Source organism: Roseomonas elaeocarpi (assembly GCF_042433915.1).
Taxonomy (GTDB): Bacteria; Pseudomonadota; Alphaproteobacteria; order Acetobacterales; family Acetobacteraceae; genus Roseomonas; species Roseomonas elaeocarpi.
Window position 1 is genome coordinate 181,518 of the sequence record NZ_JBHLUN010000008.1, and the last position, 55,582, is coordinate 237,099.

The 55,582-nt window shown below is 72.0% G+C and carries 51 protein-coding genes and 1 tRNA gene (1 of these 52 running past the window's edge); 27 read left to right on the forward strand and 25 right to left on the reverse strand.

Translation table 11 applies throughout. The features are described 5' to 3' along the window. On the forward strand, nucleotides 1–514 hold a 514-nt coding region (locus tag ACFFGY_RS12280), incomplete at its 5' end, for a response regulator transcription factor (RefSeq protein ID WP_377044786.1). A gap of 63 nt (nucleotides 515–577) precedes the next feature. On the opposite strand, the gene ACFFGY_RS12285 is transcribed toward ACFFGY_RS12280, so the two are convergent. The 6 genes from ACFFGY_RS12285 to ACFFGY_RS12310 form a co-directional block, all read right to left on the reverse strand. Next, nucleotides 578–1,405 carry a CheR family methyltransferase gene (locus tag ACFFGY_RS12285; RefSeq protein ID WP_377044787.1) on the reverse strand — a complete coding sequence of 276 codons (828 nt, stop codon included), beginning with the start codon at nucleotides 1,403–1,405 and terminating at the stop codon, nucleotides 578–580. Beyond that, nucleotides 1,402–2,535 carry a chemotaxis-specific protein-glutamate methyltransferase CheB gene (gene cheB, locus ACFFGY_RS12290; protein WP_377044788.1) on the reverse strand — a complete coding sequence of 378 codons (1,134 nt, stop codon included), beginning with the start codon at nucleotides 2,533–2,535 and terminating at the stop codon, nucleotides 1,402–1,404. Before cheB ends, ACFFGY_RS12285 begins: the two co-directional genes overlap by 4 nt. Next, complete coding sequence (locus tag ACFFGY_RS12295) at nucleotides 2,532–2,906, reverse strand: response regulator (RefSeq protein WP_456316162.1); 375 nt, start codon at nucleotides 2,904–2,906, stop codon at nucleotides 2,532–2,534. Before ACFFGY_RS12295 ends, cheB begins: the two co-directional genes overlap by 4 nt. A 13-nt stretch (nucleotides 2,907–2,919) precedes the next feature. Beyond that, nucleotides 2,920–3,405, reverse strand: a complete 486-nt coding sequence (locus tag ACFFGY_RS12300; protein WP_377044790.1) for a chemotaxis protein CheW — start codon at nucleotides 3,403–3,405, stop codon at nucleotides 2,920–2,922. A gap of 10 nt (nucleotides 3,406–3,415) precedes the next feature. Continuing rightward, entirely contained in the window at nucleotides 3,416–6,061 is a 2,646-nt protein-coding gene (locus tag ACFFGY_RS12305; protein WP_377044791.1) for a hybrid sensor histidine kinase/response regulator, read from the reverse strand. A 111-nt stretch (nucleotides 6,062–6,172) separates the two neighbouring features. Continuing rightward, on the reverse strand, nucleotides 6,173–6,766 hold the full coding sequence (locus ACFFGY_RS12310; RefSeq protein ID WP_377044792.1) for a histidine phosphotransferase family protein: 594 nt from the start codon (nucleotides 6,764–6,766) through the stop codon (nucleotides 6,173–6,175). A 248-nt stretch (nucleotides 6,767–7,014) separates the two neighbouring features. Between ACFFGY_RS12310 and ACFFGY_RS12315 the strand changes: the two genes are divergently transcribed. The 6 genes from ACFFGY_RS12315 to ACFFGY_RS12340 all read left to right on the forward strand — a co-directional run bounded on the left by ACFFGY_RS12315 (nucleotide 7,015) and on the right by ACFFGY_RS12340 (nucleotide 12,004). Continuing rightward, nucleotides 7,015–7,245: a DUF3553 domain-containing protein gene (locus tag ACFFGY_RS12315; RefSeq protein WP_377044793.1), complete on the forward strand. Its 231-nt coding sequence runs from the start codon at nucleotides 7,015–7,017 to the stop codon at nucleotides 7,243–7,245. A 192-nt stretch (nucleotides 7,246–7,437) separates the two neighbouring features. Continuing rightward, nucleotides 7,438–8,430, forward strand: coding sequence for a GTP 3',8-cyclase MoaA (gene moaA / locus ACFFGY_RS12320; RefSeq protein ID WP_377045044.1), 993 nt, complete (start codon nucleotides 7,438–7,440; stop codon nucleotides 8,428–8,430). 17 nt (nucleotides 8,431–8,447) lie between these two features. Next, nucleotides 8,448–8,822, forward strand: coding sequence for a hypothetical protein (locus tag ACFFGY_RS12325; protein ID WP_377044794.1), 375 nt, complete (start codon nucleotides 8,448–8,450; stop codon nucleotides 8,820–8,822). 143 nt (nucleotides 8,823–8,965) lie between these two features. Further along, nucleotides 8,966–10,018, forward strand: a complete 1,053-nt coding sequence (locus ACFFGY_RS12330; RefSeq protein ID WP_377044795.1) for a phytanoyl-CoA dioxygenase family protein — start codon at nucleotides 8,966–8,968, stop codon at nucleotides 10,016–10,018. 160 nt (nucleotides 10,019–10,178) lie between these two features. Continuing rightward, nucleotides 10,179–11,612 (forward strand): replication-associated recombination protein A, encoded by a 1,434-nt coding sequence (locus ACFFGY_RS12335; RefSeq protein ID WP_377044796.1) that lies wholly within the window; start codon nucleotides 10,179–10,181, stop codon nucleotides 11,610–11,612. Continuing rightward, entirely contained in the window at nucleotides 11,609–12,004 is a 396-nt protein-coding gene (locus ACFFGY_RS12340; protein WP_377044797.1) for a fluoride efflux transporter FluC, read from the forward strand. Before ACFFGY_RS12335 ends, ACFFGY_RS12340 begins: the two co-directional genes overlap by 4 nt. On the opposite strand, the gene ACFFGY_RS12345 is transcribed toward ACFFGY_RS12340, so the two are convergent. From ACFFGY_RS12345 to ACFFGY_RS12365, 5 genes are all read right to left on the reverse strand, one after another. Continuing rightward, the gene (locus tag ACFFGY_RS12345) at nucleotides 11,992–12,381 is read right to left on the reverse strand and encodes a c-type cytochrome (protein ID WP_377044798.1); all 390 of its coding nucleotides are present in this window, start codon (nucleotides 12,379–12,381) and stop codon (nucleotides 11,992–11,994) included. The two genes, ACFFGY_RS12340 and ACFFGY_RS12345, sit on opposite strands and share 13 nt — an antisense overlap. A 125-nt stretch (nucleotides 12,382–12,506) precedes the next feature. Then, the gene (locus ACFFGY_RS12350) at nucleotides 12,507–12,977 is read right to left on the reverse strand and encodes a GlcG/HbpS family heme-binding protein (RefSeq protein ID WP_377044799.1); all 471 of its coding nucleotides are present in this window, start codon (nucleotides 12,975–12,977) and stop codon (nucleotides 12,507–12,509) included. A 70-nt stretch (nucleotides 12,978–13,047) separates the two neighbouring features. Beyond that, nucleotides 13,048–14,043 (reverse strand): amidohydrolase family protein, encoded by a 996-nt coding sequence (locus ACFFGY_RS12355; RefSeq protein WP_377044800.1) that lies wholly within the window; start codon nucleotides 14,041–14,043, stop codon nucleotides 13,048–13,050. A 460-nt stretch (nucleotides 14,044–14,503) separates the two neighbouring features. Beyond that, complete coding sequence (locus ACFFGY_RS12360; protein WP_377044801.1) at nucleotides 14,504–15,295, reverse strand: MBL fold metallo-hydrolase; 792 nt, start codon at nucleotides 15,293–15,295, stop codon at nucleotides 14,504–14,506. Between the two features lie 346 nt (nucleotides 15,296–15,641). Next, nucleotides 15,642–15,923 carry a hypothetical protein gene (locus ACFFGY_RS12365; RefSeq protein ID WP_377044802.1) on the reverse strand — a complete coding sequence of 94 codons (282 nt, stop codon included), beginning with the start codon at nucleotides 15,921–15,923 and terminating at the stop codon, nucleotides 15,642–15,644. 206 nt (nucleotides 15,924–16,129) lie between these two features. On the opposite strand from ACFFGY_RS12365, the gene ACFFGY_RS12370 reads away from it, so the two are divergent. From ACFFGY_RS12370 to ACFFGY_RS12385, 4 genes are all read left to right on the forward strand, one after another. Then, nucleotides 16,130–17,098 carry an RluA family pseudouridine synthase gene (locus ACFFGY_RS12370; protein WP_377044803.1) on the forward strand — a complete coding sequence of 323 codons (969 nt, stop codon included), beginning with the start codon at nucleotides 16,130–16,132 and terminating at the stop codon, nucleotides 17,096–17,098. After that, a complete protein-coding gene (locus ACFFGY_RS12375; protein WP_377044804.1) occupies nucleotides 17,098–19,707 on the forward strand; it encodes an AsmA family protein in 2,610 nt (869 codons plus the stop codon). Before ACFFGY_RS12370 ends, ACFFGY_RS12375 begins: the two co-directional genes overlap by 1 nt. 171 nt (nucleotides 19,708–19,878) lie before the next feature. Beyond that, a complete protein-coding gene (locus ACFFGY_RS12380) occupies nucleotides 19,879–20,586 on the forward strand; it encodes an ATP12 family chaperone protein (RefSeq protein WP_377044805.1) in 708 nt (235 codons plus the stop codon). Next, nucleotides 20,583–20,858: an acylphosphatase gene (locus ACFFGY_RS12385; protein ID WP_377044806.1), complete on the forward strand. Its 276-nt coding sequence runs from the start codon at nucleotides 20,583–20,585 to the stop codon at nucleotides 20,856–20,858. Before ACFFGY_RS12380 ends, ACFFGY_RS12385 begins: the two co-directional genes overlap by 4 nt. Before the next feature lie 178 nt (nucleotides 20,859–21,036). Here ACFFGY_RS12385 and ACFFGY_RS12390 read toward each other — a convergent pair whose 3' ends face one another. Further along, a complete protein-coding gene (locus ACFFGY_RS12390) occupies nucleotides 21,037–21,948 on the reverse strand; it encodes a DUF817 domain-containing protein (RefSeq protein WP_377044807.1) in 912 nt (303 codons plus the stop codon). Nucleotides 21,949–22,222: 274 nt separating this feature from the next. Here ACFFGY_RS12390 and ACFFGY_RS12395 point away from each other — a divergent pair, with 274 nt between their 5' ends. The 3 genes from ACFFGY_RS12395 (at nucleotide 22,223) to ACFFGY_RS12405 (ending at nucleotide 25,926) form a co-directional block, all read left to right on the forward strand. Continuing rightward, nucleotides 22,223–23,644 (forward strand): DEAD/DEAH box helicase, encoded by a 1,422-nt coding sequence (locus ACFFGY_RS12395; protein WP_377044808.1) that lies wholly within the window; start codon nucleotides 22,223–22,225, stop codon nucleotides 23,642–23,644. 236 nt (nucleotides 23,645–23,880) lie between these two features. Continuing rightward, nucleotides 23,881–24,990, forward strand: coding sequence for an alpha-hydroxy acid oxidase (locus ACFFGY_RS12400; protein ID WP_377044809.1), 1,110 nt, complete (start codon nucleotides 23,881–23,883; stop codon nucleotides 24,988–24,990). Nucleotides 24,991–25,074: 84 nt separating this feature from the next. After that, the gene (locus ACFFGY_RS12405) at nucleotides 25,075–25,926 is read left to right on the forward strand and encodes a nitroreductase family protein (protein ID WP_377044810.1); all 852 of its coding nucleotides are present in this window, start codon (nucleotides 25,075–25,077) and stop codon (nucleotides 25,924–25,926) included. 24 nt (nucleotides 25,927–25,950) lie between these two features. Here the strand turns inward: ACFFGY_RS12405 and ACFFGY_RS12410 are convergent, their stop codons facing one another. Both ACFFGY_RS12410 and lipB read right to left on the reverse strand, forming a co-directional pair. After that, the gene (locus ACFFGY_RS12410) at nucleotides 25,951–26,739 is read right to left on the reverse strand and encodes a DUF2189 domain-containing protein (protein ID WP_377044811.1); all 789 of its coding nucleotides are present in this window, start codon (nucleotides 26,737–26,739) and stop codon (nucleotides 25,951–25,953) included. A 344-nt stretch (nucleotides 26,740–27,083) separates the two neighbouring features. Continuing rightward, a complete protein-coding gene (lipB, locus tag ACFFGY_RS12415) occupies nucleotides 27,084–27,830 on the reverse strand; it encodes a lipoyl(octanoyl) transferase LipB (protein WP_377044812.1) in 747 nt (248 codons plus the stop codon). 24 nt (nucleotides 27,831–27,854) lie between these two features. On the opposite strand from lipB, the gene ACFFGY_RS12420 reads away from it, so the two are divergent. From ACFFGY_RS12420 to ACFFGY_RS12450, 7 genes are all read left to right on the forward strand, one after another. Then, nucleotides 27,855–27,940: transfer RNA gene (locus ACFFGY_RS12420), tRNA-Leu, on the forward strand. Between the two features lie 91 nt (nucleotides 27,941–28,031). Continuing rightward, nucleotides 28,032–30,320 (forward strand): NADP-dependent malic enzyme, encoded by a 2,289-nt coding sequence (locus ACFFGY_RS12425; protein WP_377045045.1) that lies wholly within the window; start codon nucleotides 28,032–28,034, stop codon nucleotides 30,318–30,320. A 275-nt stretch (nucleotides 30,321–30,595) separates the two neighbouring features. Further along, a complete protein-coding gene (galU, locus tag ACFFGY_RS12430; RefSeq protein WP_377044813.1) occupies nucleotides 30,596–31,465 on the forward strand; it encodes a UTP--glucose-1-phosphate uridylyltransferase GalU in 870 nt (289 codons plus the stop codon). A 23-nt stretch (nucleotides 31,466–31,488) separates the two neighbouring features. Next, complete coding sequence (locus ACFFGY_RS12435) at nucleotides 31,489–32,796, forward strand: UDP-glucose dehydrogenase family protein (RefSeq protein WP_377044814.1); 1,308 nt, start codon at nucleotides 31,489–31,491, stop codon at nucleotides 32,794–32,796. An 11-nt stretch (nucleotides 32,797–32,807) separates the two neighbouring features. After that, on the forward strand, nucleotides 32,808–34,217 hold the full coding sequence (gene pgmG, locus ACFFGY_RS12440) for a phosphoglucomutase/phosphomannomutase PgmG (protein WP_377044815.1): 1,410 nt from the start codon (nucleotides 32,808–32,810) through the stop codon (nucleotides 34,215–34,217). A gap of 213 nt (nucleotides 34,218–34,430) precedes the next feature. Beyond that, nucleotides 34,431–35,726, forward strand: a complete 1,296-nt coding sequence (locus ACFFGY_RS12445; protein ID WP_377044816.1) for a family 1 glycosylhydrolase — start codon at nucleotides 34,431–34,433, stop codon at nucleotides 35,724–35,726. 248 nt (nucleotides 35,727–35,974) lie between these two features. After that, on the forward strand, nucleotides 35,975–37,084 hold the full coding sequence (locus tag ACFFGY_RS12450) for a DSD1 family PLP-dependent enzyme (protein WP_377044817.1): 1,110 nt from the start codon (nucleotides 35,975–35,977) through the stop codon (nucleotides 37,082–37,084). A gap of 129 nt (nucleotides 37,085–37,213) precedes the next feature. Here the strand turns inward: ACFFGY_RS12450 and ACFFGY_RS12455 are convergent, their stop codons facing one another. Continuing rightward, complete coding sequence (locus tag ACFFGY_RS12455) at nucleotides 37,214–38,467, reverse strand: D-alanyl-D-alanine carboxypeptidase family protein (protein WP_377044818.1); 1,254 nt, start codon at nucleotides 38,465–38,467, stop codon at nucleotides 37,214–37,216. Nucleotides 38,468–38,763: 296 nt separating this feature from the next. Here ACFFGY_RS12455 and ACFFGY_RS12460 point away from each other — a divergent pair, with 296 nt between their 5' ends. From ACFFGY_RS12460 to clpA, 3 genes are all read left to right on the forward strand, one after another. Further along, entirely contained in the window at nucleotides 38,764–39,255 is a 492-nt protein-coding gene (locus ACFFGY_RS12460; RefSeq protein WP_377044819.1) for a phasin family protein, read from the forward strand. 232 nt (nucleotides 39,256–39,487) lie between these two features. After that, entirely contained in the window at nucleotides 39,488–39,856 is a 369-nt protein-coding gene (clpS, locus tag ACFFGY_RS12465) for an ATP-dependent Clp protease adapter ClpS (RefSeq protein WP_377044820.1), read from the forward strand. Between the two features lie 127 nt (nucleotides 39,857–39,983). After that, the gene (clpA, locus tag ACFFGY_RS12470) at nucleotides 39,984–42,368 is read left to right on the forward strand and encodes an ATP-dependent Clp protease ATP-binding subunit ClpA (RefSeq protein WP_377044821.1); all 2,385 of its coding nucleotides are present in this window, start codon (nucleotides 39,984–39,986) and stop codon (nucleotides 42,366–42,368) included. 79 nt (nucleotides 42,369–42,447) lie between these two features. Here clpA and ACFFGY_RS12475 read toward each other — a convergent pair whose 3' ends face one another. The 10 genes from ACFFGY_RS12475 to ACFFGY_RS12520 all read right to left on the reverse strand — a co-directional run bounded on the left by ACFFGY_RS12475 (nucleotide 42,448) and on the right by ACFFGY_RS12520 (nucleotide 54,326). After that, nucleotides 42,448–43,299, reverse strand: coding sequence for an alpha/beta hydrolase (locus tag ACFFGY_RS12475; RefSeq protein ID WP_377044822.1), 852 nt, complete (start codon nucleotides 43,297–43,299; stop codon nucleotides 42,448–42,450). A gap of 84 nt (nucleotides 43,300–43,383) precedes the next feature. Continuing rightward, on the reverse strand, nucleotides 43,384–44,652 hold the full coding sequence (locus ACFFGY_RS12480) for a c-type cytochrome (protein WP_377044823.1): 1,269 nt from the start codon (nucleotides 44,650–44,652) through the stop codon (nucleotides 43,384–43,386). After that, nucleotides 44,649–46,415, reverse strand: a complete 1,767-nt coding sequence (locus ACFFGY_RS12485) for a GMC family oxidoreductase (RefSeq protein WP_377044824.1) — start codon at nucleotides 46,413–46,415, stop codon at nucleotides 44,649–44,651. Before ACFFGY_RS12485 ends, ACFFGY_RS12480 begins: the two co-directional genes overlap by 4 nt. Continuing rightward, complete coding sequence (locus tag ACFFGY_RS12490; RefSeq protein WP_377044825.1) at nucleotides 46,415–47,191, reverse strand: gluconate 2-dehydrogenase subunit 3 family protein; 777 nt, start codon at nucleotides 47,189–47,191, stop codon at nucleotides 46,415–46,417. Before ACFFGY_RS12490 ends, ACFFGY_RS12485 begins: the two co-directional genes overlap by 1 nt. Before the next feature lie 136 nt (nucleotides 47,192–47,327). Continuing rightward, entirely contained in the window at nucleotides 47,328–48,215 is an 888-nt protein-coding gene (locus tag ACFFGY_RS12495; protein ID WP_377044826.1) for a PPK2 family polyphosphate kinase, read from the reverse strand. Nucleotides 48,216–48,269: 54 nt separating this feature from the next. Then, nucleotides 48,270–49,133: an endonuclease/exonuclease/phosphatase family protein gene (locus ACFFGY_RS12500; RefSeq protein WP_377044827.1), complete on the reverse strand. Its 864-nt coding sequence runs from the start codon at nucleotides 49,131–49,133 to the stop codon at nucleotides 48,270–48,272. 9 nt (nucleotides 49,134–49,142) lie between these two features. Further along, nucleotides 49,143–50,792, reverse strand: coding sequence for a DUF2075 domain-containing protein (locus ACFFGY_RS12505; protein WP_377044828.1), 1,650 nt, complete (start codon nucleotides 50,790–50,792; stop codon nucleotides 49,143–49,145). 348 nt (nucleotides 50,793–51,140) lie between these two features. Continuing rightward, nucleotides 51,141–52,301, reverse strand: coding sequence for a GNAT family N-acetyltransferase (locus tag ACFFGY_RS12510; protein WP_377044829.1), 1,161 nt, complete (start codon nucleotides 52,299–52,301; stop codon nucleotides 51,141–51,143). Between the two features lie 53 nt (nucleotides 52,302–52,354). After that, on the reverse strand, nucleotides 52,355–52,822 hold the full coding sequence (locus ACFFGY_RS12515; protein ID WP_377044830.1) for a RidA family protein: 468 nt from the start codon (nucleotides 52,820–52,822) through the stop codon (nucleotides 52,355–52,357). A 22-nt stretch (nucleotides 52,823–52,844) separates the two neighbouring features. Then, the gene (locus ACFFGY_RS12520; protein ID WP_377044831.1) at nucleotides 52,845–54,326 is read right to left on the reverse strand and encodes a TSCPD domain-containing protein; all 1,482 of its coding nucleotides are present in this window, start codon (nucleotides 54,324–54,326) and stop codon (nucleotides 52,845–52,847) included. Between the two features lie 160 nt (nucleotides 54,327–54,486). Between ACFFGY_RS12520 and ACFFGY_RS12525 the strand changes: the two genes are divergently transcribed. From ACFFGY_RS12525 to ACFFGY_RS12535, 3 genes are all read left to right on the forward strand, one after another. Then, nucleotides 54,487–54,843, forward strand: a complete 357-nt coding sequence (locus ACFFGY_RS12525) for an NADH:ubiquinone oxidoreductase subunit NDUFA12 (protein ID WP_377044832.1) — start codon at nucleotides 54,487–54,489, stop codon at nucleotides 54,841–54,843. A 75-nt stretch (nucleotides 54,844–54,918) separates the two neighbouring features. Then, the gene (gene mlaD, locus ACFFGY_RS12530; protein ID WP_377044833.1) at nucleotides 54,919–55,437 is read left to right on the forward strand and encodes an outer membrane lipid asymmetry maintenance protein MlaD; all 519 of its coding nucleotides are present in this window, start codon (nucleotides 54,919–54,921) and stop codon (nucleotides 55,435–55,437) included. Next, a protein-coding gene (locus tag ACFFGY_RS12535; RefSeq protein ID WP_377044834.1) for a hypothetical protein crosses the window boundary here: on the forward strand, nucleotides 55,434–55,582 show its 5' portion. It continues 94 nt past the right edge of the window; the window shows 149 of its 243 coding nt (coding positions 1–149); it begins with the start codon at nucleotides 55,434–55,436; its stop codon lies beyond the right edge, outside the window. Before mlaD ends, ACFFGY_RS12535 begins: the two co-directional genes overlap by 4 nt.

A 55,582-nucleotide genomic window follows, 5' to 3' on the forward strand; every position in this document is an offset into this window, starting at 1 on the left:
GCGGATCGACACCCCGGTGCTGATCCTGTCGGGCCTGTCGCGGCCGCAGGCCAAGGTGAAGGGCTTCGGCATGGGCGCCGACGACTTCATCGTGAAGCCCTTTGACCAGAGCGAGCTGATCGCCCGCATCCACGCCATCGTGCGGCGCGCCAAGGGCTTCTCGCAGCCCACGCTGCAGATCGGCGACCTCACCCTCGACCTCAACGCCCGCGAGGTCAGCGTCAACGGCCGCCTGGTGCACCTGACCGGCAAGGAATACGCGACGCTGGAGCTGCTGACCCTGCGCCGGGGGGCGGTGCTGACCAAGGAAGCCTTCCTGAACCACCTGTACGGCGGCATGGACGAGCCCGAGGTGAAGATCATCGACGTGTTCATCTGCAAGCTGCGCAAGAAGCTGTCCCAGGCCGGCGCCGCCGACCTGATCGGCACCGTCTGGGGCCGCGGCTACGTCATGCGCGACCCGGCCCAGGCCGCACCCCGCGCGATGCCCGCGGCCGGTCGCGTCGCCGCCTGATCCAACCGCTGCCGCGCAGGCCCCGGGCGCAAATCCGGGGCGAGCGCCCGGCGGGCAGGCCATTCAGCCCGCCGCACCCTGCCGGCCGCGCAGCACGTGCGGCCCACGCTCACCGGTCACCGGCACCAGCCGCTCGGTGATGCCCAGCACGGTTTCGGCACCGCCCAGGTAGAGCACGCCGTCGGGCAGCAGCCGGTCGGCCAGCGCTTCCAGCACGCGCCGCTTGGTGGGCGCGTCGAAGTAGATCAGCACGTTGCGGCAGAAGATCACGTCGAAGCTGCCGCGCCCGGCATGGTTGTCCAGCAGGTTGCCCTGCTCGAAGCGCACCATCGCCCGCAGCGCCGGCGATATCTGCCAGCGCGTGCCGTCCTGGCGGAAGTGCTTCACCAGCATCTGAATCGGCAAGCCGCGCTGCACCTCGAACTGGGTGAAGACGCCTTCCTGCGCCCGCGCCACCACCTCGCGGCTCAGGTCGGTGCCCAGGATCTCCGCCGGGCGCCCGCCCAGCTGCGCCGCGAGGTCGCTCAGGATCATCGCCACCGAGTAGGCCTCCTGCCCGGTGGAACAGGCGGCCGACCAGATGCGCAGCCGCTGCCCGGGCGACCGCGCGGCGGCCAGCTTCGGCAACACGCCGCGCAGATGGTCGAAAGGCTTGCCGTCGCGGAAGAAGGAGGACTCGTTGGTGGTCAGCGCCTCGGTCACGGCGCGCGCCAGCGGCTCCGCCCCCACGCCCTGCAGCTTCGCCGCCAGCGCGTCGAGCCCGCTCAGCCGGTTCTCCCGCAGGATGCCCGACAGGCGGGTGTCGAGCATGTAGCCCTTGTCCTCGCCCAGCACGATGCCGGAGCGCGCGCGCACCAGCGTGGCAATGGTGTTGAAGGCAGCGGGGCTCATGCCCGTGCTCCGGCCAAGGTGGCCTCGCGGCTCCACGCCTGCTGGCCGATCCGCTCCGCCAGGGCCTCAGGCGGCAGCAAGGCTTCCGCCAGCCCCGCGCGCGCGACCGCCCCCGGCATCCCCCAGACCACGGAGGACGCCTCGTCCTGCGCCAGCACGGTGCCGCCCGCCGCCGCCACGGCCCGGCATCCCGCCAGCCCGTCCGAGCCCATGCCCGTCAGGATCGCGGCCAGCACGCCGCCGCCGCAGCAGCGCACCAGGCTTTCCAGCATCGGATCCACGGCGGGGCGGCAGAAGTTCACCGGCGGGTCCTCGGTCAGCCGGGCCACCAGCCCTTCCGCGCCACGCTCGACGACGAGGTGCCGGTCGCCCGGCGCCAGGTAAAGACGGCCGGGCAGCAGGCGCTCGCGATCCACCGCCTCCGCCACCGGCAAGACGCCCAGCCGGCCGAGATGGTCCGCCAGCATCGCCGTGAAGCCCGCCGGCATGTGCTGCACCACCACCACCGGCACCGGCGGCACCGGGCGCAGCGCCCGCACCAGCGCAGCCAGCGCCTGCGGCCCGCCAGTGGAACAGCCGATCGCCAGCACCTGCGCCGCACCGCGTCCCGCCGCCCGGACCGGCCGCGGCGCGGCAACCGCTGGCATCGCCGGGGCGCCCGTCGTCCGGCCGCGACGCATCCGCCCCCAGCCCTTCACCTTGGCCAAGAGCTCGGCCCGGAACACCGGGTCGTTGATCCCGCCCGCCGCCGCGCTGGGCTTGGGCACGTAGTCGGAGGCGCCGGCGCGCAGCGCCGCCATGGTCACCGCCGCGCCGCGCTGCGTCAGCGCCGAGGCCACGATCACCTGCGGCCGCGGCTCGGTGCGCAGCAGCAGCGGCAGCACCGTCATGCCATCCATCACCGGCATCTCGAGGTCGAGTAGAACCACCTCCGGCCGTTCCTCTGGCGCCATCGCCGCCACCGCGCTCAGCGCCGCGCGGCCGTCGCCGGCGCGCGCCACGACGCGCACGGCCGGGTCGGCCTCCAGCACACGGGTAAAGGCGGCGCGCGCGGCCAGGCTGTCGTCGCACAGCATCACCCGGACGGGCGCCGCGGCACCGGCGGGGTCGTTTCCTGCGATGCTGCTCATGCGCCGGCGCCGAGGCCCAGCGCCGCCAGCTTGTCCGCCAGGATCGCCTCGTCGAAAGGCTTCATGATGTATTCCTGCGCCCCCGCTTCCAGCGCCACCACGATGCGCTCCATCGCGGCCTCGGTAGTGCAGAGCATCACCAGCGGTTCGGCCGCGCCCCATTCCGCCCGCAGCGCGCGCAGGCAGCTGAGCCCGTCCATCACCGGCATGTTCCAGTCGAGCAGCACGAGGTCCGGCAGCGCGGCGCGGCAGGCCGCCACCGCCTCGGCGCCGTCCTCCGCCTCGCGCACGGCGAAGCCCTGCGCTTCCAGCATCCGCCGCGCGGCCTTGCGCACGACGCGGCTGTCATCCACCACCAGGCACTCGGGCACCGCGCGAACTCCCTCAGCCGATCGCGAGGACGCGCTCGACATCGAGCAGGATCAGCAGACTGCCCTCGCTGCCCGGCACGTCGCGGCACACGCCGCGCGACACGTCGCGCCAGGCGGCATCCAGCGTCGCGGGATTGGCGACCACGGTGTTGAGCGACAGCGCCACGACGTCGCCCACCACGTCCACCAGCAGCGCGTAGAGCTCGTTCTGATGCTCCACCACCACCGACATCGCGGGGGCCGCGCCGGCCTCCCGGTCCGGCAGGCCCAGGCGGCGGCGCAGTTCCACCGCGGTGACGATGCGCCCGCGCAGGTTCAGGCTGCCCGCCACCTCGGGCGGTGCCAGCGGGATGCGGGTGATCGCCTGCGGCCCCAGCACGTCGCGCACGCTGTGCACCGGCACGCCGCAGAGCTGGCCCGACACGGTCAGCGTCAGGAACCCCTCGGTCGCGTCGGTTGCCGCCAGTGCCGCGGGGCGCACCCGTTCGATCACGCTCATGATGCCCTCCTCAACCCGCCGTCGCGGCGCGCGTCGGGCGCACGGCGAGGCACTGTTCCAGCGAAAGCAGCAGCGCCTCGCGGTTGAACTTGCCGACGTAGTCGCTGAAGCCGGCATCGCGTCCGCGCCGCACCGCCTCGGGCTCGATGCGGGAGCTCAGCGCGATCATCGGCAGCTCCGCCCAGAGGCCGCCCTCGCGCACCGCGCGCGCCAGCCCCAGCCCGTCGAGCTCCGGCATCTCGATGTCGGACACGATCACGTCGAAGATCTCGCCCGCGTCGCGCAGCCGCAGCGCCTGCGCGCCGGTGTCCACCGCCGTCACCTCGTAGCCCGCGGCCGAAAGGGCCGGCACCACGAGGCCGCGGAAGAAGCCGCTGTCCTCGACCACCAGCAGGCGAGGACCGGCGGCCTTGCCGGCGCTCTTGCCGAACCAGTTCCCCCCCGCCTGCGCGAGCCACCAGGAACAGTCGAGGATCTCGGTCGCCTTGCCGGCGATCACCGCGGTGCCGAGAAAGCCCGGCCGGCTGGCGCCGTGCTCGATGATCATGCGCTCCTCCATGACGTCGAGGATGCTGTCCACCATCAGGCCCATGGCGTGGTCGTTGTCGATGAACACCAGCACCGCCTGGCGCGTGCCGGCGGCGCCGGGCGTCCAGCCGGGCGAGAGCGGCACCAGCGGCATCAGCTGCCCGCGATACTGCACCAGCCAGCGCTCGCCGGAGCGCTCGATGCGCTCGCTCTCGATATCCTCCAGACGCGCCACCAGGCCCAGCGGCACCGCCTTGGGCGTGGCATCGCCGGCGGAAAACAGCAGCAGCGCCTGCGCCGCGTCGGCGCGACGCGCGGTTTCCACCACGCGCTTGGGTCCCTCGCTGCCCCGGTCGAGGCCGACGCCCGCGGTGCGCGCGATGCCGTTGGTGTCCAGGATCATGATGACCGAGCCGTCGCCCAGGATAGTGTTGCCGCTGAACACCGTCAGGTGCCGCAGGATCGGCGCCACAGGCTTCACCACGATTTCTTCGGCGTCGAAGACGCGGTCCACGATCAGGCCGAACAGGTCGGCGCCGACCTGCGTCACCACGACGAAGCCCTCTTCCTCCACCGCGTTCTCGTCGAGGCGCAGCAACCGGCTCAGCGACACCAGCGGCAGGAGGCGGTCGCGCAGCCGCATCACCGCGGCGTCCTTGATGCGCTCGATCCGCGCGCCGGTGCCGCCGACGCGCACCAGTTCCAGCACGCCGATCTGCGGGATCGCGAAGCGCTCGCCGCCCGCCTGCACCACCAGCGCCGAGACGATCGCCAGCGTCAGCGGGATCTTCACGGTAAAGGTGGAGCCGAAGCCTTCGCGCGAGCGCACCTCCACCGTGCCGCCGATGCGCTCGACATTGGTTTTCACCACGTCCATGCCGACGCCGCGCCCCGAAACTGACGTGATCGCGGCCGCCGTCGAGAAGCCAGGGTGGAAGATCAGCCGCTGCACCTCGCGCTCGCCCATCGCGGCGAGCTCGGCCTCGCTGGCGAGACCCTGGCTCAGCGCCTTGGCGCGGATGCGCTCGATCGCGAGGCCGCGGCCGTCGTCGCCGACCTCCAGGATGATGTGCCCACCCTCGTGATAGGCGTTGAGGATGATGCGCCCGACCTCGGGCTTGCCCGCGGCGCGCCGCCCCTCGGTGGTTTCCAGCCCATGGTCGGCGCTGTTGCGCACCATGTGCGTCAGCGGATCGCGGATCAGTTCCAGCACCTGCCGGTCCAGCTCCGTGTCGGCGCCGTGCATGTCGAGCTCGATGCGCTTGCCGAGTTCGTGCGACAGGTCGCGCACGAGGCGCGGCAGCTTCTGCCAGGCATTGCCGATCGGCTGCATGCGCGTCTTCATGACGCCTTCCTGCAGGTCCGAGGTGATGTGGCTCAGGCGTTGGAGCGGCACCGACAACTCGCTGTCGCCGCGCGCACGGGCCACCTGCAGCAGCTGGTTGCGGGTCAGCACCATCTCGCTGACCAGCATCATCAGGTCTTCCAGCACCTCCACCGAAACGCGGATGGTCTGCGGCGCGGCGATGGCGCCGCCCGCGACGGGTTCCTCCAGCGCGGCGGGCGCGTGCTCGGCGGGTTCGGCCGCCGCGGCGGGCGGTGCTGCGGTGTCCGGCGGGGTGGCCGCCAGCGACGGAACGGCCGGCGATGGGTTGACCGGTGACGGGGCGCCCGAAGCCGGGGCAACCGGCGCCGGGGCCGCTGCGGCAGCGGCAGGTCTCGGCGCCGGGGTGGGCGAGGCTTCCGGCAGGCGCCCCTCGAAGGCGGCGTCGAGCTGCGCGATCAGCGCGTCGTCGTCGCCGGCGGGCTCGGCACCCGTCGCCTCGATCCCGGCCACGATCAGCCTGATGCGGTCCAGCGCCGAGAGCACCAGCGTCACACCGCCCGTGGTCACCGGCAGCGTGCCGTCGCGGTAGCGGCCGAGCACGTTCTCGGCCGCGTGCGCCACGCGCTCCAGCCGCGGCAGGCCCAGGAAGCCGCAGGTGCCCTTGATGGTGTGCACCAGCCGGAAGATCTCGCCCAGCGTCGGCCGATCGTCGGGTGACCGTTCCAGCCGCAGCAGCGCGTCGTCGAGCGCCACCAGCCCTTCGTTGGTTTCCGTCAGGAAATCGGCGATCAGTTCGTCCACGCCTGCCCCGTCCATCGTGTGTCGGACGGTAGGATGCGGCCGCGACCCCGAAGATTCGGTGAAGATCGCCGCCCCCGGGACAATTCGGGGGCAGCGTAACGGCCCTCTGCCTCAGGCGGCGCGCAGCACCAGCGCGTCCAGCCCCTCGGGAACGGGCGCGGGCCGCAGCACCCGCCAGCCGGCCGCCTCGGCCAGGCACAGCAGCAGCGGCAGCAGCACGCCGCGCGGGCCGGAGGAACGCCCGGCCACCGCGTCCTCCTGCGCCAGCGCCTCGGTCCAGGCGGCGTTGCGCCCTTCCGGCCGGACCCGCACGCCGTCCGGGCCACCGGACAGGTGAACGGTGCCGCCGCGCGGCAGCGCCTCGGCGCCCAGCATGGCAGCCGCCAGCACCGCGCGCGCCGCGTCGGCCGGCAGCTCCGCTTCGGCCAGCGCCGTGCCGTCGATCCGGGTGCGGCCGCCGGCATGGGCGCCGTCGAGCAGCTGCAGGATCTCGGCCCGGCCCATCGGCCCGGCCCCGGCGCCGGCCACCGCGCGCCAAAGGCGCAGCCGCCAGTTCAGCGCCTCCATCCCTTCGCGCGCGACCTCCACCGCCTCGGGCGTCTGGTCGATCAGGTCCAGCGCGCCGGTCACGCCGCCGAGCGGGCCGCCGAGGTCGTGGCAGAGCCGGGCGCAAAGATCCTGCGTCAGCGCCAGGTCGCAATTCATCGTGGAACCATCCTTCGGTATTCGCTCGTACGCCCCGTTTGAACCATCGGGCTGAAATCGCCGTTAAGGCCGCCGTGGCGCGAATCGGCGAACCCCGTCCGGGCTGGCCAGCGGCCCCGGCGCGGTGCAACCTCGCCCAAGGCGCGGCGGGCCGCCAGCGTCGCGAAACGGCGCCGCCCCGTGGCGGAACCCGCTTCGCGACCGCGGACGGCCACGGGGCGCCTGAACCACCCGAAGGAGGGCACGGGATGAGCGACCTGATCGAGCCCGGCATGCGGGTGCGCCATCCGGGCCAGCCCGACTGGGGCCTGGGCCAGGTGCAGTCCGTGTCCGGGGAGCGCGTGACGGTGAACTTCGAGCATGCCGGCAAGCTGCTGATCAACACCGCGGCGGCCCCGCTGGAGGTGGTGCACGAAACGCATCCCCATGGGCATCCCCACGACCATGCGCACGGCGCCGGCAAACCCGGGCGCGGTTGAAGCGTTGCACGCCCTACATGCCTCGCGTTTCCCCTGCCCCGCCGGCTGCGCGGCGACGGGGCTTGCGGCGCCCCCGGCTGCCCGCCACATGCCTTTCGTGACCAGGACCCGCTTGCCCCAACCATGTCCGCTCTTCCGCTGACCCTCGCCTCCCGTACGGCGGACAGCATCAGCCTTCCGCGCCCGGCGCCGCTGGTGGACCCGTTCGGCCGGCAGGTGAGCTATCTCCGCGTGTCGGTGACGGATCGCTGCGACCTGCGCTGCGTCTACTGCATGGCCGAGGACATGAGCTTCCTGCCCAAGGCCGAGGTGCTGACGCTGGAGGAACTCGACCGGCTGTGCGGCGCCTTTATCGACCTGGGCGTGGAGCGGATCCGCCTCACGGGCGGTGAGCCGCTGGTGCGCAAGAACGTGATCTCACTGTTCCGCTCGCTCGGCGCCCGCATCGGCGACGGAGGTCTGCGGGAACTGACGGTCACCACCAACGGCACGCAGCTCCGGCGCATGGCGGACGATCTGTTCGCGGCCGGCGTTCGGCGCATCAACGTGTCGCTCGACACGCTCGACCCGGCCGCCTTCGCCGCGGTGACGCGCTGGGGCAAGCTCGATCAGACGCTGGAGGGCATCTTCGCCGCCCGCGCCGCGGGGCTGAAGGTCAAGATCAACGCCGTGGCGCTGAAGGGTGTCAACGAGCACCAGTTCGACCAGATGATCCGCTGGTGCGGCGAGAACGGCTTCGACCTGACCCTGATCGAGACCATGCCGCTGGGCGAGATTTCCGGCGACCGCACCGACCAGTACCTGCCCCTTTCCGAAGTTCGGCGCGACCTGCGCCAACGCTGGACCCTGGACGAGAGCGCGCACCGCACCGGCGGCCCCGCGCGCTACTACACGGTGCGCGAGACCGGCGGGCGGCTCGGCTTCATCACGCCGCTGACCCACAATTTCTGCGAGGGCTGCAACCGCGTCCGCCTCACCTGCACCGGCACGCTCTACATGTGCCTGGGCCAGGACGACGCGGCCGACCTGCGCAAGGTTCTGCGCGATCCCGCCGTGGACGAGGCCGGCCTCCACGCCGCCATCCGCGAGGCGATCACCCGCAAGCCCAAGGGCCATGACTTCGTGATCGACCGCCGCGACGCGCGCCCCGCGCTTGGCCGACACATGTCCGTCACGGGCGGCTGAGGGAGCCCCGCGCGCCGATGCTGCCGTCCGATCTCGTGAGCCACCTCGCCATTCCCGGCCTGCCGGAATGGAGCGGCCTCGTCGTGCTGCTGGTGATCCTGCTGGCCGCGGTCTGCTTCCTGCTGATGCCCTTCAGCGTGTTCGGCGTGAAGGGCAGGCTCGAAAGCATCGAGGCGCAGCTCGACGAGATCCAGGACGAGCTCCGCGCCCTGGCCAACCGCCTGCCCGACTCGGCGCCGCGCCGCCTCGCCCCGCAGGAAGGCTGGGAGGACCCGCCCTCGATGCAGCCCGTGGCCGCGCGCGACCCGCGCCCGCTGCGCCACGTCCCGCCCGTTCCCCCGCCGCCGGAGGTTCCCGGGCGCGGCGTGCGTCAGGAACCGCGCTTCCGCTAGGCGCCGGCCCGCGGCCATCGCGCGGGGCCGGGCCCCGCTGCGCCCCCGGCGCCTTCCCGGCCATCGACCGGCGAAGCCTTTCCTCTTTCCACGGTGCGCCGGATGCCTATTCTCCAGAAGCTCAGTTCAAGTTCCGAGGCCACGTGACCGCTGCCCTCAGCCCCGCCCGCTGGCTGCTGCTGCCCTGGCATGCCGCGCAGATCCTGACCGGCCGCAAGAGCTTCGCCGGCAACCAGATCCTGGGCAGCGAGACGCTGAATCGCCGTGGCCTGCATGTCTGGCGGACGCGCCTCGCCCATGCCCTGGCCGACCGCCGCCGCGCCCGCCTCGCCCACCTGGTGAGCGAGGGGGATCGCGAGGATTTCCGCCGCGACGGCTTCGTGTGTCGCCCCGACTTCCTGCCGCCCGACCGCTTCCAGGCGCTCACCGAACAGCTCGCCGCCCTGGCGGTGCCCGCGCGCGAGATGCGCGAAGGCGACGCCGTCACCCGCCGCATCGCCGTCACCCCGGCCCTGCTGCGTCAGGCGCCGGCGCTGCGCGACCTGCTGGAATCCCCCACCTGGCGCGGGCTGACCCGCTACGTCGGCAGCTTCGACACGGAGCCGATGGTCTACATCCAGACCATCTTCGCCAAGGCCGACCCGGGCAGCGCCGAGGACCCGCAGACCAGCCTGCACATCGACACCTTCCACCCCACCATGAAGGCCTGGTTCTTTCTCCACGACGTGGCGGATGACGAAGGGCCGCTGACCTACGTCGCGGGGTCCCACCGCCTCACCCCGCGCCGTCTCGCCTGGCAGAAGCGCCGCTCCGTCGAGGCCACGCGGGCCGGCGCCGGCAGCAAGGGCGGTGCCTTCCGCCTCGATGCGCGGGAACTGCCGCGGCTGCGCTGGCCCGCGGCCCGGCGCTTCGCGGTGCGCGGCAACACGCTGGTGGTGGGCGACACCGGCGGCCTCCATGCCCGGGCCTACTCCCCCAAGGCCACGGTGCGAGTGGAGATCTACGCCTACAGCCGCCCGGCGCCCTTCAACCCGCTGACCCGCTCCGGCCCCTACAGCATCCCAGCGATCGGGCGGCGGCAGGTCGGCGTGTACTACGCGCTGCACGACCTGCTGGTGCCGCTGCGGCTGATGCGCCGCACCTGGCGCCGCACGCCGCCGGTCTCGCCCACCGCACCGCGCCCGGAGTGGGACTAGCACCACGGGAACGGCAGGAGTCGATCGGGCGGGACAGGGCGGGCAGCGACTTTCGGCCGGAGGGCCGAGTCGGGACGGCTCCATCTGCCGGACGGATGCCGATCAAGATGCGAAGCCGCTGCCCTAGGGTCCGCCGCCGCCCCGCGCTATCTTGCCACCCATGCCGCCCAAGCGCGTTCCCGAAGCCCCGCCCGACCTGTTCGGCACGCCACCCTCGTCCGACGCTTCCGGCGGCGCCACCAGCGACGCCCCTGGCGACACTCCCTGGGGCACCCAGCCCGCTGCCACCACCAGCCCCCTCGCCGACCGCCTCCGCCCCCGCACGCTGGCCGAGGTCGTCGGCCAGGACCACCTCCTCGGCCCCCCCGGGAAAAAAGCCGGCTCGCTGCGCCGGATGCTGGACCGCGGCGCGCTGGCTTCGCTGATCCTCTGGGGCCCGCCCGGCGTCGGCAAGACCACGATCGCCCGCCTGCTCGCCGCCGAGGCAGGCTTACGCTTCGCCGCCATCTCGGCGGTGTTCAGCGGCGTGGCCGATCTCAAGCGGGCCTTCGACGAGGCTCGCACCCGCGCCAGCAACGGCACCCGCACCCTGCTCTTCGTGGACGAGATCCACCGCTTCAACCGCGCCCAGCAGGACGGCTTCCTGCCCTTCGTGGAGAACGGCACCGTCACCCTGGTCGGCGCCACCACGGAAAACCCGTCCTTCGCGTTGAACGGCGCGCTGCTGTCGCGCTGCCAGGTGCTGGTGCTGCGCCGCCTCGACGACGCGGCGCTGGAACTGCTGCTCGCCCGCGCCGAGGCGGAGGCGGGCCAACCCCTGCCCCTGGACGAGGCCGCCCGGGCCGCCCTGCGCGCCATGGCGGACGGCGACGGCCGCTACCTGCTCAACATGGCCGAACAACTCCAGGCCTTGCCCGAGAACACCGCCCCCCTCGACCCGCGCGCGCTGTCGGAGCTGCTGGCGAAGCGCGCCGCGCTCTACGACAAGGACCGGGAGGAGCACTACAACCTCATCTCCGCGCTGCATAAGTCGCTGCGCGGCTCCGATCCCGACGCCGCGCTCTACTGGTTCGCGCGCATGATCAAGGGTGGCGAGGACCCGCGCTTCATCGCCCGCCGCCTCCTGCGCTTCGCCTCCGAGGACGTGGGCGCCGCCGACCCGGCCTCGATCCACCTGGCCCTGGCCGCCTGGCAATCCTATGAGCGCCTGGGCTCCCCGGAAGGCGAGCTCGCCCTGGCGCAGCTCGTGCTCCACCTGGGCTCGGCGCCCAAGAGCAACGCCGCCTACACCGCCTGGAAGGAAGCGCAGGTCGCGGCCGCCGATACCGGCTCGCTGATGCCGCCCGCCCATATCCTCAACGCGCCCACCAGGATGATGAAGGAGCTCGGCTACGGCTCCGGCTACCGCTACGACCACGAGGAGGAGGACGCCTTCTCCGGCCAGAACTACTTCCCCGACGGCATGGAGCGCCGGCGCTTCTACCGCCCCACCGATTGTGGCGCCGAGGCCCGCGTCGCCGCCCGCCTCGAACACTGGGAAGAACTGCGCGCCGAGCGCCAGACCAACGCGCCACGACGCGAGGACACGCCATGACCCCCTTCGCCCCGCAGCTCCTGGCCCTGGTGGCACTGGGCGGCGCCATCGGCTCCATCGCGCGCTACGCCGTGGGCATCCTGGCGATCCGTTGGCTCGGCGCCGGGTTCCCCTGGGGGACGATGGCGGTGAACGTCGCGGGCAGCGCCATCATCGGCCTGCTGGGCGGCGCCATCGCGTCGGGGCTGCCGATGAGCAACGAGATGCGGCTGCTGGCGATCACCGGCTTTCTCGGCGGCTTCACCACCTTCTCCTCCTTCTCGCTCGACACCGGGACGCTGTTCCTGCGCTCGCCGGTGCTGGCGGCGGGCTACGTGGCGCTGACGCTGGCGGGCGGGCTGCTGGCCTTCGCGCTGACCTTCGAGGCGATGCGGCGCTCCTACTCCCCCTGAGTCCCAGGCCCGGAACCCGGCAGCGGCAGCCTCGATCCCTTGGTGCCGAGATAGGCGATCAGGTCCGCGCGCTCCCAGGCATCGTGCACGCCCGGGAAGATCATGTGGGTGCCCGGGGCGAAGCGCTGCGGGTTTTCCAGCCAGGCGTTCATCCGCTCCACGTCCCAGCGGCCACCCACGGAGCGCAGCGCGTAGGTGTAGCTGAACCGCGGACGGTTGCTCGCGATCGGGGCGCCGAGGACGCCGTACAGGTTCGGCCCGTTGCCGTCCGGCGCCCCCTGGCTGACCGTGTGACAGGCGGAGCAAGGGCCGAACAGGCGCGCCCCGTTGCGGGCATCGGCCCTGGCCAGCAGCGCCGCCACGGGGGCGCCCGGCATGGGCGGCCGCTCGGGCCTCCCCGCCCCGGAGCGGAGGTAGAACACGCCCGCTCCCACGGCCAGGAGGCAGCCCAGGATAACCGCCGGGTACGCCCGCCCCATCACCGCCCTGCCCTGCCCAAGCTTCACTCGGGCAACGCGGCACGCCCCTTCTCGGCCAGGGCGACGTCGTGCTGCGGCGTGTCGACGGACACGCCGATGGCACCCACCACCTGCCCGTCCACCACCAGCGGCAGCCCACCGGCCATCATGTTGAAGCCCGAGGTAATCGCCGCGGCGCGCGGACCGTTGATGGCATCCTCGAACGCCGCGGTGGGCCGCCGGAACAGGGCGGCGGTGCGCGCCTTGCCCGGGGCGATCTCGGCCGAGGCCGGGGCGCCGCCGTCGAGCCGCACCATGGCCAGCAGCGCGCCCCCGGCATCCGCCACGGCGATGGACCCCGCCCAGTTGTTGGCGCGCGCCTCCTTTTCCGCGGCGGCCAGGACCGTGCGGGCGGCCTCCAGCGTCAGCACCGGCTGGCGCGGCAGCTCGGCGGCGCGCAGCGCGGTGCCGGGCAGGAGGAAAAGGGCGGCGGCAAGGGCGGCGGGGCGGTGCATGGCGTTCTCCACTCGGATGACGCGGGGTGTCTGCCCCAGCTTCGCTGCCCGATCCATTGGTCGGAATGCCTCAGGACATTCTGAGCACCTGCTGGAAGTTGCCCCCCAGGATGGCGCGCTTTTCCTCGTCGCCGATGCCCTGGGCGCGCAGCACGTTGTCCACCGTGTCGGGCCAGACATAAGGCATGTCGGAGCCGTAGAGGATCTGGCCGGGCCCCATCTCCGCCACCAGGTGACGGATGCCCTGTTCGGAGAACACCATGCTGTCGGCCATGATCTGGTCGCGCAGGTACTCGGATGGCCGGCGCCGGTTGAGGCAGCCGGCAGCGGGCCGCACCTCGCAGGCCACCTCGACGCGCCCGAGATAGGACGGCAGGTAGCCGCCGGCATGCGCGGCGATGATCCGCAGGCGGGGAAAGCGGTCCAGCGTGCCGTCGAAGATCATCCGGCTCAGGAACATGGTGGTTTCGAGCGGGTTGCCGATGACGTTGCCGAGCTCGCCGCGCCCTTCCCAGGCGCGCGCCGGCACCAGGTTCTGCGCGCCGTCGGGGTGCATGAACACCGGCACGTCCAGCTCCACCACCTTGGCCCAGAACGGGTCGAACCGCGGGGCGGACAGCATCTCGCCCCGGACGTGGCCGCCCACCGAGGCGGCGCGGGCACCGAGGTTGCGCACCGCGTACTCGATCTGCTCCGCCGCGAGGTCCGGGAACTGCACCGCCGGCGAGGACGCGGCGAGGAAGCGGCCGGGATAGGCGTGGCAGAGCTCCGCCAACCCCTCGTCCTGCAGGCGGACAACCCGTGCCGCGAGGTCGCGGTCGGCCTCGTACCACCAGTAAACGTTCACCGAGAGCAGCGCCACGTCGATGCCGCGCGCGTCCATCGCCGCGATCCGGTTCTGCCCGATCACCAGCGAGGGCGGCGCGATCGGCCGGTCGAAGGCCGTGCCACGGATCGCCTCGCTGACCGCCGGAAAGGCGCAGTGGGCATGAACGTCGCAGACCGGCGCCCGCCTGCCACCGATCGAGACCGGGCGCGGCGAGGCGGGCGCGTCCGCGGCGAGCAAGGGCACCGTTCCGCAACGGCAGCCGACGAACACGGCACCCGCGGCACCCAGCAAACCACGACGCCCGATCCTGGCCATCCGGTGTTTCCCCTTCCGCGCTGCGGGGCGAGATGCCCCATGCCGCGGCACAACCGCCGCGCGCTGGGCCAGCCCATTAGATTCGATATCGTAATGTTATTCGGCGCGGGATCGGCGGGCAAGAGCGGGGCGGCACGACTGCTCCAACGGCGCCGGGCTTGCCTCAGGCCCGCAGCCTCGGCCGCGGCTCGAAGCGCCTCGCGGGCTCACCCCACGCGTCCGCGCCTCAGCCGCTGCCCCCGACTAAAGGCAGGCCCGCGATGAACCGCGACAGCCGCGATCTTCCCATGCTCCCCCGGCCGGGCTCCCCTGGCCGGGCTCCCCTGGCCGGGCTCCCCTGGCCGGCCGCCACCGGCTGCCGGACCGGCCGTGTCCGCGGGCGCTAGGGGGAATCGAGGCCCGCCACGTGCCCGCCGACCACGAGCCATCCGTTCTCCCGCACCTGTCGCAGGACCTCGCGCCGCGTCCGCTCCGCCGCGTCCCCGTCGAAGTCCCATTCCGTCCGCACCGCCGGGTCGCGCCCTTGCAGCCCGGCGAAGTGCAGCGTGTCGCCCAGGATCAGCAGCACGCCTTCGGGCCCTTCCAGCCGGTATCCCGAATGTCCCGGCGAATGTCCCGGCATGGGCACCAGCGTGACGCCGGGCAGCACCTCGCCCGCGCCGATCTCCCGCACCCGGTCACCGTAGGCGCGCCCCACCTGCGCCGCGATGTCGAAGGCGCCGCGCTTGCCGTCCGGCGCGGCCTCGCGCGCCGCCGGGTCGCGGAAGTGCTGCCAGTCCACCGCCGGCACCCAGACCTCCGCGCGGGGGAAATAGGCGCCCTCGCCCTCCAGCAGCCCCAGCGCGTGGTCGGAATGGACGTGCGTCAGGATCACCCGGTCCACCGCCTCCGGCCCCATCCCCCGCTCACGCAGCAGGTCGCGCAGCCGGCCGAACGCCTCGCCCCAGGCGGTGCCGCAGCCCGCGTCGATCAGCGACACGCCCTCGGGGCCGCGCAGCAGGAAGGCGTTGACGGGAATGCGAAGATCCTCGTCGCGTACCCCTTCCAGCAGCCGCGCCAGCGCCGCATCGCCCCCGCCGTGCCGCAGGACGCCGCGCGGCACGTCGAAGATCCCGTCGATCAGCACCTCGACCTCGTTGGGGCCGAAGCGGCGCACCGTCCCGGTCTGGCTCATGCGGTGACTCCCTTGCCGCGCGAAGGCGCGGGCGGCGAGCCTCCGCCCGCGCCGCGCCGGCCGCAAGGCATCGTCCCGCCCGGCCCGACATCGCCCGCCGCACCCGGCCAGGCGGCGCGTCAGCCCGCGCCACCGCGTCCCCCAGAGCCGGCCGCTCCTGGGAGGCAGCGTCGGATAAAAGAATATATTCCTTTACATGCCCGACGCGCGCCGCTAGGCTTCGCGCAGATGCCGCAGCCACGCGCCCGGCGGCCGTGCGCGTGTCCCCTCCGCCGGGGGCGCCCCAGTTGCCCGCGGCACCGCCCGGTCTCCGCCGTTCCCGCGCCCTGGCGCGGCTCCTGGCCTCTCAGTCTTCACTCGCCTCCTCACCCGCCGGTTCCGCCGGCCGGACTTGCGCCTGCCGCCGCATCGTGGCCTGCCGCCCGTCGCGCAGCGCCTGGGCGTCGAGGCCCAGGGCGCTCGCCGCCGTGCCCGGCGCCACCAGCGCCACGGGCCAGAGCACCAGCGCCCCCTGCGACACCTGGACGCGGAAATGCGTGGGCCAGTCCAGCACCTCCAGCGCCGCGCCCGGGATGGTGAGCTGGTTCTTGGCGGTCAGCTTGGCGAGAGAGCGGCTGGTGCGGGCCATGGCGGGTCTCCTGCGTGTGAAGGAAGTAAGATGGTAAGGTAGTAAGATAGTAAGGAATATATTCCTTAAAGCCAAGGCTTTTCGCCGGCGCCCTCGGCCGTGCCCCTCAACGACGTCCCTGCGACACGCCCCTTGCGGCACGCCCCTCTGGCAAGCCCCCTTTGCGCTCGCCCGCCCGGCCACCCTGGTTTAAACCCCGCCGCATCATGAGTTTCGCCACCCGCACCGTGTCCGAGGACGAGGCCGAGATCCGCCTCGACCGCTGGTTCCGCCGGCATCACCCTGCCCTCACCCAGGGCGCCCTCCAGAAGATGCTCCGCACCGGGCAGATCCGCGTGGACGGCCGGAAGGCCGAGGCCAACACCCGCCTCAGCCCCGGCCAGGAAATCCGCGTGCCCCCCATGCCCGAGGCCCCGGCGCCCAAGGCCGAGCGCCCGGTGTCCGACCGCGACGCGGCGATGCTGGAACGGCTGGTGATCCACCGGGATCGCTCGGTGCTGGTGCTGGACAAGCCGCACGGGCTGGCGGTGCAGGGCGGCCCGGGCATCACCCGCAACCTCGACGCCATGCTCGATGCCCTGCGCTTCGAGGCCGAGGAACGGCCCCGCCTGGTGCACCGCCTCGACCGCGACACCTCGGGCGTGCTGCTGCTGGCGCGCACCGCGACCGCCGCCACCAAGCTCGCCGCCGCCTTCCGGGGTCGCGACGCGCACAAGACCTACTGGGCGGTGGTGGCGGGCGTGCCGACGCCGCGTGACGGCCACATCAACATGCCGCTCAGCAAGCAGGCCGGCCTGCGTGGCGAGCGCGTGGCGCCGGCCGAGGATGGCGAGGGCACGCGCGCCTTCACCGACTACCGCACCGTCGACGCCGCGCGGGGCTACGCCGCCTGGCTGGAGATGAACCCGCTGACCGGCCGCACCCACCAGCTGCGCGTCCACGCGGCCTCGGCGCTGAAGTGCCCGATCGTGGGCGACGGCAAGTATGGCGGCTCGGCCGCGCATCTCGAGGATCTGTCGGGCGAGTTGCACCTCCATGCCCGCGCCATCGCCGTGCCGCACCCCGAGGGCGGCACGCTGGAGGTTTCGGCCCCCCTGCCGCCGCACATGAACGAGACCTTCGCCTTCCTGGGCTTCGACCGCCCGAAAACCCCCGCCCCGCGCCGGACCCGCTGATGCGCCGCCGTTGGTGGGTTGTTGGCGGGGTCGTGGTGGCCCTGCCGGTGCTGGCGGCCGGGGCCGCGCAAACGCTCTTGAATGGCGAGGCGCTGCGGACGCGACTGGAGGCTGCCGTGACCGAGGCCACCGGCCGCCGCTTCACGCTGAGCGGCCCGGTCTCGCTCAAGCTGTCGCTGGTGCCGACCGTGGTGCTGGACGGGCCGAGCCTCGCCAACGCGCCCGGCGGCTCGCGGCCCGCGATGCTGGCCGCGCAGCGCGTGGAGGCCGAGGTCGCGCTACTGCCGCTGCTGCAGCGGCGCATCGACGTCCGCCGCCTCGTGCTCGAAGCGCCCGATCTGCTGGTCGAGAGCGACCGCGACGGACGCCTGAACTGGCGCCTGTCGCGCCCGCCCGCCGGGACGGCCGCCGCGACCCCGCCGGCCAACCTGGCGCAGGGTGCCCCCGCCCAGCCCGCGCCGGGTCATGTCACCCCAGGTCAGGCCACCCCAGGCCAGGCCACCTCAGGTCAGGCCACGCCGGCGCAGCCCGCATCGGATCGGGCCACGCCCGGCCAGCCCGCCCCCACGGCGCGCGCCACGATCCCCGCCGCCGGCGGCGGCTCGGCCTGGGAGGTGGTCCTGCACGAGGTCGTGCTGCGCGACGGCCACGCCACCTGGCACGACGCGCGCAACGGGCGCGACGAGGCGCTGGCCCTGCCGGTGCTCGACCTGTCCACCGACGCCGAGAACGCGACGCTGCGTGCCACTGGCACCGTGGTGGCGCGCAACCTCGCCCTGCGGCTCGACGCCCGGGGCGGCACCCTGGCGGCGCTGCTGCATCCTGCCCCCGGCGGCACCTGGCCGATCGAGGCGGATCTGAGCGCCGAGGGGCTGGACGCCACGCTCAACGGCGCCCTGGCGGAAACCAGCTGGAACGCGCACCTCGCCGTCACGGCGGACCGGCTGGACCGCCTGTCCCCGGCGCTGCCGGGCGCCGCGCTGCCCGAGGCGCGCGATCTCGCGCTCGGGGCCGATCTTTCGCCCGCCGGCATCGCCGAGGCACGGCTGACGGCGGCCAGCCTCGACCTCCGCGGCTGGGTGCCGGAACTGCGGCTGACGGATGTGTCCTTCTACGCCCCGCGCGGGAATGCGGCGATCGCGGCCTCCGGTGCCGCAGTGCTGCACGCCCTGCCGCTGAGCTGGAACGCTTCGCTGCCCCCGGCCGACCAGCTGCGCGGCGGCCCGGCCCCGGCGGGGTGGCCGCTGCAGCTCTCGATCAACGGCGACGACCTGGCCCTCAGCGCGGAAGGCACCGTCGCCGGACCGCGGCTCGACGGCGCCGCGCTGCGGCTCAACGCGCGGGTGAACGATCTGGGCCGGCTGGGCAGCCTGGCGGGGCGTCCGCTGCCGGGCCTGCGCGACGTGACCGCCTCGGCGCGCCTCGACACGGCGGAAGGCTGGCTCAGGCTCGACGACCTGGCGCTGCACGCGGCGCAGCTTCAGGGCGGCGGGAGCCTTCGCTTCCGTCCGGGCGCCGTGCCGGCGGTGGGGGCGGAGCTGCGCTTCAGCGACCTCGACCTGGATACCATTGCGCCGCCGGCGCCGGCGGTCGCGCTGCCGGCAGCACCGGCCGAGACGCAGGCCGCCCCGCCGCAGGCGCCCGCCGCCCCGCAGCCCCCGGCCCTGCCGGCGGCACGGCCCGGCCGGCGCGTGATCCCGGACGTTCCGCTGCCCTTCGACCGGCTGCGGCGGGTCGAGGCGGATGCGACGCTGGCGGTGACGCGGCTGCGCGCCGGCGGGATCGACTGGCGCGATGGCGCGGCCACGCTGTCGCTGCATGACGGGCGGCTGCGGGCCTCGCCGGTCACGGTGAACGGCGCCGGCGGCCCCCTCTCGCTCGACCTCACGGCGGACGGCAGCGCCAGCCCCGGCGCGGTCGCGATCCGACTGGCGGCGCCCTCGCTCGACCTTGGCGCGGTCACCGCGGCGGCGGCGCTGCCGGGCGGCGTCAGCGGCACGCTGGAAGCCGAGGCGGCGCTCACGGCACGCGGCAACAGCCTCGCGGAGCTGGCGGCGACGCTGGACGGGCCGCTCGGCCTGGCGCTGGCCAACGGGCGGATCGACCTGCGGCTGCTGGACCGCTTCGGCGGCGACCTGCGACGGCTGCTCCTGCCAAACGCGCCGGCCAACGGCAGCGAGGCGCTGCGCTGCTTCGCCCTTCGCCTGCAGGCGGCCGAGGGCGTGGCGCGGGCGCAGGCGATGCTGCTGGAAACCGACATCGCCAGCGTGTTGGGCTCCGGCCTCGTGGACCTCCGGCAGGAACGGCTCGACCTCAGGCTACTGCCCCGCGCGCGCATCGGCGGGCTGGGGCTGACGCTGCCGGTGATCGTGGACGGGGCGATGGCCGCCCCGCGCCTGCGCCCCGACGGCGGCGGCGCCGCGGCCGCCGGGGCCGCGATCCTGCAGGACCTGGCCGGCGACCGCCCGCCAGCGCCCGAGGAAGCGGGCTGCGCCGCCCAGCTGCGGATCGCCCGCGGCGGCCGCGACGGCCCGGTGCCCGAACCGGCCGCGGGCGGGCGGGCCAGCACCAGCATGGGCGACCTGCTGCGCGGGCTGCTGACGCGCTGACATCCCCGGCCGGGAACGGCTGTGGTCGGCGCCGACGGACGCTCCCACCGTCGTCCCGCCGCGGCCGGCGAGCCGTGGCGGCCGCGGCGGGACGACGGTCGGGCAACGCCCACGCGCCCGTCCACGCCGGCACGGTTGGCCCCGCGGCGGCTTCTGCGGTACAGCACCGGAATGAAGCGTTTCTGGGACCGTGCCGAGGTCGCCGAGGTTGTTGGCGGCTTCTCGATCACCCTCGATGGACGCCCGATGCGCCTGCCCGGCGCCGGGTCGCTCACCCTGCCGAACCGGGCGCTGGCCGACGCAGTCGCGGAGGAATGGGGCGCCGCCGGCGGCGCCAAGGGTGGCGAGATGTCGCTGGAGGACGTGCCGCTGACGCGGCTGGCCGCCACCGCGGTCGACCGCATCGCGCCCGACCCCGCGCCCACGGTGCGCGAGATCAGCCGCTACGGCGAGAGCGACCTCCTGTGCTACCGCGCCACGGACCGGGTGCTGGCGGCGCAGCAAGCCGCCGAGTGGGACCCCCTGCTCAACTGGTGCGACGCGCGGCACGGCGCGCGGCTGCGCAGCACGACCGGCATCATGCACCTCGCCCAGGACCCGGCGGCGCTGCAGGCGCTGCACCGCGTGGTGGGCGGCTTCGTGCCGCTGGAACTCGCGGCGCTGGGCATCGTGGTGCCGGCCACCGGCTCGCTCGTGCTGGGGCTGGCGCTGGCGGACGGACAGATCGATGCGGTGGCGGCGCACCGGCTGGCCACTCTCGACGAGACGCACCAGGAAAGCCTTTGGGGCGAGGATGCCGAGGCCCTGGCGCGGCGCGAGCGCATGGCGGCCGAGGTGGCGCTGGCGGCACGCCTCCTCAGCCTGGCGCACGCCGCATGAGCGCGCGACTCGTTCGGGTGGCGGGGCGGGTGCAGGGCGTGGGCTACCGCGACTGGCTGCTTCGCGTGGCCGAGGCGCACGGGCTGTCGGGCTGGGTCCGCAACCGCGCCGACGGCACGGTGGAAGCGCTGCTCTGCGGCGAGGAAGCGGCGGTGCGCGACGTGCTCTCGCTGTGCCGGCGCGGCCCGGCGCTCGCGCGGGTGGACGAGCTGCGCGAAAGCTTCGCCGAGCCGCCGGTGGAGCCGGGCTTCCACCGTCGCCCCACGCTCTGAGGCGGCGGAGCGGAGCCGCGCGCCCCGGTTGCGCCGGAAGGTTCTGCCTGCCCCCGCCGTGACGACCGCTCGCGGGACCACCGCGCGCACGGCCCCCGATCACGGCGCCGGCCTCATTGGTGAACGGGGGTCGCCATTCTCACCCCGCCTTCAACGCCAGCGTGGCGCCGTCGGCGCGTCAGGCGGGTTCCGCCCGGGCCTCCCGCGGCATCGGGCGCGGGCCGTGCACGGCGGACACCATCACGTAGCTGATCAGCATCAACAGGAACCAGGAGCCGAACTTCGCCAGGCTCACCGGTGACCAGCCCGCCGCCTGCGACGGGTAGATCCAGGCCCTGGTGAAGGTGCCCAGGTTCTCGGCGAACCAGATAAACAGCGTGACCAGCAGGAAGCCGAGCAGCAACGGCATGCGGCGGTAGGCGCGCCACATCCGGAAATGCACGGTGGTGCGGCCGAACAGCACCGCGGCGCCGAGGAACAGCGCCCAGCGCATGTCCGCGACGGCGTGGTGGGTGAAGAAGTTCAGGTAGATCAGCACCGCCAGCACCAGCGTCGCGCGGAACGGCGGGTGTCGCGTGAAGCGGAAGTCGAGCAGGCGCCAGATACGCGCGAGGTAGGAGCCCACGGCGGCGTACATGAAGCCGGTGAACAGCGGCACGCCGCCGATGCGCAGGAGGCTCGGCTCCGGATAGATCCAGGAGCCCATCGCGGTCTTGAACACCTCCATCGCCGTGCCGACGAGGTGGAACAGCAGGATGACCTTGGCTTCCTCGACGGTTTCCATGCGCAGCAGCAGAAGTGCTGCCTGTATCGCGAGCGAGGCCAGCACCAGCGCGTCGTAGCGCGCCACCGGCGCGTCGGCCGGGTACCACAGGTGCGTTCCCAGCATCAGCAGCAGCATCAGCGCGCCGAACAGGCAGGCCCAGCCCTGCTTGATGCCGAAGCGCAGGAACTCGTAGAGCCCGGCCGCCAGCGGTCCGCGTGCCGCCGCGGCATCGCCCAGCCGCCGCTCCGCCGCGGTGAAGCGGGCGATCGGCGGCCAGAGCCGGGCGGCGCTGCCACGCGCCTGCCAGGGAGGAGGAAGCGCCACGCCGAGGTCCCGCCTGATGGATGCGCGACCCTAGCCGCTGCCGCGCGTCCCGGCCATGCCGCAGGGCCATGGATCGCCCTTGCGCCCCCGCCCGCCGCGGGCCATATGGCGGGTGCCGGCGGTTCTCGCCGGATAGCTCCCTGACGCGTGCGGGCCGCCTCCATCATGGCCCTCCCAGGAGCCATTCCCGTACTGGGCCGCCGCTCGCGTCGTTCGCGGCCCGCTCGAAGTGCCCCGCACCATGCCGGGCGCTTCCCGGACCTGATCGAACTCGATGACCGACTTCACCAGCCTCGGCCTCGCCGCGCCCATCCTGCGCGCGCTGGAGGAAGAGGGCTACACGACGCCCACGCCGATCCAGGCGCAGGCGATCCCCTCCGCGCTCGAGGGCCGCGACGTGCTGGGCATCGCCCAGACCGGCACCGGCAAGACCGCCGCCTTCTCGCTGCCGCTGCTGCACCGCCTGGCCGCCGACAAGCGCCGCGCCCAGCCCACCGGCTGCCGCGCGCTGATCCTGTCGCCGACGCGCGAGCTCGCCTCGCAGATCCACGACAGCATCAAGAGCTACGGCCGCCACATGGGCCTGCGCACCGCGCTGATCTTCGGTGGCGTGCCGGAGAACCCGCAGAAGCGCGCGCTGGCCAACGGCGTCGACATCATCGTCGCCACGCCGGGCCGGCTGCTCGACCATATCGGCACGCGCCACTGCCGCCTCGATGGTCTGGAGGCCTTCATCCTGGATGAGGCCGACCAGATGCTCGACCGCGGCTTCTGGCCCGCGATCCGCCGCATCTCGGCGATGCTGCCCAAGCAGCGGCACACGATGTTCTTCTCGGCCACGATGCCGGAAGCCATCGCGTCGCTGGCCAAGGACCTGCTGCGCGAGCCCGTCAAGGTCGAGGTGACGCCGGTCGCCACCACGGCCGAGCGCGTGAACCAGCGCGCCATCCATGTCGGCCGCGACGGCAAGCGCGCCATCCTGGCCGATCTGCTGCGCAAGCCCGAGGTCGGGCGCACCCTGGTGTTCTCGCGCACCAAGCACGGCGCGGACCGCATCGTGAAGCAGCTGGAGCTCGACGGGCTGGCGGCCAACGCCATCCACGGCAACAAGAGCCAGGGCCAGCGCGAGCGCGCGCTCGACGCCTTCAAGCGCGGCACGGCGCCGATCCTGGTCGCGACCGACATCGCCGCGCGCGGCATCGACGTGTCGGGCGTGACCCACGTGATCCAGTACGACCTGCCGGAAGTGGCGGAAACCTACGTCCACCGCATCGGCCGCACCGCGCGCGCCGGCGCTTCGGGCGAAGCCATCGCGCTGGTGGCGATCGAGGACGTGCCGTTGCTGCGCGCCGTCGAGAAGCTGACGCGCCAGAGCGTGCCGGCCGAGGGCGAGATCCCGACTGGCCCGATCCCCCGCGCCCCGGCGCGCCAGGGTCGCGGCGGCGGCGGTGGCCAGCGTCAGGGCCAGGGGCAGCGTCCCGCGCAGGGGCAGCGCTCCGGCGGCGGCGGCAACGGCGGTGGCGGTCGCTCCGGCGACCCGCGCCGGCCGCAGTTCGCGGGCGACCGCAAGCCTGGCGGCGGTGCCGGCGGGCGCGGTGGGCAGGGTCGCCCCGGCGGCGACCGCGGGCCGCGCCGCGACGGCGAGAGCAAGGACATGAACTGGCGCAACGGCGACTTCCGCGACAACGCCGGCTGAACGGCGCCGGCCCCTGCGGGGGCTGGTCCGGTGATCTGAAGAGGGGCTTTCCGGGCAGCCGGGGAGCCCTTTTTTCGTGGCTGCGGACCAGAGCCAGTCTACCCAGGAGTACGGGCGCGCCGCGCAGAACCTCTGGTGGGCGTAGGCACGTCCCCCCTCCCCGCCGTCCCGGGGTTTCGCGCGCAACGGCGATCCGCTCTACACCGGCACTGCAACAGCGTTGAGCCGACGGCGCCATGTCCCCCGTGATCCCGCCCGAGATCGTGTGCGCCGCCGACTACGAGCGCGCGGCCGAGGCGCGGCTGGACCGGCACAGCTGGGACTACCTGGCCGGCGGCGCGGGCGAGGAATGGACGCTGCGCGAGAACCGCGCCGCCTTCGCGCGGCTCCGGCTGCGCGCGCGGGTGCTGCGTGACCTCGGCGGCGCCAACACGCGCAGCGCGATCCTGGGACAGGCACTGGAACACCCGATCCTGCTGGCGCCGGTGGCGCTGCAACGGCTGGCGCATCCGGAAGGCGAGCTCGCCACGGCGCTGGGCGCGGCGGCGACGGGCACGGGCATGGTGGTCAGCACCCAGGCCAGCCAGCCGATCGAGGCCATCGCCGCGCGGGCGCGGGTGGACGGCGCGGCGGCGCCTCTGTGGTTCCAGCTCTACCTGCAGCACGACCGAGACTTCACCGCGGCGCTGCTCGGCCGCGCAGAGGCGGCGGGCTACGGGGCGGTGGTGCTGACGGTGGACGCGCCGGTCACGCTGCGCGACCGCGAAGCGCGCGGCGGCTTCCGCCTGCCCGAGGGCTTGGTGGCGGTGAACCTCGCGGGGTTGCCGCCGGCGCCCGCGAACCGCGCCACGCCGGCCGAGAGCCCGGTGTTCCGGGGGCTGCTCGACGCCGCGCCGCGCTGGAGCGACCTCGCCTGGCTGCGGGCGCACACGCGGCTGCCGATCCTGCTCAAGGGCATCACCGACCCGGATGACGCGGCGGAGGCGGTGGCGCTCGGCGCCGACGGCATCATCGTGAGCAATCACGGCGGCCGAACGCTGGACGGGATGCCGGCGGCGATCGACCTCCTCCCCGCCGTGGCGGCACGCGTGGCCGGGCGTGTGCCGGTGCTCCTGGACGGCGGCGTGCGCCGCGGCACCGACGTGCTGAAGGCCCTGGCGCTGGGCGCCTCGGCGGTGCTGGTCGGGCGGCCACAGGTGCACGCGCTGGCGGTGGGCGGTGCGGTGGGCGTGGCGCACCTGGTGAAGATCCTGCGCACGGAGCTGGAAGCGGCGATGGCGCTCTGCGGCTGCCGCGACCTCGCGGCCGTGACGCGCGCCGTGCTGTGGGAGGACGGGGCGGGCTGAGCACCGTTCCGCCGCCCTGCCGGCTTGACCGGAAGGCAGGCACGAGGCGCCATGGCCGCTTCACGCACGGGAGGAACGCCGCCGATGTCCGAGTCACGGAACGAACTGCCGACCGGACCCGCCGCGCGGCGCGAGGCGCTGGACGCGCGCTACGGCGGCACGATCCCTGCGGGCGACGGGCCGTGGAACGAGACGCTGGCGGTGCTGCTGCGCCACCGCTCCGTGCGTGCCTACGACCCCACGCCGCTGCCGGCCGGCACGCTGGAGATGCTGGTGGCGGCGGCGCAGTCGGCGGCGACGTCGTCGAACATGCAGGCCTGGTCGGTGGTGGCGGTGACCGACCCGTCGGACCGCGCGGTGCTGGCCGAGGTCGCTTCCGGGCAGCGGCACATCGAGGAGTGCCCGCTCTTCCTGGTGTTCGTGGCGGACCTGTCGCGCCACGCGCGGATCGCCGAAGCGGAAGGGGCGGTGCTGGAAGGGCTGCCCTTCACGGAAACCTTCCTGGTGGCGGCGATGGACGCGGCCTTCGCGGCGCAGAACGCCGTGGTCGCGGCGGAAAGCCTGGGGCTGTCCACCGTGTATATCGGCGCGTTGCGCAACGATGTGGAGCGCGTGGCGGCGCTGCTGCAACTGCCGCCCGGCAGCGCCGCGGTGTTCGGCCTCTGCGTCGGCACCGAGGCCGCGCGCAGCAATGCCGGCGTGAAGCCGCGCCTGCCGCAGGCGGCCGTGCTGCACCGCGGGCACTACGCCCCCGCGGCCGACATGGCGGCGCTGCCCGGCTACGACGCGGCGCTGGAGCGTTTCAGCGGTGCGCAGGAGCGGCGCGCCTATACTTGGACGCAGCGCGTGCTGACGCGGCTGGGCACGCTGCGGTCGCTGGCCGGGCGCGACGGGCTGCGCGCGGCGCTGGAGCGGCTCGGCCTGCCGCTGCGCTGAGGCAATAGGCCGCGAGCCGCCAGGTCACTCCACCAGCCGGCGGAACAGGTGCCAGGTGGCGTGGCCGAGCACCGGCAGCACGATCGCCAGCCCCACGAAGAAGGGCAGGCTGCCGAGCAGCAGCAGGAAGCCGACGATCGCGCCCCAGAGCAGCATCGGGCCGGGGTTGGTGGCGAGCGCGCGGATCGAGGTGCGCATCGCCGTCGCCATGCTGACCGGACGGTCGAGCAGCAGCGGGAAGGACACCACCGTCAGCGCCAGCACCACCAGCGCGAAGAGGGCGCCGGCGAGGTTGCCCAGCACCACGAGGCGCCATCCCTCGTCGGTGGTGAAGAGCTGCCGGGCGAACTGCGCCGCCGAGGCCGGCGCCTGCTCGCCCAGGGTCTGCGCGTAGATCCACCGCGCCGCGCCGATCCAGGCCACGAAGATCGCCAGCAGAACGACTCCCAGCGCCAGGATCGAGCCCAGCGAGGGCGAGCGCAGGATGTCGAAGGCATTGAGCCAGGACACCTCCAGGCCCTGCTCCCGCCGGCGGCTCATCTCGTAGATCCCCAGCGCGGCGAGCGGGCCGACCAGCGCGAAGCCGGACACCAGCGGCCAGACCAGCGGCAGCAGGTCGCGGCCCGAGCCGCTCAGCGCCCCCACCACCGCGATCACGGGATAGATCACCGACAGGAAGATCACCGGGGTGGGGTTGGCCAGGAAGTCCTCCCACCCGGCGCGCAGGGCGGCGCCGACATCGCCGGCGCCGATGCGTCGGACCATGGGGAGGTCGTCGGTGGCGAGGGTGGTGACCGTGGTGGTGCGAACCATTCTGGGCCTCCTCCGGCGGCGCCTCGCCGCCGCTTGGCTGCGGGGACGATCACCGGGCGGAGGCCGGGCCAGTGTCATGGCCTCCGATGCCGGGCCGTTCGCGTCGCGCCAGGATGCGCTTCCCGGGCGGGATTTGCGACGTTAATCGGCGGGCAGGCCCGGGACGCCGTTCCGGCCGTGCCACCGCTCCGGTCCCGTTCCGCCGAGCCACCCCGCCACGGCGTGCTCCGGAGACGGGCTCAGCTCCGCCCGCGCCGTGTGGGCGAGGTCGCCGCGGCAGCGGGTGCCGCCGCGGTTTCGCACCGTGACCTGACCGGATCCGTCGGGCGGTGCTGCCGTCAGGCTCAGTCGCCGAAAACGTCCTTCCAGGCCGACATCAGCGCCGCGTCGGCCTCTTCCATCGTGGCCAGGATGCCGAGGTCGTGGAGGCTGGTGACGCCGTGCTCGCTGATGCCGCAGGGCACGATGCCGCCGAAGTGGCCGAGGTCCGGATCGACGTTCAGCGCGATGCCGTGCCAGCTCACCCAGCGGGTCACGCGCACGCCGATCGCGCCGATCTTGCTTTCGCCGCCGGTCTTCGGGTCGGCCACCCAGATGCCGACGCGGCCTTCGCGCCGCTCGCCACGCAGGTTGAAGCGGTCCAGCGCGCGGATCATCCACTCCTCGAGGCCGTGGACGAAGGCGCGCACGTCGCGCGCCGCCACCGTGCCATGCGGCCGAGTCAGGTCCAGCATGACGTAGGCGGTGCGCTGGCCTGGGCCATGGTAGGTCCACTGCCCGCCACGCCCGGCCTTGAAGGTCGGGAATCGCTCGTCACGCAGGTCCTCCGGCCGCGCCGAGGTGCCGGCGGTGTAGGTCGGCGGATGTTCCACCAGCCATACGGCCTCGGCCGCCGTGCCGGCGCGGATCGCGCTCGCGCGCGCTTCCATGGCGGCCAGGCTGCTGTCGTAGGGCGTGTAGCCTTCCAGCACCTGCCACTGGATTGGGGGCACGAGCAGGGCGTCGCCCGCCGGCGGGGTGCCGGGGGCCGAAAGCGTGAGATCGGCGTCCCCAGGATTCAGCGGGGGGGCCGTTGCGGGTTCCGTGGTCATCGGTTATAGGCGCCTCGTCTGCACGCGGTCGTGGCGGAATGGTAGACGCGCCAGCTTGAGGTGCTGGTGGGGGAAACCCCGTGGAAGTTCGAATCTTCTCGACCGCACCAGATTTTCTTCTCCTAGCCTCCCTCGCCCCGACACTCTCCCGCTGATAGGACAGGCCGCGACATCGCGCCGCGTTGGTCCGGAGAGAGAATGATGGACGAGGATTTCCGCAAAGCCGCGCTCGATTACCACCGGCTGCCCCGTCCCGGGAAGCTGAGCATCGAGCCCACCAAGCGCATGGCAAGCCAGCGTGACTTGGCCCTTGCCTATTCGCCCGGTGTGGCGGCGGCCTGCGAGGAAATCGCGGCCAACCCCGACACCGCCTACGACTACACCACCCGCGGCAACATGGTGGCCGTGATCACCAACGGCACCGCCGTGCTGGGCCTGGGTGCCATCGGCGCGCTGGCCTCGAAGCCGGTGATGGAAGGCAAGGCGGTCCTCTTCAAGAAGTTCGCCGGCATCGACAGCGTCGATATCGAGATCGAAGAGCGCGACCCGCAGAAGTTCATCGAGGCAGTCGCGGTGATGGAGCCCTCCTTCGGCGCCATCAACCTCGAGGACATCAAGGCGCCCGAGTGCTTCGAGATCGAGCGCACGCTGCGCGAGCGCATGAAGATCCCGGTCTTCCACGACGACCAGCACGGCACCGCGATCATCGTGGCGGCCGCGGTGCGCAACGGGCTGGTGATGCAGGGCAAGGACATCGCCCAGGCCAAGATCGTCACCTCGGGCGCGGGTGCCGCGGCACTGGCCTGCCTCGATCTGCTGGTGGCGATGGGTGCCAACCGCGACAACATCACCGTCTGCGACATCGAGGGCGTGGTCTACGAGGGCCGCACCACCCTGATGGACCCCTACAAGTCGCGCTACGCCCGGCAGACCAATGCCCGCAAGCTGCCCGACGTGCTGGGCGGCGCGGACGTGTTCCTGGGCCTGTCGGCACCGCGCGTGCTCAAGGCCGAATGGCTGCCGAGCATGGGCGACAAGCCGCTGATCCTGGCGCTGGCCAACCCCGAGCCGGAGATCCTGCCCGAGGCGGCCAAGGCGGCGCGGCCGGACGCGATCGTGGCCACGGGGCGCTCGGACTACCCGAACCAGGTCAACAACGTCCTGTGCTTCCCCTTCATCTTCCGCGGTGCGCTCGATTGCGGCGCCACCACGATCAACGAGGAAATGAAGGTCGCGGCGGTGGAGGCGATCGCCCGCCTGGCGCGTGCCGAGGCGTCCGAGGTGGTGGCCGCGGCCTATGGCGGCCACGCGCCGGTGTTCGGGCCGGAATACATCATCCCCAAGCCCTTCGACCCGCGCCTGATCCTGGAGATCGCGCCCGCCGTGGCCAAGGCCGCGATGGACAGCGGCGTGGCGACGCGCCCGATCGCCGACATGGCGGACTACAAGCGCGAGCTGGAGCGCCACGTCTTCCGCTCGGGCGACCTGATGCGGCCCGTGTTCGAATCCGCGCGCCAGGCGCCCAAGCGCGTGGCCTATGCCGAGGGCGAGGACGACCGCACCCTGCGCGCCGTGCAGACGGTGCTCGACGAGGGCATCGCCGAGCCGGTGCTGATCGGCCGGCGCGAGGTGATCGCCGCGCGGATCAAGGCCATGGGCCTGCGCATGGACATCGACCAGAGCGTGCGCATCATGGACCCGACCTCGCAGGCCGATGCCGCGGTGTTCGGCCCGCTGGGTGAGCTTTACGCCCGCAAGGTCGGCCGGCGCGGCATCCCGCCCGAGGCGGCGGCGCTGAACCTGCGCACCCGGCCCACCGTGGCGGCCTCGCTGCTGCTCGAGGACGGGCAGGTCGATGCCGCGATCGTGGGCGGCAACGGCGAGTGGATGCGCCACTGGCACCAGGTCAACGACATCATCGGCAAGCGCGAGGATGTCGGCCGCGCCTACGCGCTGACCGGCGTGATCACCCAGGCCGGCACCACCTTCTTCGTGGACACCCACCTGCTGGTGGACCCCGACGAGGCACAGGTGGCGGAGATGACGCTGCTGGCGGCCGCCCAGGTGCGCGCCTTCGGGCGGCAGCCCCGCGCGGCGCTGCTGTCGCACTCCTCCTTCGGGGCCTCGCAGGCGCCGTCCGCCAAGAAGATGCGCGCCGCGCTGAAGCTGATCCGCGAGGCCGACCCGGAACTGGCCGTGGACGGCGAGATGCAGGCCGACGCGGCGCTGATCCAGGCGGTGCGCGACCGCGTGGTGGCCGACAGCCGCTTCTCGGGCAACGCCAACCTCCTGGTCTTCCCGAACCTGGATGCCGCCAACATCGCCTACAACCTGTTGAAGGCGGCGGCGGACGGGCTGCAGGTCGGGCCGATGCTGCTGGGCATGCGCAAGCCGGTACACGTGCTGGTGCCCTCGGTCACCGCGCGCGGCATCGTCAACCTGACGGCGCTGGTGGTGGCCAAGGAGATCGCGATGCAGGACGGGGTGTAAGCCTCGCCCGGGGGCCGGGTCCGGAACGGGTCCGCCAAGGGCCCTGCCCCGCTCGTCCCCCTCGCCTCGGCTCCTGCCGAGTCGCGCCCTCCCGGCCAGGGGCAAGTGCCGGGTTTGGGCGCGGAAATGGCCCGGTTTTTCCCTGGTTGCGCGTTTGTGGTTGCTCCTGCCACGCTTCTGCCGCGCCCTCGCTGGAAGGTCATGGCGCCGCGGGCTGACAGGCCTGTGACATCGTGGCAATCCTTCCAACCATCGCAACCAGGAGTAAGCGCCGCGTGACCAAGCCCCTTCGCAAGGCCGTGCTGCCCGTAGCGGGCCTCGGCACACGCTTCCTGCCCGCCACCAAGGCGTTGGCCAAGGAAATGCTGCCGGTAGTGGACAAGCCGCTGATCCAGTACGCGGTCGAGGAAGCCCGCGCCGCCGGCATCGAGCAGTTCTGCTTCGTGACCGGCCGCGGCAAGACCGCGATCGTCGAGCACTTCGACGTGGCCTACGAGTTGGAGCGCACCCTCGAGGAACGCTCCAAGACCGACCTCCTGGCCTCGCTGCGCACGCAGGCGCTGCCGCCGGGCTCGATCACCACGGTGCGCCAGCAGGTGCCGATGGGCCTGGGCCACGCCATCTGGTGCGCCCGCGCCTTCGTGGGCGACGACCCCTTCGCGATCCTGCTGCCCGACGACCTGATGATGTGCGAGACGCCCTGCACCCAGCAGCTCGCCCAGGCCTATCGCGAGACCGGCGGCAACGTGGTGGCCATCGAGGAAGTGCCGATGGCGCGCGTGAAGAACTACGGCGTGCTCGACGTGGCCGAGGACAAGGGCCAGCTGGTCTCCGTCAAGGGCCTGGTGGAGAAGCCGCTTCCGGAGTTCGCGCCCTCGAACCTGACCATCATCGGCCGCTACGTGCTGATGCCCGAGGTCATCCCCTACCTGTCGCGCATGGAGCGTGGCGCGGGCGGCGAGGTCCAGCTGACCGACGCCATGGCCAAGCTGATCGGCCACCAGCCCTTCCACGGGCTGCGCTACGAAGGCCGGCGCTTCGACTGCGGCGACAAGGGCGGCTACCTCGAAGCTCAGATCGCTTTCGCACTGAAGCGTGCTGATCTTGGTCCCATCGTGCGCGAGTTCCTGCCAAAGTACCTCTGAGAAACCACGGAAAGACCCAAGCTTTGCGGATCGCGATGATCGGGGCCGGCTATGTCGGCCTCGTTTCCGGTGCCTGTTTCGCCGAGTTCGGCGTGGACGTTCACGTCGTGGACAACGACGCCGACAAGGTGGCGGCGCTGCGTGACGGACGGATCCCCATCTACGAGCCGGGGCTGGACCGGCTGGTGGAGGACAACGTCCGGGACGGTCGCCTGCATTTCACCACCAGCCTGCACGAGGCGGTCCGCGGTGCCGACGCGGTGTTCCTGGCGGTGGGCACGCCCACCCGCCGCGGCGACGGCCACGCGGACCTGAGCTACGTTTACGCCGCGGCCGAGCAGGTCGCGCGCGCGGCCGAGGGGCCGCTGGTGCTGGTCACCAAGTCTACCGTGCCGGTGGGCACCGGGCGGGAGGTGCAGCGCATCGTGCGCGAGGCGCGGCCCGAGCTCGACATCCAGGTGGCCTCGAACCCTGAGTTCCTGCGCGAGGGCAGCGCCATCGGCGACTTCATGCGGCCGGACCGCGTGGTGATCGGCGTCGAGGATGCCCGCGCCGAGGCGGTGCTGCGCCGCCTGTATCGCCCGCTGAACCTGATCGAGACCCCGATCGTGGCCACGGGCATCGAGACGGCGGAGCTGACCAAGTACGCCGCCAATGCCTTCCTGGCGGTGAAGATTTCCTTCATCAACCAGATCGCCGACCTGTGCGAGCGGGTGGGCGCCGACGTCCACGACGTGAGCAAGGGCATGGGGCTGGACGGGCGCATCGGGCGCAAGTTCCTCCACCCCGGCCCGGGCTTCGGCGGCTCCTGCTTCCCCAAGGACACGCTGGCGCTGTCGCGCACCGCCGAGCAGCACGGCGCGCCCATGTCGATCGTGGACGCGACCGTGCGCTACAACGACGACCGCAAGCTGGTGATGGCCGAGCGCGTCATCGCGGCGCTGGGCGGCAACGCCGTGGGCAAGGTGGTGGCGGTGCTGGGCCTGACCTTCAAGCCCGAGACCGACGACATGCGCGAGGCGGCCTCGCTGGCCGTGGTGCCGCGCCTGGTGGAGGCCGGGGCCACGGTGCGCGCCTTCGACCCGCAAGGGTCGGGCCACGCGCGGCAGATGATGCCTGCCGGCGTCGAGTTCCCCGACAGCGCCATGGCGGCGGTGCGCGGCGCCGACGCGGTGGTGCTGCTGACCGAGTGGAACGAGTTCCGCGCCATTCCGCCTGAGAAGCTGCGCGACGCGATGCGCGGCGACGCCGTGCTCGACCTCCGCAATGCCTGGGAGCCGGCGGCGATGCGCCAGGCCGGGCTTCGCTACCAATCCATTGGACGACCCTGAGGAAACGACCCGTGAGCTTCCAGCACCGCTTCGATCCCACCAGCCTGCGCGAGTACGACATCCGCGGCATCGTGGGCAAAACCCTCTCGGGCGACGATGCCTTCGCGATCGGCCGCTGCTTCGGCACGATCGTGAAGCGCGACGGCGGCAACAAGGTCGCGGTCGGCTATGACGGCCGCCTGTCTTCCCCGATGCTGGAGGAACGGCTGGTGGCCGGCCTCGTGGCCTGCGGGCTGCAGGTCGTGCGCGTGGGCTGCGGCCCGACGCCGATGCTGTACTACGCGGCCTATGAGCTGAAGTGCGACGGCGGCGTGATGGTGACCGGCAGCCACAACCCGCCGGACTACAACGGCTTCAAGATGGTGCTGCGCAACAAGCCCTTCTTCGGCGCGCAGATCCAGACGATCGGCTCCATGGCCGCCGCGGGCGACGTGGTGGACGAGGCGCAGGGCTCCTCCGCCGAGGAAGACGTGAGCGACCGCTACGTCGCGCGCATGGTCAAGGACTACGACGGCGGCGAGCGCCAGCTGAACGTGGTGTGGGACCCGGGCAACGGTTCGGGCGGAGCGGTCACCGAGAAGCTGGTCAAGGCGCTGCCGGGCAAGCACACCGTGATCAACGCCGAGATCGACGGCCGCTTCCCCAACCACCATCCCGACCCGACGGTGCTGAAGAACCTCGAGCAGATCATCGCCGAGGTCCGGAAGCAGGGCGCGGACCTGGGCATCGCCTTCGACGGCGACGCGGACCGCATCGGCGTGGTGGACAACGAGGGACACATGTTCTTCGGCGACCAGCTGCTGGTGGTGCTGGCGCGCGACGTGCTGAAGAACAAGCCGGGTGCCACGATCATCGCCGACGTGAAGGCCTCGCAGGTCCTGTTCGACGAGATCGAGAAGGCCGGGGGCAAGCCGCTGATGTGGAAGACCGGCCACTCGCTGATTAAGCAGAAGATGGCCGAGACCGGTTCGCCGCTGGCGGGCGAGATGTCGGGCCATACCTTCTTCGCCGACAAGTGGTACGGCTTCGACGACGCCCCCTACTCCGCGGTGCGCCTGCTGGGGATCGTGGCCCGCATGACCGAGAAGATGTCGGACGTGCGCCAGGCGCTGCCGCAGGTGATCAACACGCCGGAGCTGCGCTTCAACTGCCCGGAGGAGCGCAAGTTCGCCGTGGTGGACGAGGTCAAGCAGCGCCTCGCCTCGTCGGGTGCCAAGGTGCAGGACGTGGACGGCGTTCGCGTGCAGACGGAAGACGGCTGGTGGCTGCTGCGCGCTTCCAACACCCAGGCGGTGCTGGTGGCCCGTGCCGAGGCGCGCGACGAGGCCGGGCTGGAGCGGCTGAAGGCCAGCTTGAGCGAGCAGCTCCAGGCCTCCGGCCTCGCCGCGCCGGACTTCTCGGGCGAGAACGCGGGGCACTGAAGCCCCAGCGACATCGTCGCGGCACGCGGGTGTGCCGCGGCGGTGGCCGGGTGTGAGGCCCGGCCGCCAGGGCTCGCGAGCCCTGCCCCGCCGCGCGCGGAACGGGGCTTCCGCCGATGATCCAGGCAGCAGGACCCGGGCGGCTTCCAGCAGGTCGTGGCCCGGGAACCCTGCGGCAGAACCCGTTCAAGCGAGTGGTGGCCTTTGGCGGTGATGAAAGACCTCGAGATCTGGGGCGGGGTCGAATGCACGGTGGTGCGCCTCGGGGACGAGCGGCGCGACCAGCTGCGCGAAACCGGGCATCATGACCGCGACGGTGACCTCTCGCTGATCGCGGCGCTGGGCGTGCGGAAAATGCGCTACCCCGTGCTTTGGGAGCGCGTGGCCCCCGACGATCCGGCGCGTTGCGACTGGCGCTGGTCGGACGCGCGGATGGCCAGGCTTGGGGAGTTGGGGATCGACCCGGTCGTCGGGCTGGTGCACCACGGCGCCGGCCCCGGCTACACCAGCCTGATCGACCCCCTCTTTCCCGAGAAGCTGGCGGATTACGCCGGGCGGGTGGCGGCGCGCTATCCCCATCTGCGAGACTGGACGCCGGTGAACGAGCCGCTGACCACGGCCCGGTTTTCCGGCCTCTACGGCGTCTGGCACCCGCACGGGAAGGATGAGCGGAGCTTCCTCCACGCGCTGTTCAACCAGTGCCGCGGCGTCGCGCTGGCGATGCGGGCGATCCGCGCCGTGCGGCCGGATGCCCGGCTGGTGCAGACCGAGGATCTCGGCCGTATTTTCTCGACCGCCCCGATGGCCAGGCGCGCGGCCTACGAGAACGAGCGGCGGTGGCTCAGCTTCGACCTCCTCTGCGGCCGCGTCCGGGAAGGTCACCCCTGGCATGCCCCGATGCTCGCCGCCGGGATCGACGCGGCGGCGCTGCGCGCGCTGGCCGAGGAGCCCTGCCCGCCCGACATTATCGGCATCAACCACTACGTCACCAGCGACCGCTTCCTCGATCATCGGCACGAGCTCTATCCGGACCGCGCCCCGCTCACGCTCGACGGGCAGCGCTACGCCGATATCGAGGCCGTCCGCATCGACCTGCCCGAGGGCTCCATCGGCTTCGAGGCGCGGCTGCGCGAGGCCTGGGACCGCTACGGCCTGCCGCTGGCAGTCACCGAGGCCTACCTGTCCTGCGCCGATGAGGATGAGAGCCGCCGCTGGCTCGTGGAGGTCTGGGAAGCGGCCGGGCGCCTGCGCCGCGACGGCGTGGACATCCGCGCCGTGACCGCCTGGGCGATGTTCGGCGCCGTGGACTGGCAGTCCCTCCTGTCCAAGCGCGAGGGTGCCTACGACGCGGGGGCGTTCGACATACGCTCCGATCCGCCCCGCCCGACCGCCGTGGCGGAGGCGGTCCGGGCGATCGCGACGGAGGGGCGAGACGGCCACCCGGCGATGGCGCTGCCGGGATGGTGGCGCCGGCCGGACCGCTTCCTGCACGGCTCGGGCATCAGCTAGGCCGTACCGGGCGGGGGGCCGTGCCGCCCGGAACACGACCGCACCCGGCGCGGCGACCAGGCAGTCCCGCCGAACCCTGTGGACGATGCGGCTTGCGGATCGCCCGCCACCGGGGATCAATCTGGCCCGGAACCGGCCCGGTCCGGATCTGCCTGAGCCGGATCTGCCTGAGCCGGACCGGGCCCGCGCCGGACCCAGGCTGACACCAGGCTTCGCGACACACGCCCACGCGCAAGGATGAACACACGATGCTGCAGCGGCCACCGGCCGAGCCGGGGATGCGGGAAGACGAGGTCGACACCCCTGCCCTGATCCTCGATCTCGACGCCTTCGAGGTGAACCTCGATGCCATGGCGGCACGCCTGGCCCCGACCGGGGCGAAGCTGCGCGCGCACGCGAAGACCCACAAGTCGCCGGTGATCGCCGGGCTGCAGCGCCGGCGCGGCGCGGTGGGGCAGTGCGTGCAGAAGGTGGGCGAGGCGGAGATCCTGGCCTGGGGCGGGGTGGACGACATCCTGGTCAGCAACGAGGTGGTCTCACCCCTCAAGCTGCGCCGCCTCGCTGCCCTCAACGCCCTGGCGCGGGTGCAGGTTTGCTGCGACGCGCCCGAGGCCGTGCCGCTGCTGGAGGAGGCCGCGGCCGCGGCCGGCCATCGCCTGGGCGTGCTGGTGGAGATCGACGTCGGGGCGGGCCGCTGCGGCGTGGCGCCGGGACCGGAGGCCGTGGCGCTGGCGGAGCGCATCGCCGCCTCGCCGCATCTGCGCTTCGGTGGGCTGCAGGCCTATCACGGCGGCGCCCAGCACCGCCGCCGCCCGGAGGAGCGCCGGGCGGCGATCGGCGGGGCCGCCGAGGCGGTGCGGCGGACGCTGGAACAGTTGCGGCAGCGCGGCCTCGACTGCCCGATCGTGGGCGGCGCCGGCACCGGAACCTTTGAACTGGAACTCGAGACCGGGCTCTGGACCGAGATCCAAGCCGGCTCCTACGTCTTCATGGACGCCGACTACGGGCGCAACGAGGAGGCGCCGGGTTTCCGGCAGTCACTCTTCGTCTTGTCGCAGGTGATGAGCGCGCCGCGGGGCACCGGGCGCGCGGTGCTGGATGCCGGGCACAAGGCCCTGCCCACCGACAGCGGGCTGCCGCTGGTCTGGGGGCGGCCGGGGCTGCGCTACGTGGGGGCCACCGACGAGCACGGCGCCCTGGCGGTCGAGGACGCGGCGGTACCGGCGCTCGGGGAAAAGATGCGGCTGGTGCCGGGCCACTGCGACCCGACGGTGGATCGCTACGACTGGTATGTCGGCGTGCGCGGCGGGCGGGTGGAGTGCCTCTGGCCGGTTGCGGCACGCGGCGCCATGGCCTGAGGAATGGAGGCCTGAAGAACGGACCGCACCCTCGGGTGCGGCCGGTCTGACGGATCCCCGCCGCGCCGGGCCGGGTCCGCAGTGACGTCGGGCAACCGGCCCGGAGCGCGTCCGGGCGCGGTCAGGCTCTCAGCGGCGGCCGGTCGGGTGGCGAAGAACGCCACCCTGCTTGCCGCCCGGTGCGGCGACGGGCGTCGGGCGGGCCGCGGCGGGCCGCGCCGGCGCCGCGGCGGCCCGGACGGCGGCGCGCGCCTGGCGGTTCTCGGCGGCCTTGGCCGAGGCACGGCGGGCGGCCTGCTGGGTCACGCGAATAAAGGAGCCGCCATCCCCCTGCTCGAGCTGGCGGCTGCCACGCAGCGGACGGACCTGCGCCGCCGCGCGGACCAGCTTCGCCGGTGCCTCGCGCACAGGCGCGGCACGGGCCACGAGGGCGGCACGCGCGGCGCGGCGTGCGGCCCGGCCCGGCGTCGCGGCCTCGGCGCGGCCGGTGATCAGGCGGCCGAGGCCGGCAGTGGCGGACACGAGCACGGGCGAAGGCTGCGAGGGCTCGACGCCCATCTGGCTGAAGCCCTGGTCCAGCAGGGCCGCGGCGTGGCGGTCGCGCTCGCTCCAGGTCGAGGCCCCGAACACCACGGCCACCAGGCGCTGGCCCTGGCGCTGCGCCGAGGTGACGATGTTGAAGCCGGAGGCGGAGATGAAGCCGGTCTTGATGCCGTCCACGCCGTCATAGGTGCCCACCATATGGTTGTGGGAACGGATGCGGCGGCCACCGAAGTTGAACTGCTGGGTGGAGAAGTAGTGGTAGCGGTCGGGGAAGTCGATGTAGAGGCGCCGCCCCAGCGTGGCCATGTCGCGGGCGGTGCTGAACTGATCCGGGTCGGGCAGGCCGTTGGGATTGCGGAAGGTGGTGTTCACCATCCCGATCGAGCGCGCCTTCTGGGTCATCAGCTGGGCGAAGTGATAGGCGTCGCCGCCCAGCGATTCACCGATCATGTAGGCCACGTCGTTGGCCGACAGGGTGACCAGGGCGAGGATCGCCTGTTCCGCCGTGATCGAGGTGCCCGGCGGGATGCCCAGCTTGGAAGGCTGCTGCGAGGCGGCGTCGGCACTCATGACCATGCGGCTGTCCAGGGTCATGCGCCCGTCGCGCAGCGCCTCGAACAGCAGGTAGAGGGTCATCATCTTGGTGAGCGAGGCCGGGTAGCGGAGCTCGTCAGGATTGGCGGCCTCCAGGATGTTGCCGCTCCGGGCGTCGATCACGATCGAGGCGTAGCGTGCCGAGCCGACCTGGGCCCGCGCCGACGTGGTGCCGAGCGCAGCCATGGCCATCAGGACGCAGGCGGCGATCCCCGAGCGGCGCCACGCCCTCGAACCTTCTCTCATACCTTCAGCTTCCCCTATCGGACCGTAGTCCACCCCATCGGATTCGCCCCCCAGCGAAAACCGATGCCGGACAGTAGTTTGTGCGGCTGGTGCCTGTCCACGCCGGGATCGTGTCGCGAGCGATTTTCCCAGCCGTTACGGTTTGTCACATTCTGAGGAACGGTACGAAAGATACTTAGGTCTTTTTAATGTTGCGGTGCAAAAAAACATGTGGAAACCATAATGATCTTCCGGCAGAAGGCTTTTGCTGCGGCGCAGCAAAACGCACCGCCGTGTGCTTAGGGAGTTTTCGGAACATGGCAGCTGAACAGAAGGTCGCCCGTCTCGCGACCGAGTCCAACACGACGCAGGCCACTGCCCAGGCCACCGACACCGCGCGCGAAACCCTGCAGGCTGGCGCCAGCCAGGCTGCCAAGGCGAGCGAAGGCGTCCTGCGCTCCGCCGAGGATGCCATGGAGTTCGGCCGCGGCAACCTCGAGGCCATCACCCAGGCCGCGCAGACCTACTTCGCCGGTGCGCAGGACCTCGGTCGTCAGACCCTGGCCCTGATGCAGCAGCTCCAGGAGGAGGCGATGCAGAACGCCCGCAGCCTGGCCACCGTGCGCAGCATCAAGGATGCGACCGAGATGCAGACCTCCTTCGGTCGCCAGACCATGGAGAAGCTGCTGAGCGAGACCAGCCGCCTCCAGGAGGCCAGCTTCCGCCTGGCCGAGCAGAGCACGGCGCCGATCGCGCAGCGCATGACCCTGGCGATGGAGCGCATGTCGCGCACCAGCCCCAGCGCCTGAGCATCGCACCCCGCCGATGACCGCAGGAGCCGGGACGGATCGCCGTCCCGGCTCCTTGCATTTTCAGCGGTCGCGCGCCAACTCCGACCCCGGCGCCAGCGAAGGCAGTCCGCCGCTGCTCACCCCAAAGCGACTGCGGCTTGCCTTCATCGCCATGATATTCTTCCATCCTGAGCAGACGAGGCGCCTCGTTCGTTAAACAGACGGTGTGGCGTGTTGAAGTAGGCGGCCGATGAGCGAGCATGACAAGCGGCCGGACGGGGGCAACTCCGGCGGCGGACCCGGTGGCGGGTCAGGGGAAAACGGACCGGCCAGCGGCGTCGTGGTCAAGGCGCGTCCCCGCACGCGCAAGCCCACGATGTACAAGGTCCTGATGCTGAACGACGACTACACGCCGATGGAGTTCGTCGTGCACGTCCTGGAACGGTTCTTCGCCAAGAACCGGGAGGAGGCGACGCGGATCATGCTGCACGTCCACCGGCGTGGCGTGGGGGTTTGCGGCGTCTTCACCTACGAGGTCGCGGAAACCAAGGTGACGCAGGTCATGGACCTTGCGCGGCAGAACCAGCATCCGCTCCAATGCACGATCGAGAAGGAATAAGGGTGCCTCCGGTACCCCACCCCTCTCGCCGCGGGTGCGAAGACGCCCCACATTAGTTCTTTCTCTTCCACTCCGCCTCGGCAGCAGCCGCTGTCCGGGCCGGACCCTTAGGGGAGCGTCGCCTAGCATGCTGTCCCGCAACCTCGAACAGACGCTCCACCGTGCCCTGGCGCTCGCCAACGACCGCCGGCACGAATATGCAACTCTGGAGCACCTCCTCCTTTCCCTCTGCGACGACACGGACGCCACCACGGTGCTGAGTGCCTGCGGGGTCGAGATCGAGAAGCTGAAGCGCGACCTCGGCGAGTTCCTGGACAAGGACCTCGCCGGCCTGGTCAGCGACCGCGGCGGCGACCCGAAGCCCACCGCCGGCTTCCAGCGCGTGGTCCAGCGCGCCGCCATCCATGTCCAGTCCTCGGGCCGTGACGAGGTTTCGGGCGCCAACGTGCTCGTGGCCCTGTTCAGCGAGCGTGAGAGCCACGCCGTCTACTTCCTGCAGCTGCAGGACATGACGCGGCTCGACGCGGTCAACTTCATCAGCCACGGCATCGCCAAGGCCCCCGGCCGCGCCCAGAGCCGGTCGCCGCAGGGCAAGGACGAGAACGGCGATGAGGGCGGCGGCAGCGGCCGCGGCGGCAAGGACGAGGAGAAGCGCGAAGGCAGCGCCAAGCGCGGCCAGGACGCGCTCGGCAACTACTGCGTCGACCTCAACAAGAAGGCCGCCGCCGGCAAGATTGACCCGCTGATCGGCCGCGACAGCGAGATCGAGCGCACGATCCAGATCCTGTGCCGTCGCACCAAGAACAACCCGCTCTACGTGGGCGACCCGGGCGTGGGCAAGACCGCCATCGCCGAGGGTCTGGCCAAGCGGATCATCGAGGGCGACGTGCCCGAGGTGCTGCTGAAGAGCACCATCTTCGCCCTCGACATGGGCGCGCTGCTGGCCGGCACCCGCTACCGCGGCGACTTCGAGGAGCGGCTGAAGGCCGTGGTGACGGAGCTCGAGCAGCATCCGGGCTCGATCCTGTTCATCGACGAGATCCATACCGTGATCGGCGCCGGCGCGACCTCGGGCGGGGCGATGGACGCGTCGAACCTGCTGAAGCCTGCGCTGGCCCAGGGCACGCTGCGCTGCGTGGGTTCCACCACGTATAAGGAGTACCGGCAGCATTTCGAGAAGGACCGCGCGCTGGTCCGGCGCTTCCAGAAGATCGACGTGAACGAGCCGTCGGTCGAGGATGCGGTGAAGATCCTGCAGGGCCTCAAGACCAACTACGAGAAGCACCACAAGGTCCGCTACACGCCCGAGGCCATCCGGGCGGCGGTGGAGCTGTCGGCCAAGTACATCAACGACCGCAAGCTGCCGGACAAGGCGATCGACGTGATCGATGAGGTCGGTGCCTCGCGGATGTTGGTGCCTGAGAACAAGCGCCGCAAGACCGTGACGCTGAAGGACGTGGAGGACGTGGTCGCCAAGATCGCCCGCATCCCACCCAAGTCCGTCTCGACCGACGACAAGGAAACGCTGCGCAACCTGGAGCGCGACCTGAAGTCGATGGTGTTCGGCCAGGACAAGGCAATCGAGGCGCTGAGCGCCGCGATCAAGCTGTCTCGCGCCGGGCTGCGCGATGCCGAGAAGCCGATCGGCAACTACCTGTTCTCCGGCCCCACCGGCGTCGGCAAGACCGAGGTGGCCAAGCAGCTCGCCAAGACGCTGGGCATCGAGCTCACCCGCTTCGACATGTCCGAGTACATGGAGCGGCACTCGATCTCCCGCCTGATCGGCGCGCCGCCGGGCTACGTGGGCTTCGACCAGGGCGGGCTGCTGACCGATGCCGTGGACCAGCACCCGCACTGCGTCCTCCTGCTCGACGAGATCGAGAAGGCGCACCAGGACCTGTACAACATCCTGTTGCAGGTCATGGACCACGGGAAGCTGACCGACCACAACGGCAAGAACGTGGACTTCCGCAACGTCATCCTGATCATGACGACCAATGCGGGCGCCTCGGACATGGCCAAGGCCGGCATCGGCTTCGGGCGCGAGGTCCGCACCGGCGAGGACGAGGAGGCGATCAAGCGCCTGTTCACGCCGGAGTTCCGCAACCGCCTGGACGCGGTGGTGCCCTTCGCCGGCCTGACGCCGGAGGTGGTGGCCAACGTGGTCGAGAAGTTCGTGATGCAGCTGGAAGCCCAGCTCGCGGATCGCAACGTCACGATCGAGCTGAGCTCGGCGGCCAAGGAGTGGCTGGCGGAGCGGGGCTACGACCCGCTCTACGGCGCGCGGCCGCTGGCCCGCGTCATCCAGGAATACATCAAGAAGCCGCTGGCCGAGGAACTGCTGTTCGGCAAGCTGGTGAAGGGTGGCGCGGTGAAGGTCGGCCTCAAGGATGGAGCGCTGAGCTTCGACGTGGCCGAGGCACCGCCTGCCGCGCTGCCGAAACCCGAAGAGGGTAACGGCGAGGGCCCGGGCGACGGCGAAGCCGAGCGGGAGCCCGAGGCGGCCGGCTGACCGGAGCGGTCAGCACTGGGATCGAGGGGCGCGGCGGGGGAGACCCGGCCGCGCCCCTTCCCTTTTCGGGGTACACGGATCAGGCGGGCGCGCCGCGCGGCACCACCGTGTTCAGGAACTCCGCCACGTCGTCGCGCACCGGGGCACCCGCGAGGCCCAGCCCCCGCACCGGTGCCGCCAGGGCGCCGATGATGCCGATATGGCCGACATCGGGGTATTCGCGCAGCGTCACGGGGATGTTCGCGGCCCTGAGGCTGCGCGCCAGTTCCCGCGAGCGTTCCGGTGACACCGTGTCATCCGCCAGCCCGTGCAGCAGCAGGGTGGGCGGGCAGCCGTTGAGGTCGCCGGGCTCCGCCGGCAGTACCCGTGCCCGTCCGCCCGGGGCATCGCGGAAGATGGCCACGTACTCGGCCTCTTCGGGCTGGAAGTCGTAGGGTCCTGCCAGGCCGATCGCGCCGCGCAGGCTCCTGCGCGACGCCCTGCCGAGCCAGCGCGGGTCGGTGGCCAGGGCACCCACAATAAAGGCGCCCGCCGAGTGGCCCATGAGCACCATCGGGCGGTTCGCGGCCACTCCCGTCTGCAGGAAGCGCGTGGCGGCGGCCGCGTCCTCGAGGAAGGTCGGCCAACGGACCTCCGGGTAGAGGCGGTAGTCGGGAATCGCCACCACCATGCCGAGGCTGGTCAGCGACTGCGCCAGGAAGCGGTAGCTGCCTTTGGTGCCGTCCTTCCAGCCGCCGCCGTAGAAGAACACCACCACCGGCGTCGCGTCGGTGGCACCGTCGGGCGTGTAGAGGTCGAGCGTGCCGCGATCCCCCTCGCGGAAGCGTAGGTCACGCGTCACCGTGTAGCCGCCGCGGGGCGTCAGGGCGTTCACGAGGTTCGCGGGGGAACAGGCGGCGAGCAGCGGCGCCAGGAGGGGAAGTCGCGCCAATTGGCGGCGGGTGGCCGTCATGCAGACGGAAGAGGAGATGTCATGGCCGGGCAACGGCCCGGCCATGACAGTCGTTGCGGCGGATTATTCCACCACGTCGGCGAGACGGTCGCGCATCTTGCGCGCGTCCTCGGTGGACACCGCCGGCGCGGCGTTGCCCCAGCTGTTGCGGATATAGGTGGCGACCGCCGCCACCTGCTCGTCGTTCAGGCGCCAGCCGAAGGCCGGCATGGCGGGACCCGTGGGTGCCATGTCGGTGGTGGCCGCCTTGGCGCCCTGGAGCACCGCGCGGAGGATCGACTCGCTGCCGGGCTGCTGCACGGACTGGCTGCCGGCCAGGCGCGGGAACATGCGGGCGATGCCCTGGCCGCTGTCGGTGTGGCAGGCCTTGCAGCCGTCCTCGTAGATTGCACGGCCCATCCGCATCTGCGCGTTGTCGGCCGCCAGCGGCGCCGGTGCGCTCGCCTGCTGCACCGCCTGCGCGGGCTGCTTCAGGTAGACGGCCATCGCCTTGAGGTCGGACTCGGTCATCTTGGCGGTGGAATACTGCACCACCTCGGCCATCGGACCCGCGGCCGCGGCGCGCTCGTTGCGGCCGGTGCGCAGGTACTCGACGATCTCGTCCTCGCTCCAGTCGCCGACGCCCAGCCGCTTGTCGGCCGTCAGGCTCGGCGCGTACCAGGCCTGAAGCTCCCCGCCCGCGAGGTGGTCGCCGTCGCCGCCCAGGAAGTTCTTGGGCGTGTGGCAGGAGCCGCAGTGACCCAGCCCTTCCACGAGATAGGCGCCGCGGTTCCACTCGGCCGACTTCGTGGTGTCGGGCTGGAAGGTGCCCTCACGGAAGAACAGCATGTTCCAGCCGATCATCGCCATGCGGATGTTGAACGGGAACGGCAGGGTGTTGCGGTCCACCGCGTTCTGCACCGGCGCCAGCGTGCGCAGGTAGGCGAATATCGCGTCGGAGTCGTCGCGCGTGACGTTGGTGTAGGCCGTGTACGGGAAGGCCGGGTAGAGGTGCGTTCCGTCCGGCCGCTGCCCGTGGTGCATGGCGGTGTAGAACTGGTCCGCCGTCCAGGTGCCGATGCCGGTTTCGCGGTCCGGCGTGATGTTGGCGGCCTTGATCTGACCGAAGGGCGTCTCGATCGCGCGGCCACCGGCATAGCCGTAGGAGGATTCGAGGTCCGGCACGGCATGCGCGACGCCGGGCCCGGCGCTGCCGGTGTGGCAGGCAACGCAGTCGCCCGCCGTCGCCAGGTAGCGGCCGCGCGCCACCTGATCAAAGTTGTCCGGGTCCGCCTTGGCGGTGCCGATCAGCGCGCCGAGCGCCAGCGTGGCGAGAAGAAGCTTGCGCATCATGCCTGCACCAGCGGCTGACCGGGGTTCTTGAGGTACTGCTGCGTGATCGCGTCGGCCGCGTAGTAGGCCAGCGCCCCCACCGTGCCGGTCGGGTTGTAGCCGGCGTTCTGCGGGAAGGCCGAGGCACCCAGCACGAAGACGTTGGGCACGTCCCAGACCTGCTGGAACTTGTTGACCGCGCTTTCGCGCGGGTTGGAGCCCATGATGGCGCCGCCGGTGTTGTGCGTCGTCTGGTAGGGCACGACGTTCCAGTGGCCGGCCTTGGGCGTCGAGCGGATCTGCTTCGCGCCCATGGCCTTCATGATCGGCTCCATCTTCGCCGTGACGAAGCGCGACATTTTGAACTCGTTCTCCTTGAAGTCGAACGTCATGCGCAGCAGCGGCCGCCCGAGCCGGTCCTTGTAGGTCGGGTCGAGGTCCAGGTAGCAGTCGCGATACGACATGACGCTGCCCTGGCTGCCGACGTTGGCGGTGGTCAGGTAGTTCTCCGCCGTCGCCTTCTTCCAGGCGGCACCCCAGCGCGGCGTACCGGGGGGCGTCGGGCGCGCGGCGATCGGACGGGCGTTGGTCACGGTGCAGTTGACGTTGGCGCCGCCGAGGAAGTCGACGTCGGAGTGGTCGAAGGACTCGCCGTTGAAGTCGTCAAAGGTCATGCCCAGCGCGCCGGCGCCGGCGAACATGTTGAACAGCTGGTTGTCGAAGAAGCCGTTCACCGAGGAATTGGCCTGATAGGCGTAGTTCTTGCCGATCACGCCCTCACCCGTGTTCGGGTCGTAGGGCTTGCCGATGCCCGAGTAGAGCAGCAGCCGCACGTTCCACAGCTGGTAGGCCGCCAGGATCACGAGGTCGGCGGGCTGTTCCCATTCCTGGCCCTGCGCGTCCACGTAGACCACGCCGGTCGCGGTCTTGCCGTCGGCCGACATCAGGACCTTGACCACCTCGCACTCGGTGCGCGCCTCGAAGCCCGGGTGGCGCATCAGCACCGGCAGGATCGTGGTCTGCGCCGAGGACTTGGAATAGTTGGCGCAGCCGAAGCGCTCGCAGAAACCGCAGTAGGAGCAAGGCGCCTGCGTGACGCCGAGCGGGTTGGTATAGGCCTGCGACATGTTCGCGGAGGGCAGCGGGAACGGGTGGTAGCCCGCATCCGTGGCCGCCTTGGTGAACAGGTTCTGCGCGTGGCTCATCTTCATGGGCGGCGTGGGATAGGGGCGCGAGCGCCAGCCCTCGAAGGGGTTGCCGCCCGGCTGGATCTGGCCCTTGAGGTTGCCGGCCGTGCCCGCGATGCCGCACAGGTACTCGAACTTGTCGTAGTAGGGCTCGAGCTCGTCGTAATCGATGCCGAAGTCCGCGATGGTCATGCCTTCGGGGATCTTGTTGGCACCGTACTTCTCGGTGACGTAGGAACGCAGCTTGAGGTCGGTGGGCAGGAAGCGCCAGGTATGGCCGTTCCAGTGCACGCCCGATCCGCCGACGCCGTTGCCGGGCAGGAAGCTGCCCCAGTTGCGGATCGGCAGCGCCACCTGGTCCATGGTGTTGCGCGCGGTGACCGTATCCTGCGACGGCTTCACGAAGAGGTCGTTGCGGATGGCGTAGCGCAGCTCATCGGGCGCGGTGCCGATGTTGAAGTCGGTGGCGGTGTCGCGCCACGGGCCGCGTTCCAGCGCCACGACCTCGAGCCCTGCCTGGCAGAGCTCGTAGCCCATGATGGCACCGGTCCAGCCGAGGCCGACGATCACGGCATCCTTGCGAGGAAGACGGCGCATCAGGTGGCCCCTCCACGGCCGGAACGTCGTGACGGGTCGACCAGCTTGCCCCAGTCGGAACGGCCCACCAGCCCGACGGGCGGCAGGGTGTAGCGCTGGTTGGGATGCGCGATCACGTCGCGGTAGTCGTAGCGGGCGCCGGGGAAGCCCAGCAGCTTCCAGCCGGTCATGTCCTTGTTGCCGCCGTAGATCGGGTCGGCAAAGTAGCCTTCCATCATGTTGCTGTAGATCTGCTCGAACAATGCGCGGCCGTCGAAGCCGTCGAGCTTGATCTCTCCCTTCTCCAGGCCGGTGAGCAGCTTGTCCTGATCCTCGCCGCTCAGCTGGCCGAACTTGCGGTTGCTGAAGGTCTTCCCGACATAGGCGGCGAGTGCCCGCAGCCCGTCGCGGTAGACCTGCATGGGGCGCAGCGGCGACTGGAAACCCTGCGTGGGCAGGGGATTGGCCGGGAACGGCCCTTCCATGTACCAGCCATCCAGGCGACCGTAGGGACCGGCGAGCTGCCGGTCGATGAACACGACGCAGCCCGCGTCCTTGCCGCCGAGGCTACGTTCGTCCGCGGGAATGAAACGGTCCGCGATGGCTTCCAGCACCGCCACTTCGTCCGCGTTCAGGTAGAGCCAGCCGCCCGGTGGCTCGAGGCCGAGCGGCGGATACACCTCGCCCGGCTGCCAGGGCATCATGCCGGAGATGGTGCGCGCGGTGGCTGATCCGGCAATGCCAGCCAGCGCGCTTGCTCCGAGCAGAGCACGCCGGGTCGTGGTCGTGGGCGGCATTGTCGGGCCTCCTGTCGCTTCAGCGGTAGTTCAAGACTTCGCGACCCTATGCCCCCGCTTGTTGCACGCCGATACGCTGGTAGCGGAACGAAACGCGCTTTCCAGATTTCGTGAACTGCGCGACTGCGACGCGCTATCAAGAACTGGCGAGTTCATGACGCATCCGTTGCAGGTTCGCGCGCTGTTCCTCCGATACTTCCGGATAGTCGAGGTTCAGCCCGCGCAGCTTCTCCACCAGCGCTGCTGCCACGACCAGGCGCGCGAGCCACTTGCGGTCCGCCGGTATCACGAACCAGGGCACCTCCTCCGAGGCTGTCGCGCGAATCGCGGAGTCGTAGGCCTGCTGGTAGTCGTCCCAGCGCTTCCGGTCGACGATGTCGGAGGGCTGCAGCTTCCAGTTCTTGTCGGGCTCGTCGATGCGCGCGAGGAAGCGCTGGCGCTGCTCGGCCGCGCTCAGGTGCAGGAAGAACTTCAGCACCACGATTCCCTGGTGGGTGAGATAGCGCTCGAAACCGGCGATGTCGTGCAGGCGATGCTTCCAGATCGCCTCGCCTGTCAGCTCCGGCGGCAGGTTCTGCGCGGCGAGCACCTCCGGATGCACGCGGGCGACGAGCACTTCCTCGTACCAGGAACGATTGTGCACGCCGATCATGCCGCGTGGGGGCAGGTTCACGACGTGCCGCCACAGGAAGTCGTGCCTGCGTTCCGTGGCGCTCGGCGCGGCGAAGCTGGTGACCTGGGTGCCTTGGGGGTTGAGGCCGGAAAAGACGTGGCTGATCGTGCCGTCCTTGCCGCCCGCGTCCATGGCCTGGAAGATGCACAGCACGCCCCACTGTGCCTTGGCGTTGAGGCGCTTCTGCAGCTCGGCCGCCTCCGCAACCAGTTCGGGAAGCAGCGCCTCGCCCTCGCGCTTGTTCAGCCCATCGGGACGCGCGTCGGTCTCGTGCGTGTCGAGGCGAAACGTGTCGCCATCTCCGACGCAACAGCGGCGGAGGAAATCTTGCAGCTCGTTGGGGATGCTCAAGCCTGCCTGCTCCGGAAGGTGGAGCGCGGAGCATGCGCCCTTCCCCGCCGGCTGTCAGGGCGGCAGCAGGCGCACCGAAACGGGGCAATGGTCCGACAGCCGGTCGCGCCACCCGTCGCCCGTTTCGGCATACACCATCACGCGCAGGCTGTCGGGCCGCAGCCATCCGCGCGCCGGGCCGCCCAGCAGGATGTGGTCGATGAAGGGGCGGCCACCCCAGCACGGGTTGGACACGCCCTCGGTCGTGCGCAACAGCGGGGCGGCACGACGGAGCGCCACCAGGACGGGGTCGCGGGGGCGGTCCATGCGGCGGTTGAAGTCGCCCAGCACCGCGAAACCGGCATTTTCCGCACCGCGCGCCGCGATCCAGCCGGCCAGCACGCCTGTCTGATCCGCCAGCGTGTTGCAGGCTGCACCCTCGCCGAGCGGTGCCTCCCTGCAGCCACTCTTGAGATGCACGGCGAGCAGGCGCAGCGGCTGCCCGCCCGCCGTCACGGTGACGTCCACGCCGCGGCGCAGGCTGTGCTCAGCCTCAGGCTGGGTGTCGAGCGCGGCGAGATCCGGGTTCTGCACGGCCGGGATGCCGCGGCGCACCGCGATCGCCACGCGCTGCACGTCGCTCTCGGCCGGAAAGAACAGCGTCCACTGCGCCGGATCGAGGATCAGCGCCGCGGCCTCGGGCCCGTCCACCTCCTGCAGCGCCAGCACATCGGCACCGAGACGCGCGGCGTAGCCGCGCAGGCGGGCCAGGTCCTCAGGGCTGCGGCCGCGCACGTCCGGCGGCAGGCGCGGGTCGCCGGCGGCGCGGGTGGTCAACCAGTCGAGGTTCCAGGTGGCGAGCTTGAGCTCCTGCGCTTGCAGCGGTGCGGCGGCGAGCAGCAGCAGAGCGGTGAGGATGCGGGGGATCAGGCGGCGCATGGTGGTCTTCTAGAGCAGCGCCGGCAGCAGGGCCGGAGTCGCGCGGGATGGAAGCGGCAGGGCGCGGGCGCCGCAATCCTCGAGAAATGCGGCCACGGCATCCATCTCCGCGCGGCTGCGGGTGGCGTCCTCGTCGCTGCCGGGCGGCACCCAGATCACCGTCTCGTAGCGCGCCCGCGTCAGCAGCACGCGATAGGTGTTGCGGGTGAACTCCACCTCCGCCGCGCGGGTCACGGTGTTCCAGCGGCTGCCGCTGAGGCTGCGGACCTGCCAGCGGCCGTGGATGCGCAGGAAGTCGCCGCCCCAGGCGAGGCCCACGAGGTCGAGCTCCAGCCCCTGGCAGGAATACTCGGTGGCCGGAACCTCCAGCGCCTCGGAAGCGCGGATATCGGGCCAGCGACGCAGGAACCAGCTCACCACCTCCGCATCGCCACGCAGCTCACCGCCTAGTCCTTCGGCGCGCAGGCGCCGGTTGCCGGAGGAGGCCACCAGCCCCGCCCGGCGTTCCCCGCGCGCCAGGTGGCGCAGCGCGGTGCGGAGCGCGCTGAGGTCGCGCGTGAGATAGACCGGCACCTCGCCGGAGGCCGTCAGGTTTCGCGCCGCCGCCGCATCGCCCGACAGCACGGCATCGACCCAGGGCGCCATCAGGTTCGAGCGCACGGAGCGGATCGGGACGTCGAGGTGCAGCGCCGGATCGAGCGCGAGCCACGGCGCCAACACCGGGGCGAGGCGCTGCGCCACGGGCCCCTCGCCCACGGCCGCGGGCGCCACGCTGGCGCGCCAGCGCCCCTGGCTGCCGGCGATCACCCGCCCCCATTCCGTGAGCCCGGCCTCACCGGTGTTGATCTCCTGCCCGCTGCCGACCAGCGCTACCACCACGGCCCAGTCGGGGTGCCGGCCCATGATCTCCAGCATGTGCGCGGGCTCGGAGTCCGTCAGGCGGGAGCGGCGGTTCTGCGTGTCCTGCGTCGCCTTGGCGGCGTCCCAGGCACGCTGCGCCTCGTCGAACACCACGACGCGGACGTCCGGGATCTCTGCGGGCGAGAGCACGTGGTGCTCCAGGAAGCGGTGGACGTTCTGCAGCGCCGCCACGGTTCGTCGGCGCGCCTCGCGGATCGGGGCGCCGCCGCGGCTCGCGTCGAGGGCCAGGGCTTCGCGCAGCACCGCCACCAGCGGGGCGTTGCCGGTCAGGAAGGCGGCGCCGAGGTCGCGCGAGGCGCCGAACACCGTGTCCAGCCCGCACAGCGTCTTGCCGGCGCCAGGAATGCCGGTGACGAAGACGACGCGGTGCTGCCCAAGCTGCCGCGCCTCCTCCACGACCGCGCGGATCGCCGCGGTGGTGCGCGTCAGGTTGGTGGCGTCGGCCCGCGCCGCCGCGATCTCGGCCACGCCGTGGCGGGCGTAGAGCAGCGTCGCGGCCTCGACGATGTTGGGCACCGGGCGATAGGGCGCCGCTTCCCAGGCGAGCGGGTCGAGCGGGGTTGCCGGCGGCCGAATCACCTCCGCCAGCTCGGCCAGCAGGTCCGCCAGCGTGTTCGCGTTCGCGCGCTGCACGGGGGAAACGCCGTGCCACAGCAGCACCGGCTCGTTCCACGGCGTCGGGGCGTCGGTCGCGACCAGCACCGGCACCACCGGCACGGCTGCCGGCGTGAAAGTCATGGAGGTCGAGGGCGTAGTCTTCCGCCTGCCGCAGGTCCGCGGGCTCGAAGCGCCGGGCGCCCACCTTGAACTCCAGCACGAAGACGGCGCGGTCGCTCAGCAGGATGGCGTCGCAGCGCTTCTCCAGGCGCAGCAGGTCGTATTCCAGCAGGACCCGCCACTGCGCGGGCGCGGCCGAGAGCGCCTGTTGCAGCAGCGCGACCTGCGCCTCCCAGGCGCCGAGCTGGGCGGACTCATTGGTGCGGAAGCGGCGGGCCTGCGCTTCGGCGAGCTGCGCCACGACGGCGGCGGGCGCGCTGCGGCGGAACGCCTCGACCGAGAGCGAGATCCAGACCGGCACCGCTCCCGTCAGCTCTCGCCGTCGCGGCGGAAGGGCGAGGCCTCAGCCAGGGCTTCCATCTCGGCCAGCATGGCCGGGCGCTCGTTCTCCAGGAAGTCGCTGACGGCGCGGCGCAGCCCGCGGTGCTCGATCCAGTGCGCAGAATAGGTCGGCACCGGCAGGTAGCCGCGCTGGATCTTGTGCTCACCCTGCGCGCCCGCCTCGACGCGGGGCAAGCCGTGCGCGATGGCGAAGTCCATGGCCTGGTAATAACAGAGCTCGAAGTGGAGAAAGGGCGCTTCCACCAGCGCGCCCCAGTTGCGGCCGTAGAGCGCGTCGCGGCCCATGAGGTTCAGGGCGCCGGCCACGGGTTCCCCATCGCGCTCGGCCACCATCAGCACCACGCGGTCGCCCAGGCGTTCGCCCAACAGCGGCCAGAAGCGCGGGGTGATGTAGGCGCTGCCCCACTTACGATCGACGGTGTGCATGTAGCACTGGTGGAAAACCTGCCAGTGATGCGGCGTGATCTCGGCGCCGCGCAGCGCCCGGAAGGTGAGGCCTGCGGACTGCGCGTCCCGCCGCTCACGCCGCAGGGTCTTGCGCTTGCGCGACGACAGGGCGCCGAGGAAATCGTCGAAGCTGCCGTAGCCGGGATTGTTCCAGTGGAACTGCGTGCCGAGGCGGCGCAGCCAGCCGGCCTCGCCCAGTGCTTCCCACTCCGCCTCGCCGCAGAAGGTCACGTGGCAGGAGGAGAAGCCCAGGTCGCTCGTGGCCTGCCGCAGCCCCTGCGCCAGGGCCAGCAGCGGCACCTCGCTGCCGGGCCGGGTCAGCAGGCGCGGGCCGGGAACCGGGCTGAAGGGCACCGAGACCTGAAGCTTCGGGTAGTAGTCGCCGCCCGCCTGCTCGAAAGCGCGCGCCCAGGCCCAGTCGAAGACGTACTCGCCGTAGGAATGCGACTTGGCATAGGCGGGCGCCACGGCGACCACCGTGCCGGCGGCATCGCGCAGCGCGGCGTGCTGCGGCAGCCAGCCGGTCTTGCGGCCGGCGGAGCCGCTGTCCTCCAGCGCCAGCAGGAAGGCGTGCGACACGAAGGGGTTGTCGTCGCCGGCACAGGCATCCCAGTCGGCGGAGGCGATCTCCGCGATCCGGGGGTGCAGCGTCAGCGTCAGTTCGGGGGCGCCATCGGGCATGGAGGAAGGATGTGCGCCCGATCGCCCCCGGCGCAAGCCACGGAGCGCGCGGATCAGCGCAGCGCGAACATCGCCTCCACCTCCACCGCCGCGTCGCCCGGCAGGGACGGAACGCCGATGGTGGAGCGGGCATGGCGGCCAAGATCGCCGAAGACCTCCACCGCGAGGTCGGAGGCGCCGTTCATGATCGCGGCATGGCGGGTGAAGTCCGGACCGGCGGCGATGAAGCCACCCAGGCGGACCACCCGCGCCACGCGGTCGAGATCCCCGTCCAGGGCGGCCTTGGCCTGCGCCAGGACGTTGAGGAAGCACAGCCGCGCCGCGGCGATGCCGGCCTCGTCGCTGACCCCGGCACCCAGCTTGCCGGTCACGGCGATGCGGCCGTTCTCCATCGGGATCTGGCCCGACACCACCAGCAGTCCCGGCACCACCACGGCGGGAACGTAGTTCGCCAGCGGCTTGGCCGTTTCCGGCAGGGCAAGGCCGAGTTCGGCGAGGCGGGCTTCGATGCGACCGGTCATGCTGGGCTTCCGGATAGGGGGTTCAGCCGACCAGCCGCAGGGCGCGGCGGCGGGAACGGGGGCTGGCGGGCGCTTCCAGCGGCAGCGAGGTCTGCTGCGCCGGCGCGCCGAGCTCGGCGCCGAACTCTTCCTCGCTTGGGTCGGGCATCGGGGCGGCGTCCAGGTGTTCCAGCGCAAGGCGGCGGAAGGCCCAATCGAGGATCGAGGTGGCGCGCCGGATGGTGGGGTCGCCCTCCACCGCGCCGGAGGGGCCGAAATGCGTATAGGCGTGCGCGTGGACGAACTCGGCCAGCGGCACGCCGCGGGCGAGACCCAGCGACACCGACTGGCACAGCGCGTCGAGCAGCCCGCGGAACGGCGCGCTGTCCTTGGCCAGGCTGAGCGACATCTCGGCCAGCGTGCCGTCGGCGTGCTCGGCGGTGCGCAGGGTCACGCGATGGCCGCCGACCGACACCTTCCAGACATGGCCACGCGTGGCGGTGCGGCTGTCGAGGTGGCGGGGCGCCGGGCGTGGCGTGGCGGAGGTCGCGGGCGACGCGGGCGCATCGGCGTGCAGGAAGGGCCCCACGGCCGCCTGCATCGCAGCGCGGGCGGCGGGGCCACGCGGCGCCAGCAGGATCGCGGCGCGAGGACCGGCGCGCAGGGCGGCGGCGGTGGGCAGCTCCTCGCCTTCGGCGCTCGGATGGGTGGGGCCCGCAGCCGGCGCCAGCCCCGCCGTTTCCGCGCCCAGCAGCGCTTCCGCCGCATCGGCCGGCGACAGCGAGAGGAGGGATTCGTGACGCAGGCCGGGGGCACCGGCCGCCATGTTCAGCGCCTCGCGCGCCGCGAAGGCCAGGCCGGGCACCGCCGTTTCGGCGGGCGGGGGCGGGCAGCTGATGCTGACCGGCACGCGCTCGCCCAGCGCTTCGGCGCACTCGCCGCTGGCCGCCTCGGCCGCGCCGCGCGTCAGGGCCGCGATCGCCGCCGCCACGTCACGCGCGGCGGGGCTGTCGTAGTCCAGCCCGAGCCCGGCCAGCAGCCCGGCAAGGTCGGCGAAGCCCAGGCGCAGCGCGCGCGCCTTGCCGCCCGTCAGCGCCTCGAGCGCCAGCACCGCGGTCTGCACCGCGGCCGCGTAGCCGTCGGCGTCGAAATGCGCCTCGGCATCCAGGAAGGCCGGAAGGCTCAGCACGAAGCGCGGGTTGCCGGCGGCGGGATCGGCCCAGCTTTCCGCACCCGGTGCACCGCGGCGGAGCAGCAGCAGTTCCCGCAGCGCGTCGGCCAGCGTGTCGGCATCGGGCAGCCCGAGGCTGCGCGCCCCGGCGGCAGCCCGCCGGATCCAGGCTTCCGCCAGGCGGGGCAGCGAAACCGGCCCCTCGCCCGGGGCCAGCGAGGCCAGCGCATCCGCCGCCCCCTGATCCCAGGTGGCGGGCATGAGCACGGCGCGCGAAACAGCGTCCGGATCGGCCTGGCCGCGCGTGCGACGCAGCGCGACATCCGACCAGGATGTAGCTTCGAGCCCTGCCATACGATCGCCTCCGGACGAGTCTGCCTCGCGGCGAAGGCAACATTTTGTGGCCGGAGGAGTCAACCACCACCACATACGCTCTTCTTGCCGTGACGGCCCGGTGGCCTTTCAACAGAGGCCCGCCCGTGTCATATGCCGCTGCTCAGGAGGCTCCCAAGCCATGTCCACGTTCATGCGCCTGATCTCCGGCTTGAAGGGCCGTCGGGTCGGCACCGATCGCTTCGGCAACATCTACTTCGAGACCCGCAACGTCGTGCGGGGCTTCAACCACACGCGCCGCTGGGTGGTGTATGCTGGCCGGGCCGAGGCCACCGACGTTCCGCCCGAATGGCATGGCTGGCTGCACCACGCGACGCCCGATCCGCTCGATGAGCGGCAGCGCTATGCCTGGCAGCGGGACCATCAGCCGAACATGACCGGGACCGCCCTCGCCTATCGGCCGAAGGGCCATGACTACGAAGGCGGCAAGAGCCCGGCCTCCTACGGCGACTATGATGCCTGGACACCGGGCAGCTGAGGACGGGACCGGCCCCGGCGGCCACCTGCCCCGGCCTCCCGCTTTCCGCCGCGCAGCTTTTTCAGGGATGACGCCGTGAAGGGTCGCAGTCTTGCCGAGGTCCTCGCCGGCGCCGTGGTGCTGGTGGTGGCCGTGGTGTTCCTGGCCTATGCCGCCAACAATTCGGGTAAGTCGCTGGGCACCTCGTCCGGGATCAACCTCCGGGCGCGTTTCGACCGCATCGACGGGCTGGCGAACGGCTCGGACGTGCGGATCGCGGGCGTGCGCGTCGGCAGCGTGACGGCGGAGCGCATCGACCCGCGCACCTTCCTGGCGGAGGTCACGATGCGGATCGACAGCGGGCTGAACCTGCCCGACGACAGCTCGGCCGAGATCACCTCCGAGAGCCTGCTGGGCGGCAAGTACATCGCCCTGGTGCCGGGCGGCAGCGACAAGCTGCTGAAGGACGGGGGCGAGATCACGATCACCCAGTCCGCCGTCAGCCTCGAAAGCCTGCTGGGCAAGTTCATCTTCTCGGTGACGCAGATGAACAGCAATCATTCCGACGACGATCAGGGGAACGGCACGCCGGCCCCCGCGCCGGCCCGGCCATGAGCGATCCGCTCACCCCGCCGGCCCGCTGGCCCGGCATCGATGGCGATACGGTGTCCTGCCGCGAGAAGCTGCGGACGCTGAGCGAAAACCACGAGGAGCTGGTGCAGGTGCTGCGCGACGCCTTCGAGGACGCGGTGCTGATGGG

What these genes read in the sequence shown, in the direction of transcription:
- ACFFGY_RS12285 (WP_377044787.1), bottom strand. Translation starts at nt 1,405, where the DNA reads ATGAGCCCCGCTGCCTTCAACACCATTGCCACGCTGGTGCGCGCGCGC.
- cheB (WP_377044788.1), bottom strand. Translation starts at nt 2,535, where the DNA reads ATGAGCAGCATCGCAGGAAACGACCCCGCCGGTGCCGCGGCGCCCGTC.
- ACFFGY_RS12300 (WP_377044790.1), bottom strand. Translation starts at nt 3,405, where the DNA reads ATGAGCGTGATCGAACGGGTGCGCCCCGCGGCACTGGCGGCAACCGAC.
- ACFFGY_RS12310 (WP_377044792.1), bottom strand. Translation starts at nt 6,766, where the DNA reads ATGAATTGCGACCTGGCGCTGACGCAGGATCTTTGCGCCCGGCTCTGC.
- ACFFGY_RS12315 (WP_377044793.1), top strand. Translation starts at nt 7,015, where the DNA reads ATGAGCGACCTGATCGAGCCCGGCATGCGGGTGCGCCATCCGGGCCAG.
- ACFFGY_RS12325 (WP_377044794.1), top strand. Translation starts at nt 8,448, where the DNA reads ATGCTGCCGTCCGATCTCGTGAGCCACCTCGCCATTCCCGGCCTGCCG.
- ACFFGY_RS12335 (WP_377044796.1), top strand. Translation starts at nt 10,179, where the DNA reads ATGCCGCCCAAGCGCGTTCCCGAAGCCCCGCCCGACCTGTTCGGCACG.
- ACFFGY_RS12340 (WP_377044797.1), top strand. Translation starts at nt 11,609, where the DNA reads ATGACCCCCTTCGCCCCGCAGCTCCTGGCCCTGGTGGCACTGGGCGGC.
- ACFFGY_RS12345 (WP_377044798.1), bottom strand. Translation starts at nt 12,381, where the DNA reads ATGCCGGGCGCCCCCGTGGCGGCGCTGCTGGCCAGGGCCGATGCCCGC.
- ACFFGY_RS12350 (WP_377044799.1), bottom strand. Translation starts at nt 12,977, where the DNA reads ATGCACCGCCCCGCCGCCCTTGCCGCCGCCCTTTTCCTCCTGCCCGGC.
- ACFFGY_RS12360 (WP_377044801.1), bottom strand. Translation starts at nt 15,295, where the DNA reads ATGAGCCAGACCGGGACGGTGCGCCGCTTCGGCCCCAACGAGGTCGAG.
- ACFFGY_RS12365 (WP_377044802.1), bottom strand. Translation starts at nt 15,923, where the DNA reads ATGGCCCGCACCAGCCGCTCTCTCGCCAAGCTGACCGCCAAGAACCAG.
- ACFFGY_RS12370 (WP_377044803.1), top strand. Translation starts at nt 16,130, where the DNA reads ATGAGTTTCGCCACCCGCACCGTGTCCGAGGACGAGGCCGAGATCCGC.
- ACFFGY_RS12375 (WP_377044804.1), top strand. Translation starts at nt 17,098, where the DNA reads ATGCGCCGCCGTTGGTGGGTTGTTGGCGGGGTCGTGGTGGCCCTGCCG.
- ACFFGY_RS12380 (WP_377044805.1), top strand. Translation starts at nt 19,879, where the DNA reads ATGAAGCGTTTCTGGGACCGTGCCGAGGTCGCCGAGGTTGTTGGCGGC.
- ACFFGY_RS12385 (WP_377044806.1), top strand. Translation starts at nt 20,583, where the DNA reads ATGAGCGCGCGACTCGTTCGGGTGGCGGGGCGGGTGCAGGGCGTGGGC.
- ACFFGY_RS12395 (WP_377044808.1), top strand. Translation starts at nt 22,223, where the DNA reads ATGACCGACTTCACCAGCCTCGGCCTCGCCGCGCCCATCCTGCGCGCG.
- ACFFGY_RS12400 (WP_377044809.1), top strand. Translation starts at nt 23,881, where the DNA reads ATGTCCCCCGTGATCCCGCCCGAGATCGTGTGCGCCGCCGACTACGAG.
- ACFFGY_RS12405 (WP_377044810.1), top strand. Translation starts at nt 25,075, where the DNA reads ATGTCCGAGTCACGGAACGAACTGCCGACCGGACCCGCCGCGCGGCGC.
- ACFFGY_RS12410 (WP_377044811.1), bottom strand. Translation starts at nt 26,739, where the DNA reads ATGGTTCGCACCACCACGGTCACCACCCTCGCCACCGACGACCTCCCC.
- lipB (WP_377044812.1), bottom strand. Translation starts at nt 27,830, where the DNA reads ATGACCACGGAACCCGCAACGGCCCCCCCGCTGAATCCTGGGGACGCC.
- ACFFGY_RS12425 (WP_377045045.1), top strand. Translation starts at nt 28,032, where the DNA reads ATGGACGAGGATTTCCGCAAAGCCGCGCTCGATTACCACCGGCTGCCC.
- ACFFGY_RS12445 (WP_377044816.1), top strand. Translation starts at nt 34,431, where the DNA reads ATGAAAGACCTCGAGATCTGGGGCGGGGTCGAATGCACGGTGGTGCGC.
- ACFFGY_RS12450 (WP_377044817.1), top strand. Translation starts at nt 35,975, where the DNA reads ATGCTGCAGCGGCCACCGGCCGAGCCGGGGATGCGGGAAGACGAGGTC.
- ACFFGY_RS12455 (WP_377044818.1), bottom strand. Translation starts at nt 38,467, where the DNA reads ATGAGAGAAGGTTCGAGGGCGTGGCGCCGCTCGGGGATCGCCGCCTGC.
- ACFFGY_RS12460 (WP_377044819.1), top strand. Translation starts at nt 38,764, where the DNA reads ATGGCAGCTGAACAGAAGGTCGCCCGTCTCGCGACCGAGTCCAACACG.
- clpS (WP_377044820.1), top strand. Translation starts at nt 39,488, where the DNA reads ATGAGCGAGCATGACAAGCGGCCGGACGGGGGCAACTCCGGCGGCGGA.
- clpA (WP_377044821.1), top strand. Translation starts at nt 39,984, where the DNA reads ATGCTGTCCCGCAACCTCGAACAGACGCTCCACCGTGCCCTGGCGCTC.
- ACFFGY_RS12480 (WP_377044823.1), bottom strand. Translation starts at nt 44,652, where the DNA reads ATGATGCGCAAGCTTCTTCTCGCCACGCTGGCGCTCGGCGCGCTGATC.
- ACFFGY_RS12485 (WP_377044824.1), bottom strand. Translation starts at nt 46,415, where the DNA reads ATGCGCCGTCTTCCTCGCAAGGATGCCGTGATCGTCGGCCTCGGCTGG.
- ACFFGY_RS12490 (WP_377044825.1), bottom strand. Translation starts at nt 47,191, where the DNA reads ATGCCGCCCACGACCACGACCCGGCGTGCTCTGCTCGGAGCAAGCGCG.
- ACFFGY_RS12500 (WP_377044827.1), bottom strand. Translation starts at nt 49,133, where the DNA reads ATGCGCCGCCTGATCCCCCGCATCCTCACCGCTCTGCTGCTGCTCGCC.
- ACFFGY_RS12505 (WP_377044828.1), bottom strand. Translation starts at nt 50,792, where the DNA reads ATGACTTTCACGCCGGCAGCCGTGCCGGTGGTGCCGGTGCTGGTCGCG.
- ACFFGY_RS12510 (WP_377044829.1), bottom strand. Translation starts at nt 52,301, where the DNA reads ATGCCCGATGGCGCCCCCGAACTGACGCTGACGCTGCACCCCCGGATC.
- ACFFGY_RS12515 (WP_377044830.1), bottom strand. Translation starts at nt 52,822, where the DNA reads ATGACCGGTCGCATCGAAGCCCGCCTCGCCGAACTCGGCCTTGCCCTG.
- ACFFGY_RS12520 (WP_377044831.1), bottom strand. Translation starts at nt 54,326, where the DNA reads ATGGCAGGGCTCGAAGCTACATCCTGGTCGGATGTCGCGCTGCGTCGC.
- ACFFGY_RS12525 (WP_377044832.1), top strand. Translation starts at nt 54,487, where the DNA reads ATGTCCACGTTCATGCGCCTGATCTCCGGCTTGAAGGGCCGTCGGGTC.